This window comes from Shewanella sp. Sh95 (assembly GCF_001308045.1).
Lineage (GTDB): Bacteria > Pseudomonadota > Gammaproteobacteria > Enterobacterales > Shewanellaceae > Shewanella > Shewanella xiamenensis.
The window spans coordinates 1-57671 of sequence record NZ_LGYY01000020.1 but is presented as its reverse complement, the minus strand read 5'-3'; the positions used below and the strand labels follow the sequence as shown (position 1 = coordinate 57671).

The window sequence follows — 57671 nt, the reverse complement described above, 5'->3', positions numbered from 1 at the left end:
GCAACGTAACTTTATCGAAGCGATCATCGCTGAGAAATTAAACCCAGCAGGTGCACCAACTTTCGTTCCAGGTGCAACTGACGGTGAAAAATTCGAATTCGTAGCAACTTTCGAAATCTACCCAGAAGTTGAGTTGAAAGGTTTAGATGCAATCGAAGTAGAGCAACCAAAAGCCTCTGTAACCGATGCTGATGTAGACAGCATGATCGAAACTTTACGTAAGCAACACGCGACTTTCGCCGCTGTTGAGCGTGAAGCAGCTGACGGCGACAAAGTGAAAATGAACTTTGTGGGTTCAGTTGATGGTGTTGAATTCGAAGGCGGCAAAGCTGAAGATTTCGAACTGCAATTAGGTAGTAACCGTATGATCCCAGGTTTTGAAGCGGGTATCTTAGGTCACAAAGCCGGTGAAGAGTTCGTTATCGACGTGACTTTCCCTGAAGAATATCACGCTGAAAACTTAAAAGGTAAAGCAGCTAAGTTTGCTATCACCTTAACTGAAGTATTAGCGGCTAACTTACCTGAAGTAAACGATGAGTTTGCAGCATTATTCGGTATCAGCGAAGGTGGTTTAGAAGCCCTTAAAGCTGAAATCCGTAAGAACATGAACCGTGAGCTTGAGCAAGCGTTAAAAGCTAATGTGAAAGAGCAAGTGATCGCAGGTTTATTAGCTAACAATGACATCGAACTGCCAAAAGCACTGATCGATGGTGAAGTTAACGTATTGCGTCAACAAGCGATGCAACGTTTCGGCGGTCAAACGGCGAACATGCCTGAACTGCCAGCTGAATTATTCACTGAGCAAGCAGCTCGTCGCGTGAAGATCGGTCTGTTATTAGGCGAAGTCATCAAGACTAACGAGCTGAAAGCGGAAGATGAGCGTGTACAAGGCTTAATCGCTTCTATGGCTTCTGCTTATGAAGATCCAAGTGAAGTGATTGCGTATTACAACAGCAATAAAGAGCTGATGCAAAACATGCGCAACGTTGCGCTTGAAGAGCAAGCTGTTGAAGCACTGCTTAAAACAGCCAAAGTGACCGAAAAAGAAGTCGCTTTTGAAGAATTTATGAACAAGGCTACAGGTCGCGCATAAGCTAAGCTTGACTTGATTGGCAGTTCGCCATTTATAATGGCTCGTATGAGGCTCCTCATGCGAGCCATTTTTATTTAGGGAAATGAATAATGCATAATGCGTCAGACATACAAAGTGCTTTAGTGCCTATGGTGATCGAACAGACTGCTAAGGGTGAACGCTCATTCGACATTTATTCTCGTCTGTTAAAAGAGCGGATTATCTTTTTAGTGGGTCAAGTTGAAGAGCATATGGCGAATCTGATTGTGGCGCAGTTGCTATTCCTCGAATCAGAAAGCCCAGATAAAGATATCTTTTTATATATCAACTCACCCGGTGGGTCAGTCACCGCGGGCATGGCGATTTACGATACCATGCAATTTATTAAGCCTAATGTGAGTACGGTGTGTATTGGTCAAGCGGCCAGTATGGGTGCGTTTTTATTAGCTGGCGGTGAAAAGGGCAAGCGTTTCTGCTTACCTAATTCTCGTGTGATGATCCACCAACCACTGGGTGGATTCCAAGGTCAGGCTTCTGATATCGCTATTCATGCCCAAGAAATCTTAGGCATCAAGCATAAACTGAACCTGATGCTGTCAGAGCATACGGGCCAGCCACTCGAAGTAATTGAGCGTGATACTGATCGTGATAACTTCATGAGCGCTACTCAAGCTGTGGAATATGGTTTAGTTGACGCAGTGATGACTAAACGCAGCTGATTTTTACTTTTGACTGGGCTATGCTCTGTAAAGCAACGCTGAGTTTAAAGTGAACAAGTTTAAGATAAGCAGTAGAGCAGACTGCAAATGAGGTAATTAATGGGCGACAACAAAAATAATGGTGACAGCGGTAAATTGCTGTACTGCTCTTTTTGCGGTAAGAGCCAGCATGAAGTCAGAAAACTGATTGCAGGCCCATCAGTATATGTATGCGACGAATGTGTCGAGTTATGTAATGACATTATTCGTGAAGAGATTAAAGAAATCTCCCCCAAGCGTGATAATGATAAATTACCCACGCCACATGAGTTGCGTGCACATTTAGATGATTATGTCATTGGGCAGGACAGAGCTAAAAAAGTCCTTTCTGTTGCGGTATACAATCACTATAAACGTCTGAGAAATTCATCCCCTAAAGATGGGGTGGAATTGGGCAAGAGTAACATTCTGCTGATTGGTCCAACGGGCAGCGGTAAAACACTGCTGGCCGAAACGCTCGCGCGCTCATTGAATGTCCCATTTACTATGGCAGACGCTACCACCTTAACTGAAGCCGGTTATGTGGGTGAAGACGTTGAAAACATCATTCAAAAGCTGCTGCAAAAGTGCGATTACGACGTTGAGAAAGCGCAGCGTGGTATCGTGTATATCGACGAAATCGACAAAATCAGCCGTAAATCGGATAACCCCTCGATTACCCGTGACGTATCGGGTGAAGGCGTGCAGCAAGCACTGCTGAAACTTATCGAAGGTACGGTTGCCGCGGTTCCGCCTCAAGGTGGACGTAAGCATCCACAGCAAGAGTTTTTACAGGTAGATACCTCTAAGATCCTCTTTATTTGTGGTGGTGCATTTGCGGGTCTTGAAAAGGTGATTGAACAACGTGCTCATGTTGGTTCGGGTATCGGTTTTGGTGCGCAAGTTAAAGGCGAAAAAGATAAAGCAACGATATCTGAAACCCTGTCTCAAGTTGAGCCAGGCGATTTAGTTAAATACGGCTTGATCCCCGAGTTTATTGGCCGTCTACCTGTCGTTGCTACACTAACTGAATTGGATGAAGATGCATTAGTGCAAATTCTGTCTGAGCCTAAAAATGCCTTAACTAAGCAGTACAACGCACTGTTTGAGATGGAAGGGGTCGAATTAGAGTTTCGCGAAGATGCACTTAAAGCGATTGCCCATAAAGCCATGTCACGTAAAACAGGTGCCCGTGGTTTACGCTCCATCGTAGAAGGTATCTTACTTGATACTATGTATGATATCCCATCGATAGAAGGTGTAGTGAAAGCGGTTGTCGATGAGTCAGTGGTTAATGGTGAGTCTGCACCGATTCTGATTTATGAGCGCAATGAAGCACAGGCGGCTTCTGGCGAACAATAATTGTACAGATAGCTAATAAACTGAAAATCAAGGAGTCCAATGGGCTCCTTTTTTCGTATTGACCATTGAAAGGGACTAAACCGCCCCAATATACTCCTTAACAAATCCCTTTTATTTAAACGGAATCGAACTATGACCTTAGAGCGTGAAGCGCATATCGAACTCCCCGTGCTGCCACTGAGAGATGTGGTGGTCTATCCCCATATGGTAATTCCGTTGTTCGTTGGCCGAGAAAAATCGATTCGTTGTCTCGAAACGGCAATGGCCCAGGATAAGCAAATTATTTTAGTTGCTCAGCGTGATGCTGAGTTAGATGAGCCGACCAAAGACGATATCTTTGACGTTGGTACAGTGGCATCTATTCTGCAACTGCTGAAACTACCAGACGGTACAGTCAAGGTGCTGGTCGAAGGTGGTCGCCGCGCCCGTATTACGCGTTATACCCAAGAAGCAGATTTCTTTGTGGCTAAGGCTGAATATCTCGAATCTGAGCCTTTAGAAGACAAAGAAGAGGAAGTCTTGGTTCGTAGCGCGATTGGCCAATTTGAAGGCTATATCAAGCTCAACAAGAAGATCCCTCCTGAAGTCTTGACCTCACTCTCGGGCATCGATGAAGCGGCGCGCCTTGCCGATACCATGGCGGCCCATATGCCGCTTAAGCTTGAGGACAAACAATCCGTCCTTGAGATGACCAATATTGGCGAACGTCTTGAATATTTAATGGCGATGATGGAGTCGGAAATTGATCTGTTACAGGTCGAGAAACGCATCCGTACCCGCGTTAAAAAACAGATGGAAAAGAGCCAACGTGAGTACTATCTGAACGAGCAAATGAAAGCCATCCAAAAAGAATTGGGTGACTTAGACGAAGGCCATGACGAATTTGAAGTCTTAAATCGTAAGATTGAAGAAGCCAATATGCCAAGCGATGCCAAAGAAAAGGCGGTCGCTGAACTGAATAAATTACGTATGATGTCGCCGATGTCTGCCGAAGCGACCGTGGTTCGTAGCTATGTGGATTGGATGACGTCTGTGCCTTGGAGTCAACGCTCTAAAATCAAACGTGATTTAGCGAAAGCCCAAGAAGTATTGGATACTGACCACTATGGTTTGGAAAAGGTCAAAGACCGTATTCTGGAATACTTGGCGGTGCAGAGCCGTGTGCGTCAACTGAAAGGGCCAATCCTGTGTTTAGTTGGACCACCAGGTGTAGGTAAAACCTCACTCGGTCAATCGATTGCCAAGGCGACGGGTCGTAAGTATGTGCGTGTTGCCTTAGGCGGCGTGCGTGATGAAGCGGAAATTCGCGGACATCGCCGCACCTACATTGGCTCTATGCCAGGTAAAATCATCCAAAAAATGGCCAAAGTGGGCGTGAAAAACCCCTTATTCCTGCTGGATGAAATCGACAAAATGAGTTCGGACATGCGTGGCGACCCAGCATCAGCACTATTAGAGGTGCTCGATCCTGAACAAAACGCGACTTTTAACGACCATTACCTCGAAGTCGACTACGACTTATCCGATGTAATGTTCGTGGCGACCTCGAATTCGATGAATATTCCGGGGCCACTTTTAGATCGTATGGAAGTGATCCGTCTGTCGGGTTATACCGAAGATGAAAAACTCAATATCGCTAAGCAGCATTTATTGACGAAACAAATCGAGCGTAACGGCCTTAAAGCGAATGAAATTCATATCGAAGACAGTGCGATAGTCGGCATCATCCGCTACTACACCCGTGAAGCGGGTGTGCGGGCGCTAGAACGTGAGTTGTCTAAGATTTGCCGTAAGGTCGTGAAAATGATCCTGCTGGATAAATCCATCAAGTCAGTTACAGTCACCGCGGATAATCTCAAGTCTTTCCTCGGTGTGCAGCGTTTTGACTATGGCAAGGCGGAATCGAACAACCAAATCGGTCAAGTCACAGGGTTGGCTTGGACTGAAGTGGGTGGTGATTTGCTCACCATTGAAGCGACTTCAGTGCCCGGCAAAGGCAAGTTGACTTACACAGGCTCACTTGGCGATGTGATGCAAGAGTCGATTCAAGCGGCGATGACAGTTGTTCGCGCCCGTGCGGAACAATTGGGTATCAATGGCGACTTTTATGAGAAGCGTGATATCCATGTGCACGTACCAGAAGGAGCAACGCCGAAGGATGGTCCATCCGCAGGTGCTGCAATGTGTACTGCGCTTGTTTCCAGCCTCACTGGAAACCCTGTGCGCGCCGATGTGGCCATGACGGGTGAAATTACCTTACGCGGTGAAGTGTTACCTATCGGTGGTTTAAAAGAAAAACTGCTGGCAGCACATCGCGGTGGCATTAAATTGGTGCTTATTCCAAAAGAAAATGAGCGCGATCTGGAAGAAATTCCTGCCAATGTCATTGCCGATTTAGAAATTCGCCCTGTGCGTTGGGTCGACGAAGTGTTAAAACTGGCGCTAGAAAGACCCGTTGAAGGCTTCGAAGTGGTTAAAAACTTGGCATAACGCAAGAAAATGCGCTATGACGTTAAAAAAAATGAAAAAAGGGGCTTAACAAAGCGCAGACCTGTGGTAGCCTAGGTCAGTGGAGAGCCAGCTGCTCCAAGCCCTTGGGGCAACTGGCTTTGAGCTGTATCTAGTTTTATTTCTTTGGTTTTCGAACTCAGCTTGAACTTTGAATTCAAGCTTGTTATAAAAGCCTCCGCAGACCGCTCTAGAGACGGATTTGGTTGCGGCGCAAAAAAATTACATTCAAGGGGATGACATGAACAAATCTGAACTAATCGAGAAAATCGCTTCTGGTGCTGACATTTCTAAAGCCGCTGCCGGCCGTGCACTGGATTCTTTTATCGCAGCTGTGACTGAAGGTTTGAAAGAAGGCGATAAAATTTCTCTTGTTGGTTTTGGTACTTTTGAAGTGCGTGAGCGCGCTGAACGCACTGGCCGCAACCCACAAACGGGTGAAGAAATCAAAATCGCAGCAGCAAAGATCCCAGCTTTTAAAGCGGGTAAAGCTCTGAAAGACGCTGTCAATTAATTTTTGATATCGCAGCCTTTGTAAGGCGTTCGTAATGATAAGCACTGTTTAAACAGTGCTTTTTACGAATTGAAAGTAATGGATTTTGAAGGTCAATTTCTACCATTACTCGGGGTTTTAGCACTTACCAGTGGTAGCGTCTGAATAATCCCTATTAATTACAGAAAGGCGCATCTCAAGCTGATGCGCCTTTTTATTTTGTTAATCGCAACGAACGAGAAATCTGATGTTAGAAAAGATCCGCGACGGTTCGCAAGGCGTGATTGCTAAAGGCATTCTCGTACTTGTGATTTTATCTTTTGCATTTGCAGGCGTGAGTAGCTATTTAGGCTCAAAATCGGACGTCCCTGCCGCAGAAGTCAACGGTGACAAAATCACTAAAGCTGAGTTAGAGCAGGCCTATCAGAGCGAACGCGCTCGTATGGAACAACAACTGGGCGAAATGTTTGCTGCGTTATCTGCCGACGAAAGATACCTAGAAAGCATTAAGCAGAGCGTACTCGAACGTTTAGTGGCCGATAAATTGATTGACCAAGCTGCCGCAGCGATGGGGCTGCGTGTGTCTGACGAGCAAATTATCACGGCGATTAAATCAGAACCCGCTTTCCAAACCGATGGCAAATTCGATAACGACCGTTATCAGGCGATTTTGCGTCAGTTAGGCTACCAGCCACAAACCTTCAGAAGCATGATGCGTGTCGATATGACTCGTCGTCAGTTAACTGCGGCGTTAGTGGGCACTGAATTCGTATTACCAGGTGAAGCTAAGCAATTAGCTGAGCTGCAAGGTCAAACTCGCGACATTCGCTACTTAGTCGTCGATTCAGCGCCATTCCTTGCGAATGCCTCTGTGACAGACGAGCAAGTAAAAAACTACTATGACGCCAACCAGGGCCAGTTTATGAGCCCAGAGAAGGTGAGTTTAGAATATGTTGAGTTAAACGCGGCTGATTTTGCCAAAGACAGCAAAGTGACCGAAGGAGAAGCTCAGGCTTACTACGATGAGCATAAGACGCAATATGTGTCTAACGAGAAACGTTTAGCCGCGCACATTCTGATTGCTCCAGGTAGCGATGAAGCCGCAGCGAAAGCCAAGGCTGAAGATTTAGCCAAGCAGTTAGATAACGGTGCTGATTTTGCTGAGTTAGCCAAAGCCAATTCTGAAGACACGTTAAGTGCGGAGCAGGGCGGTAAATTAGACTGGTTTGAGCCCGGTGTGATGGACCCCTCATTCGATGCTGCGCTTTTTGCTCTGCAAAAAGGTCAACACTCAGCTGTCGTCAAAACAGATTTTGGTTTCCACATCATCAAACTGTTAGACGTTCAGCCTGGTACCACAGTGCCCTTTGCCGACGTTAAAACTAAGATTATTGCTCAGTTACAAGAGAAAAAAGCGGTAGATCAATTCTATAGCTTGCAGAGCAAATTGGCCGATACCAGTTACGAAGTGCCTGATACCTTAGCCGAAACCGCAAAAGTGGTGGGTGTTGAGATTAAGACAACGCCGCTATTTTCACGTGATGATGTGCCAGCGGCATTGAATAAGCCTGATGTAGTAAAAGCAGCATTTTCAGACTCAGTGATGCGCCAAGGGCTAAATAGTGAAGTGATTGAGCTTGAACCGAATCACGTAGTGGTTATTCGCATGAAAGAACATCACGATGCGGGCACTATGCCATTAGCCGAAGTGAAGGCCGACATCGCAGAGCGTTTAAAGCAAGATCAAGCGAACGCAGCAGCACGTGCTAAAGCAGAAGAGTTAATGGCGCAAGTGAAAGCGGGCGCTGCTGATGTGAGCTTAATCGCTAAGGCTAAATTGGGGCGTGGTGCACAGGATTTAGACGCGGCCATTGTGACTAAAACCTTCCAAATGCCAACGCCGAGTGCTGCACCTGTGGTTGATACTGTCGCTTTAGCAAATGGCTATGCTGTGATTGCACTGGACAAAGTGAACGCGGCTGAGTCTGTTAGCGATGAGTTAGTCAATGCACTAAAACAACGCCTAAATGCACAATACAGCGAAGCGGATTACCGCGGTTTGATCGAGTCACTGAAAGCGAATGCGAAAATCCATTATCCTGTAGAAGGTTAATGTTGATAAGGGATAACTCAGTCTATCCCTTATGTTTGCAAAGCAAATATAAAGTGTTTTGCTAATCAAATAGAAAAGGCCAAGTGTTTACTTGGCCTTTTTGTTTGTGCGTTATGAAACGATATGGGCGCTATTTCAGCAGCTTAATCATCCACGCCAATCATCACGCTGCTGGCTTTAATGAGTGCGTAAGCCGAATCACCCACCTTCAAGTTTAAACGCTCACAGGATGCTTTCGTCACGACGGAGGTTAACACTACGCCCGGTGCCAGTTCGATAGTGACTTCGTTGTTTACAGAGCCAATTTCGATTGCGGTAATAGTGCCACTTAGGGTATTACGTGCACTGATCTTCATTCTTTATCCTTATTTAGTGTTGAATGGTCATGCTATTCTAGCCTATTGCCATGGGTTTGCAGCAAATAAAAACGCCACCCGAGGGTGGCGTTTAAAAGCAAGCTGTAATCGTGACGATTACAGCTCGATCACATCGAACTCAACGTACGGATTCACATCAGCGTCGTAGTCGATGCCTTCAATACCAAAGCCGAAAAGTTTAATAAACTCGGCTTTATATTCTTGATAATCGGTCAGCTCTGATAGATTTTCAGTGGTCACTTGTGGCCACAGATCACGGCAATGCTGCTGGATATCTTCGCGCAGTTCCCAATCGTCTAAACGCAGACGGTTGTCGCTGTCGGTCTCAGGTTTTGCACCATCGGCACGGAACAGACGCTCACTGAACATTCGATAGATTTGCTCCATACAGCCTTCGTGCAGGCCTTCTTGGCGCATCTTCTTAAACACCATTGCAATATACAGTGGCATCACTGGGATGGCTGAGCTGGCTTGAGTGACAACGCTTTTGAGCACGGCAACGTTGGCGCTACCGCCTGTCACTGAGAGCTTATCGTTTAAGGCTTTTGCAGCACGGTCTAAATCCATTTTGGCTTTACCTAATGCGCCATGCCAGTAGATTGGCCAAGTTAACTCTGTACCGATATAGCTATAGGCAACGGTCTTGCAGTTGTCGCTCAATACGCCAGCCTCGGCGAGCGCGTTAATCCACAATTCCCAATCTTGGCCGCCCATCACTGTTACTGTATCGGCAATTTCTTGCTCTGTTGCGGGCTCAACTGTCGCTTCAATAATGCAGTCTTTATTTGTATCAACGGCTGTTGCAGTGTAAGTCTCACCAATTGGTTTGAGCGCTGAGCGCACCAGCTCACCAGAGTCAGGCAGTTTGCGCACAGGTGATGCTAATGAATACACCACCATATCCACTTGACCTAAATCTTGCTTGATTAGCTCAATGACTTTTTGTTTAGCTTCATGGCTAAAGGCATCGCAGTTGATGCTCTTAGAGTACAAACCTTCAGCTTTGGCAAACTTGTCGAAAGCGGCAGAGTTGTACCAGCCAGCAGTACCTGGCTTAGCTTCTGTACCTGGTTTTTCGAAGAACACACCAATAGTTGCTGCATCGCTACCAAAGGCGGCGGCAATGCGTGAAGACAGGCCATAACCACTTGATGAACCAACAACGAGGACTTTTTTAGGCCCGTTGGCGATTTTGCCCTTCGCTTTGGTTAAGGCAATTTGTTCTTGAACGTTAGCTTCGCAACCAACGGGATGAGTAGTGGTACAAATGAATCCACGAATTTTGGGTTTGATAATCATGTTTAAGCTTCTTCTATCAAAATGACCAATAGGATAAATACTTCGGCGATTAAATGGCATCTATTTTTAGCCAATTTGCCTGAATATTTAAGTGGTTGGAGCAGTTTAACGCTTATGAACAAACAGGCTCTGCTCCTGAATAAGCCTTTGGGTATATTCGTGCTGCGGTGAATTAAATATCTGTTCTGTGGGAGCTTTCTCAACCATAACGCCTTTATGAAGAACCATAATTTTATCGCTAACATGGCGAATAATATTGAGGTTATGGGACACAAAAATATATGACAATCCTAAGTCTTTTTGCAATTTCAGTAGCAAATTGAGGATTTGCGAGCGTACGGACAGATCTAAAGCGGTTAACGCTTCATCGGCGATAATGATTTTGGGGTTGAGCATTAGCGCCCGCGCCACGGCAACCCGCTGTTTTTGGCCTTCAGAAATCATATGCGGATAAAAGTCAGAATGTTCAGGTAATAAACCGACTTTCCTTAATGTCTCAATTACTTGAGAATTACGCTCTTTGGCAGATAGCTGAGTGTTAAAGCGCAATGGTTCATCGAGTAACTGACCAATGGTGAGCCTTGGGTTGAGCGAGGTATTAGGATCTTGAAAAATCATCCGAATAAGGCGGCAGCGTTGTTTGATATTGCGACTGTCTAAAGCTTCGCCTTCGAAGTAAATTTCACCGCCGCTGCGCGGTTCTGCGCCCACTAAAATACGCGCTAACGTACTCTTACCTGAACCTGCCTCACCCACAATAGCTAAGGTTTCGCCGCGGTTTAATTCAAAGGAAACCGGGGCTAAGGCATCGTTATATTGGCGGGTAAAGCCTTTATAACCAGTATCATACCTTTTAAAGAGATCGTTAACTTTAAGCAGTGGAGTCGTCATTTGTCGTTTCACCGTGGTAAGGGAAATGGCAGGCAAAGTAGCGGTCTCTTGAATGACTCAAACTTGGCTGATTAACACATTTCTTTTGCGCCTCAGGACATCTTGGCCCTAAGCGACAACCAATGGGGAGATGTTGGAGTGCTGGCGCCGAGCCTGGCAGTGTTGGCATAATGGCCTTGTGCGCCTCTATCCCCGAATAATCCGGCATATTATCCAAGAGTGCCTTAGTGTAAGGATGATAGGGCTGATTAATCAATTCATCCGTCGGTCCTGACTCCATCACTTGGCCGCAATAGAGTACCGATAGGTGATCGCACCATTGTGCCAGCGTCTCAAGCTCATGACTGATGATTAAAATTGACACATTTTGCAGTTGGTTAAGCTGTGATAGTAGGCGAAATATCTGAGCCTGAGTACTCAGCTCCATCGAGTTTGTCGGCTCATCTGCAATTAATAATCTAGGCTGGTTGGCAATTGCCATGGCGATCATCACTTTTTGGCATTCGCCTTCGGATAATTCCCATGCATAGCTGGACATGACTTTTTGGGGATTTTTAATGCCAACTTTGTGTAGCCATTTCTGCGCCGTGAGTTTGGCATGTTTATGCTTTTGCCAAAAATAAGCTTTAGGATTCTTAGGCATGGCCTGCATCAGCTGGCTACCCACGGTTTGCGAAGGATCAAGGCTACCTGATGGGTCTTGGAAGATCATCGCCATATCTGAGCCCATCAGATTACGGCGCTCCTTCGAGGTCATGGCCATCAGATTATTACCATCCCACATCATGCGGTCGGCAGTAATGGTCCAGTTGGGGCCAGGGATCCCTAGAATGGCTCTGGCGAGTAGACTTCGGCCCGAGCCGGATTCACCCACTAGGCCGTGGATTTCACCCGCATTCAAGGTCAAGCTTACTTTCTCAAGAGCCCGCACTTTGCCGTGGGGCGTGTCGAGTTCAATAGTCAGGTTTCTAACGTCGAGTAATGGCATAGGTTAGTTTCTGATGGGCGCAAGCGCCGATCTCAAGCCATCGCCTACCAAGTTTATGGCAAGCACACTAAAGAGAATCGCCAGTCCTGGAATAGTTACAGTCCAAGGTGCGGTCAATAAATTATCCATGCCTTGCGCCACCATAGCGCCCCATTCTGGGCTAGGGGCTTGAGCACCAAGACTTAAAAAGCCGAGGGCAGCAATATCTAAAATCGCGGCAGAAATGGCTAAGGTCGTTTGAATAATCACCACTTCCCAGACGTTTGGCATGATTACATACCAAAAAATCTGCATTGAATTGGCTCCATCCAAACGGGCAGCGGTAACATATTCTTTTTGTAATTCTTCATGGACCGATTGATGAATAGAGCGGACAAACTGCGGCGTTAAGGCAATGCCCACGGCCCAGAAGACGTTTTCAAGCCCTGGCCCCATGACGGCAACCACTAAAATCGCCATCAGAAGCGAAGGGATTGACAGCAATGCATCGAGCAAATGGCCCAAAATACTAGACTTTAATCCACGCATCATGCCGGAAAGTGAGCCGATGATAAATCCAGTAAACAGAGCTGTACCGACAATCATTAATGCCATGCCAAAGGTTAAATGCGCGCCATGTAGCAAGCGGCTAAAAATATCCCGGCCAAGATCGTCGGTGCCTAAAAAATGCGCCACAGTGCCGGAAGGATCCCAAGAGGGAGGTAACAATAGGGCGCGTGGATCTTGAGCCTCTGGTGCGAAAGGCGCAATCATTGGACCAAAGAGGGTGAGCAGCAGCAGAAAAATAATGGTCCACAATCCCGCTAAGGCAAAAGGGTTTGCCGAAAAATTTTGCCAGACCCGCATCATTGGGGAAGCAATTTGATCTTCCTGATAAATTTTAACTGGAGGCATAAAGATCTTTTCTGCTTAATGGATTGAAGACGGTATGTAGCACTTCAATCAAAATACTTAAAAAGATGATCAGCAAGGCGACAGCCAATATTCCACCCTGAATAACCGTGTAATCCCGCTGATAAATCCCTGATACTAACCAAGAGCCTACACCTGGCCATGAAAATATCACTTCAACAACAATAGCATAGCTAGCAAAGGCACCTAGCATTAAACCTAAGTGCTTTAATACAGGGATAAGCGCGTTGGGTAAGGCATGGCGTAAAATAATGGTATTGGTGTGCATACCTCTGGCTTCGGCTGCGCGGATAAAGGTTTGGTTCATCACATTCATCATTGCAGAACGTGTACTACGTACTACCACAGTAAAGGGCAGTACTGCGAGCGTTGTCGCTGGCAGAATAATGTGTAGCAGTGCATCCTTAAACGCCGATATGCGATACTCCGAATCAGAAAGTAGGATATCGACCAGCATAAAACCAGTGACGGGTTTTATCTCATATAAAAGATTGAGTTGCCCCGATATTGGCAACCAACCGAGATCGACACCAAACCAAAGCGATAAATACAGTCCCAACCAAAAGACTGGAACAGAGTAACCCGTAAGAGTAATAGCCATAATGGTATTTTGGGTGAGTTTATGCTGACTTTGTGAAGCCAAAACGCCCAAAGGTACGCCTAAACCAATGGCGATTACCGCGGCCATGACGGCGAGCTCGAAGGAGGCGGGGAGTACGGTACTTAACTCGTCTGCAACGCTTTGATGGGACGTCACTGAAACCCCTAAGTTACCACTCAGCCTTTGCTGTAAATAAGCAATAAACTGCAACGCCTTGTTGCTATCTAACTTATAGTCTTGTTCGATTTGGCTAAGCTGAGCTGCCGATGGTGAATGTATTCCAGTGAGGGCAAAGGTGCGTTCAATGGGGAACAAACCTGTTGCATAAAATAGGACACCAATCATGACGAGTGAAGTCGCTAGGAATAAATTGAGGCGCCGTAACAGGTATCTTAACATCAGTTAGTCTCCTGTGTGGTTTGGCTGGTTTTTGTAAAGGAAATGCCGCCAAAAGGCGTGAGTTGCATATTATGTACATTATTACGCGTTAAAGCGACCCGTTTGGCATGAGCCAAACTCAGCATTGGTACTTGCTCGGCGATGAATGCTTCGGCTTCTTGATAAATTTGCTTGCGCTCTGCTTGTGTTGAGACTTCTCTTGCTCTGTCTAGAATGGCATCAAACTGTTTATTGCACCAGCGAGAGCGGTTGTTGTTTGATTTCATCGAGGCGCAGCTAAGTAGTGGCGTGAAAAAGTTATCGGGATCACTGTTATCGGCGTTCCAGCCGATGAGTACTGAATCGTATTCATCTCGACTTAATCTTTGGGTAAAAACACTCCAGTCGTAACTGATTATGTTGACTTTAACACCGATATTGGCCAAATCAGATTGAATTAACTCAGCTGTTTTCAGTGCATTAGGATTATAAGCTCTCGCAACAGGCATTGCCCAAATATCGATGCTGAGATTGTTAATACCTGCCTCTTTTAGCAGGTCTCTGGCTTTTTGGGGATTATAATCGAGTAGCTTCTTATTGCTGTCGTAGGCCCAAGAGGCTGGTGGAAGTACGCCTATCGCCTCTATTGCGGTGTTTTGATACACAGCACGTAAGATATTTTGTTTATCCACCGCATGGGCGAGCGCGCGGCGAACTCGAACATCATTTAATGGCGCTTTTTGAGTGTTAAATGCCCAAAATGCTACGTTAAGGCCGGGTTGTGATTCGATATTGAGCTGTTCATGTTGCTTAATAACGGGAAGTTCCCCTGCTTTTGGCAGTGCTGAAACACTGCAGTCACCCGCGATTAACTTTGCTAATCTCACGGTGCTTTTAGGGGTGATATCATAGACCAACATCTCGACATTGGCGGGTTCTCCCCAAAAATCTGGATTACGGCGATAGCGAATATATTCGTTTTTGGCGTAATGCACTAAAGTAAAAGGCCCTGTACCAATGGCAAAATGGTCAACATTTTCCGGGTGACCTAGTGCAAGTTGTTGTTCGGCGTACTCACTGGAGAGAATAACGGCAAAGTCAGTCGCTAAATTCGATAAAAATGAAGCATCCTTACGGGCTAAGCGAAAGATGACTTCATAGTCATTGATTTTTTCAACACTTTTAACTTGTTCAGAAAAACCAATGCTTTGAAAAAAGGGATAACCAGTGCGTGACACACCATGGTAAGGGTGATGCTTATCGATAATTCGATTGAAGGAAAACAGTACGTCGTCGGCGTTAAATGAGCGACTTGGCGTAAAACGGGAAGAATGCTGAAACTTAACATCCTCCCTGAGCGTAAAACGATAACTAAGACCATCATCACTTTCAGCCCAACTGGTTGCCAAGGCCGGAACCAACTGACCAGAGAGCGCGTCATAGTCTACTAAGCGGCTATAAATCAGGTGTGAAGTGGCGTCGATCGTAGTGCCTGAGGTCACCAACTGCGGATTAAAAGACTCGGGATTCCCTTCGGAACAATAGACCAAACCAGAAGGAAGTCGTTGGGGGCCACATGCAACCAACAACCCACTCATGCAGAATACCGCAGTTGCTAGGCACAGGCGTCTAATTAGCACACTCATTTATAAATCATTATTTTATCGACTATGAACGACTATTTTAGCAGTGCATCTCGCCCATGGGCAATCAGCTTATGCTTTATCGAGCAAATTGTATTTTTTTAGAATGCCACGTAGCTGATGATAACTTAACCCCAAGATTTCAGCGGTCTTCTTTTGATTATATTGGCTCGCCGATAAGGCTTGCTGAATAAGCTCCATCTCATAACGCTCGGTTTGTTCTTTAAAGTCTAATGGAAAACTAAAGTCATTTAACGGCGCTTCACTAGGTGCAATAACATCAATATCGGTTTTTGCCGTAACGGTGGGAGGGCTTATGATGGTTGAGTGCGGTGTGGGCACCACCTGACGCTCAAGAGTGCGCAACCGAGTTGTCGGCCGGTACGGGGAGGCGAAAGGGTCGAGAATAATGTGCTCGATGGGACGATTTTCACCGCAATTACGGTAAACACTTCGCTCAACTACGTTTTTAAGTTCACGAATATTACCGGGCCAGTCATGACTCATGAGCTGCTCGATGGCATTTGCACTAAAGCCACTAAAGAGTTCGAGCTTGAGTTGCCGAGCCATTCCCACAGCAAAGTATTCGGCTAATGTCATGATATCTTCTGGACGACAACGTAGTGGCGGCAGTGTGATCACATCGAAGGCTAAACGATCGAGTAAGTCGGCCCGAAATTCACCGGCCTCGGCCAGTGAGGGTAAATCTTCGTTGGCGGCGCAGATAAGGCGCACATCCGCTTGAATGGTTTTACTGCCACCGACACGTTCAAATTCACCGTACTCGATAACACGCAGTAGTTTTTCTTGAATCAATCCAGAAGTATTGGCTAACTCGTCAAGAAACAGTGTTCCACCATCAGCCCGTTCAAAACGGCCTTCGTGTTTACCTTTAGCACCTGTAAAGGCCCCAGATTCGTGGCCAAACAATTCACTTTCAAGCAAGTTTTCGCTCAAAGATGAACAATTTAGCTTAATAAAATTTTGATCCCAGCGCTTAGACAGATAATGTAGGCGTTCGGCAATCAGCTCTTTACCTGTGCCTCGTTCACCAATGATCAGTACAGGTTTTGATAACGGAGCGATTTGTGAGACATGCTCTAATACTTCAAGTAGGGCGTTTGATTGACCGATTAGATTGTCTTGCTGAAATTTATTATCCACGATATTTTTTAGTCTTTAACGCTAAATTTTGGTGAAAATCATAATAAGTGGCTTGCGTTTTAAAATAAAGGAAAAGTTAAGATTTTGTTTATCTAGCTGAATTTAAACAATAAATAAAAGTTGGCACAGTTAGTGTATTACCTTAAGCGAGACCAACATCAATTTGAGGATAGCATTATGGGTATTTTCTCTCGTTTCGCCGATATCATTAACTCTAATATCAGCGCATTACTCGACAAAGCCGAAGACCCTGAAAAAATGGTTCGCCTGATCATCCAAGAAATGGAAGATACACTGGTAGAAGTGCGTTCAACCTCAGCTAAGGTATTGGCTGAAAAGAAAGAATTGCATCGCCGTATCAGCCGAGTCGAGGAGCAAGTTCAGGATTGGCAGGATAAAGCGGAACTGGCACTTTCAAAGGACCGCGAAGATTTAGCCAAAGCAGCTTTAGTTGAAAAACAAAAAGCGGCGGGTTTAGTGGATACTTTAAACCAAGAGTTGGCAGTGCTGGATGAGCATATCGCTCGTTTAAAAGACGAAGTGAGCCTGCTGCAGGAAAAACTGTTAGATGCAAAAGCGCGCCAAAAGACCATTATTTTGCGCACTCAAACTGCGTCATCACGTTTAGAAGTGAAAAAGCAGTTAGACTCAAGCAAAATTGATAATGCCATGCTTAAGTTTGAGCAATATGAGCGCCGTGTTGAAGGATTAGAAGCGCAGGTTGAATCCTACGATCTTGGCAGCAAAAAAACCTTAGCTGATGAGTTTGCGGCATTAGAAGCTGAAGATTCAGTCAATGCTGAGTTGGAAGCGCTCAAGGCAAAAGTGAAAGGCAAAGCTCCCACAAAGTCAAAAGAATAACATTTTAGAGGTGAGTTATGGATATGGACATACTAATGGCTCCGATTATCATCTTTATGATAGTGGTGGCGCCTATATGGTTAGTTCTTCATTATCGCAGTAAGCGACAAGTGAGCCAGGGACTCACTGAGGAAGAGTTTTCACAGCTGAATGACTTGATTGCGAAAGCCGATAAAATGGCTGCGCGTATCGAAACCTTAGAGGCGATTCTCGATTCTGAATCGCCTGAATGGAGGGGGAAACATGAGAGGATCTAATGGTCGAACTTTGTACCGTATTCCCCAGTCAGGTAAAATCGCCGGAGTGTGTGCAGGGATTGCTGAGTACTTTGCGATTGAAACTTGGTTAGTACGCGTACTTGCTGTTTCTATCTTTCTATTAGGTGGTTCGGGTGTTGTCTTTATCATCTATGTGGCGTTATGGGTGATACTCGATATCAAACCTCAAAATAGCTCTGTTAGGGATGACATTGAAGTGAAGAAGAAACCTTGGCAGTCGGGAGAGCCAGCTAAACAGGCGCTAAGCGATGTGAATCGTCAGTTTAGGAGCCTAGAGGTGAGATTGCAAAACCTTGAGCGCCATGTGACGTCTGACAATTTTGATTTAAAAAGACAAATCAATAGTTTGTAATCCCTCGAAAGGGCGGCCATGTCCGCCCTTGTTGTTTAATCTTTGGTTGATTCCAGTGTTATCTCCCGTCGATTCCAGTATATAGTTATCTCATTCAACATTTAGGGAAATCCTTATGGGAATGCTTGATGTATCGCTCCACAAAATCACGCAAAAGAGCCAATCCCTCCTCCATCGAACAGCCGATAGGCATTTGCGACTTGCGGTAACAGGGTTATCGGGGGCGGGAAAAACGGCCTTTATTACAGGGTTAGTCAATCAATTACTCAATAGCGGTGCAGCATCATCTGCATCGCATTCTCGCCAACATGGTTTGCCTCTTTGGCAGGTGAGCCGTGAACAACGTCTGCTTGGGGTTAAGCGCGCGATGCAGCCAGATCTTGAAATCGCGAGTTTTGATTATCAGGGCGCTATGTTAGCGCTGACTTCGAATCCTCCGACTTGGCCGGCGTCGACTCGCACTATTTCAGAGTTGCGTCTAGCCATTAAATATCGGCCGCAAAAGGGATTACTCGCCAAGTTTGCCGATACCGCAACGCTGTATTTAGATATTGTTGATTACCCCGGTGAGTGGCTGTTAGATTTACCTATGCTGCGCCAAAACTATATTGAGTGGTGTACTGCCCAGCAGCAACGGCTTGCGGTTTTAAAGAGTTCACCGTTATACGCTGGTTTTGAAACATCGTTAAATGCACTCAATTTAGCGGCGATGGCCGATGAATCGGAATTGAAACGGCTTGCCGATCAATATCAGCAGCTATTACAGGATTTAGTACATGTGCAGGGGTATTACCAAGCGCAACCGGGGCGAATGTTATTACCCGGTGAGTGGCAAGGTGCGCCGCTGCTGGCGTTTTTCCCGCTGTTATCTGTGACTGATGCTCAGTGGAGCAACCTTAAACAAAGTGAGAAACACAGTGCTTTTCATGTGCTGGAAAAGCGCTATCAAGAGTATGTCGTTAAGGTTGTTAAACCTTTTTATAAACAACATTTCGCAGGTTTTGATCGTCAGGTGGTGCTCGTTGATTGCTTCAGTGCGTTAAATCGTGGCAAATCACAATTTGAAGATATGGGCGCGGCGCTAAATGCCATTATGGAGAGTTTTCAATATGGACAATCCAGTTATTTACGTCGGCTTTTTGCGCCGCGGATTGACCGTTTGCTCTTTGCCGCCAGTAAGGTTGACCATGTGACGCGGGATCAACAAAGTCATGTGTTGTCGCTGTTAACGGATATGCTCAAGCACAGTCAGCACTTTGCTAGTTTTGATGGTTGTAAAGTCGAAACCATGGCCATTAGTGCAATTAAGGCTACGCGCCACGGTATGGTGACCACTCAAGATGGGGATGTGGAAGTCGTGCAGGGCACAGGATTGAATGGCCAAGCCCTGACACTGTTTCCCGGCGAAGTGCCCACTCGCTTACCTGAGTCCACTTTTTGGCGTGAGCAAGGCTTTAACTTTTTCGATTTTGCACCGCCGGATAACCGTAATCTTGATCCATCTTCGGTGCATTTTGACCATATCCGTCTTGATCACCTTCTGCAGTATCTTGTAGGGGATAAACTGGAATGAGAAAAGACCCGTTACCACATTCAACTGAGTCGCAAATAAATGAGTCGGAGCAGTCTGTCGCTCCGATTACAACTCAAGCGCTTAAAAAGCAGCAAGTATTTGATGCTGAAAAGGTCAAACTACAGTCTGTAACAGATGAGTTAAAAAGTGCGCAAATGTTTGCGCCACAAACCCCGATAAAGGCGATTGATGACGTTGTTGAAGAGACGCTAGCGGCCCAACCGCAGGTGTTAGATGTGACATCGATACGCCCTAAATTACATCAATCTCGCCGCTGGTCTTGGTTGGCACGCTTATCACTAATGGCATTAATACTACTCACGCTAGTGCAAACAGGCCTTGGTTTGCGGGATGCTTGGGTTGCCAGTCCTTGGCTATTTAGTTTTTATGGTGTGGTGCTTGGTTTAGTCGGGAGCTGGGCTATAGTCGGTGCCGTTAGCGAATATCAAAAATTAAAACGCTTAAAACAGGTTGCCGATACCCAGGATACAGGTGCAAGGCTTGCCCTGAGTATGCAAATGGGGGAGGCCGATAGCTTTATCGATAATATTGTACGGCATTATCCCGATAGCCAAGGATTACAACGGCTGCGTCACTCGTTAAAAGATGAGCATAACGATGCCGAAAAAGTGCTGTTATTTGAGGACTTAGTCCTAACGGAGCGAGATGAACTCACCAAAAAAGTCGTGCGTCGATATGCGGCTGAATCAGCAGTGTTATTGGCTGCTAGCCCGCTTGCGGCATTGGATATGGCGATCATTCTTTGGCGTAATCAGCGAATGCTGCGTGATGTCGCTGCCTGTTATGGGATAGAGTTAGGCTATTGGAGCCGGATTAAACTCATTCGCAGCATAGTGATTAACATTATTTATGCGGGCACCAGTGAGTTAGTCACGGACTTAGGAACTCAATTGCTGTCGGTCGAGATGACCGGTAAATTATCCGCGCGGCTTGCCCAAGGATTAGGGGGCGGTTTGTTAACTGCGCGCTTAGGATATCAGGCCATGGCACTGTGTCGGCCTATCGGTTTTAGGGAAGAGCAGCGCCCCAAATTATCGAAAGTTCATCAAGAGTTGTTGATTGAGCTTAAGCAGTTTGCTGGTAAGTTATTGACCAAAGATGGGCGTGATGCGCTTAAGAGCCAATTAGAGGCTGCTGAGCTAAAAAACAGCTCAACGGCAAAAGACAAATAACATAGCCGAATGCACAAAACCGCGAGTGCACTTTAGGCTAAATGCTAATGCGCTAATGACTCTGTCATTAGCGCATTTTTTATCGCCGATGTTCTGCCCCAAACGCCTGAATGTAACAACTTAGTTACAGTGCATCTGTTGCTATTTTCACCGTTGCACTGGTTTCAACTGTTCAGCAGGGTATGTTAGTGCTTATTCGATAGGGCTAATGTTTTATTAACTTATCTATATGGACTAAAAACACAAGCAAATCATCATTCCTCGAACAATCAATCAAGAATCGAATGATGTAATGGCATAACAAGGAGTAAGCAATGCAAGATGAATCGAGCAAGATGTGGAAAGCGGCGACCCAAGCCATTCATGCAGGACATGAGCGAGAGGCCTTCGGTTCGTTAGTCACACCACTTTATCAAACTGCAACTTTTGTATTTGAATCGGCGCAGCAAGGTGGCGAGCGTTTTGCGGGTAACGAGCCCGGTTATATTTATACCCGTCTTGGTAATCCAACTGTGGCCGAACTTGAGCGTAAAATGGCGATTTTAGAAGGGGCTGAAGCGGCGGCGGCAACGGCGTCAGGTATGGGGGCGGTGTCGGCGGCGCTGCTCGCTAATTTGCAGATGGGCGATCATTTAGTGGCTTCTAATGCGGTATATGGTTGCACTTTTGCACTTATGACCAGCCAATTTGCCCGTTTTGGCATCGAAGTCACCTTAGTCGACTTTACCGATTTAGCGGCAATTGAGCGGGCAATCAAACCGAACACTAGGGTGATTTTTTGTGAAACACCGGTCAATCCTCATCTGCAGGTGTTTGATCTTAGAGCTATCGCCGATATTGCGAAGCGGCATCAATTAGTTAGCATTGTCGATAATACTTTTATGACGCCGCTACTGCAGCAACCGATTGCACTAGGCATTGATTTAGTGGTTCACAGCGCGACTAAATACTTAAATGGTCACGGTGATGTGATTGCGGGCATCGTCTGTGGCAGCGAAGAGCAACTTCACAGAGTGAAGTATGAAATCCTAAAGGATATTGGTGCAGTGATCTCACCCCATGATGCTTGGCTTATCCTACGAGGCCTTAAAACCCTCGATGTGCGCTTACAGCGCCATTGCGAGAGTGCCCAGCGGGTTGCTGAGTTTTTAGAGCAACACCCTGCGGTGACGCGAGTGTACTATCCAGGGCTTAAATCCCATTCGGGTCATCAATTTATTGGTCAGCAGATGCAGCGAGCAGGAGGGGTGATCGCCTTTGAATTAGCTGCGGATTTTACTCAGGCTATGGCGTTTGTTGGCAAGCTTAAACTATTTTCAATTGCGGTTAGTTTGGGCGATGCGGAATCCCTTATTCAGCATCCGGCTTCAATGACCCACTCTCCTTATTCCCCAGAAGCGCGGGCAGCTGCGGGCATTGGGGATAATCTGCTGAGAATTTCTGTCGGTTTGGAGGATTGTGACGATATTATTACTGATTTAAGTCAGGCATTAGCAACGATTGTTTAGCTGGTTATGGATAATTTTTATAACAAGGATGCATTAACCGCATCCTTTTTCTTCATTGTTATCTGTAAATTCATTGCTCTAAAGTTACACATTTAAGCCAGAGGTAATATTTGTACTTTGGCGTTTGGAAATTCATAAAAGCTTCGTCTATGTTTGATTGGAGGCCACGGAAGTTGGACGAAAGGCCGAATATCAAGGAGAGAGAGGAAGCATTATGAAACTAAAACCTAGTTTACCTGCGATGGTATCTGCTATTGCATTTTCTGCCCTGTTAACCTTGCCAGTAATGGCAGCTGATCCGGTAAAAGAAGCGAGTAAGGTGCAAAACCAAGCGAAAACTGAGGCCAAAAATATGGCAAACGATGCTAAACAAGCATTGCCAGACGCGGCTCAAGTCAACATCAATACCGCTTCAACTGAACAATTACAACTGCTAAAGGGGATTGGTGCCGCTAAAGCGCAGGCCATCGTTGATTATCGCACTCAAAATGGGCAATTTAAGACTATTGATGAGTTAGCAAATGTCTCAGGGATCGGTGCTAAGCTGATTGAGCAAAATCGTCATATGATTAAGCTGTAACGCCTTGGCATTGTCTTGAGTCATTTGCGTTAGCTTGACGTCTTTTAGCGAATAAAAAGCCTGCTTTGCAGGCTTTTATCATTTTCAATACTTAGGTTTGCCTATAGATTGTCCAGTTAAACCGGATATTTATCAAACGGGCGGATTAGCACTTGATCCCATAGAGGCCATAGGGGATAATCCGCGTCGTTCGGTGATGATCCTTTTGGTGATCCACTTGAAGTTATGGTGACCCTAGGGTCCCCCCGCAATGATAACTTGTGAACTCGGCCAGGCCCGGAAGGGAGCAACCGCAGCAAGCGACTCGTGTGCCGGGGTGTCGGCTCTAGGGGAACCTCCAAATCTCCCCATCATTTTCCAATCTTCTTTATCTTTAACTCACTGATTAGCAATAACTGCTCAGCTTAGCATTTAGCAACACTGCAGAATTTACTCGTAAAACCTTGTTGCAAATCGATGTAGCGATGCCCTATACCGTATGACTTAGCTGTTGGCTTCTTCCTGCTGCATTCTTTTTTGTAAATTCTGTTTTAAAAAGGCTCGCGATTTTTCGAGTGCAGCCTGTATTTCACGTTTAAGTTCCTGCAATTCATCATAATCTTCAAAAAAATAAGTGTCGACTAAATGGCGGATATAACGCACGGGCAGTTGATTGAGTGTCACACAGCAGAGATCGGCTAAATAATCCTCCGGCAATTCATCCATCAGGCCTTCATCGGATAACATTTCCATTAAGAGAACTTCGTAATAGTTGCGGATTTCGAGTTGCATCGCTGTGCTCCATGATGATTTTTATTGAGTTTGCTACCACAAATGGTTGGCTGCAATAAAAAGTTGGCTATGTCTTTGGCTTAATTGTAGTTCGTCTCGGCTGTACCCGCCGCCAATTACCGCAGCAACAGGAATATTTGCCGCTTTTGCTATGGAGAGCACAGTAATATCACGTTGATAGAGCCCTTGTTGGCTGATCTGTAAATGGCCTAAATCATCGTCCTGATGAATATCAACACCAGCGTCATACAGGATTAAATCTGGTTGATGGAGCCGAATAAGCAGCTCGAGAGTCTGTTCGACGGTTTCCTGATAGGCGCTATCATCAGCACCTTTCGTTAGTTCAATATCATAGTGTGACTGCTGTTTACGGCTGGGGAAATTCTCTTTGCAGTGGATGGAACAACTGATAATGCCTTGATGCCTATGGCTGAGGGTAGCAGTGCCGTCTCCTTGGTGCACGTCACAATCAAAAATCAATACCTTATGCAGTTGCTGCTCGGCGATAAGTTTGCGGGCGGCGATAATCAAGTCATTGAAAATACAGTAACCACTGCCAAAGTCATAGTGTGCATGGTGATAACCGCCGGTTAAGTGAAGGGCGATACCCGTTTGTAGTGCCAAGCTTGCGGTTAAACTCGTCCCCGATACCGAGTGCAAGGTTCGCTCGACCAAGGCTTGACTCCATGGAAAGCCGATGCGTCTTAAGGCCGTGTTGGCTAAGGTACCTTGAATAAATTGTTCGACATAATCTTGCTGATGCACCTGCATTACATCTTCAGCCGTCATCGGCGAGGGAGTATGAAATTGATCCGCAACAGCCATTGATTATCGAGAAGATACTGATAAAGACGTGCGTATTTGGTTGTGGGAAAGCGGTGATGGGCGGGTAACGCCAGCTTGGAGTAGCTGGCGTGATAAACCAATGGGATCATCTGGATTAGAGTTGTGAAATAGCCCAGCTCATAAACTCTTTACGTGTTTTCTCATCGGCTTGTAACCACCAGTATTGCAACATCTGCTGTGGATTTGCGCCAGCCGCTTTAGAAGTATCAACCGGAGCGGTTAATGAGGTTGCCTTAACTGCTGCCTGCGCCGAAGTGGGTGCTGGCGCGGCAACCACCGCTGCTGTGCCTGCTGCGCCTGTTACTGCGGCTGCTGTGCCTGACACATCTACCGCTTGGTTACCGCTAAAGAGACGAGAGACAAAGCCTTCTTCTTCAATATCGGTGTTTGCCACTTGGTAATTAACCTGACCTTTGTCGGAGCGGGTTAACACGACTTGGGGATTTTGGGCAAACACTTTAGGCTTTTTAACGACTTTGCCTTCAGCGGCTTGTAAATAGTATTGATGATCGCCATCAACCTCTAAGGTCACAATAAAAGGAGATGACTTAACAAAGGTTTGGCTGTCACTAAAATCGTCTTCCACCATTTCGTGGTAGCGAATGGCGATTTTGTGGGTGCCGGGCGCCAACTCTAAGCTGCTTTTATGGTTGAATACGCTGGACTCGACTTTTTTGCCATCGAGGGCAAGGTATTCGAAGGACATAGGGATATTCAGATCTGCGGCAAAGGCTGAGGCAGAGCCGAGTAGCATTAGCAGGCTGCTGATTGGCAAAAGTGATTTCATTGTTGCTCCTTAACGATTATGGCTCTGATGCGGACGTTCGAATGCTTGAATGCGATCTTCGATATAACTGATGGCTTGCCTGCATTTTCCCAAACGACGATGCATCAAAAGGATGTCATTTTGCAAACGGATTTTGTCAGCACTATGACAGTTTTCAAGTTTTGACTCCATTTCTGCAATTTTTTGTTCAAATTTTTTCGCCCAATTCAGATGCTTATTCAGTTCGGCATAGATTTCGTGGCTATTTTGTAACACATTGCTGGCGATCCAAGCAAACCCGCTGGCTTGATGCGATTGGTTTTGTTGCTGGGCGAAACGTGCGCGCTTACTGGCACGTTGTTGATTTTTAGACTTTATATCGATTGAGGTCGTCAGTAGCGCCCGTTTAACCGCGGTAAAGCGGTCTTGAATACGTTCACAGCTTAAGGCGATGGTTTGCGGTGCCAATTTTAGGGCGATTTGCTTCTCTAACTGACCGATACTACTTCGAATTTGTTCAATACAGGGCATCAACTGGGCGCCATTTTGAATAAACAGCGATTGGTTAAAGCGTTCAATATCTAGTAGGAGTTTGCGTTGGCTCGGTGCAAGATGACTGTCGTGTTGCAGTACTTCTTGCTCTAATGTTTTTAGCTGATTTTTCAACGTGCTGATTAGCTGCGAAGTGTTCAAAACCATGCGCTCCACGCCAGATTAGCGGCAATTGATAGGACAATTAATATAAATAAAGGTCGAATAAAAGGCATACCAAATTTTATCGCACAGCGAGCGCCGATAAAGGAGCCGAGCATCATACACAGTCCCATCCACAGGCCAATTTGCCAATGGACTTGCCCAAGAAAGCCAAAGATCGCCAGCGCCGTCAAATTGCTGGTAAAAGTCATGGCTCTAGCGAGCGCGCAACTATGCAAAAGAGGTAATTTATATAATGAACCTGAACTCACTGTCCAAAAGGCGCCAATGCCGGGACCAGCAAAACCATCGTAGATGCCTAGTAATAAACCTTGCAGGCTTTGCTTGAGCTTGGATTGGGCTTTTGTCGGCGTCTGACAATCGGTATCCGAGATGGCATTAGGGCTCAGCAAGCTGTAAATTGCAATGCCAATAATGAGCAGTGGTAAGGCTTTTTCAAGCCACTGCGCGTTTAACAAATAAACTAATACACTGCCAAAAACCGCACCAATAAAGGTGGCGATAAACGCCATATACCAAAAACTGGGTTTCAGCAGATGCTGGCGATAATAGGTCCAAGCCGCCATCGAGGATCCAAAACTAGCAGCAAATTTATTGGTACCTAAGGCAGTATGGGGCGGGATCCCTAGGGTGAGCAGGGCCGGAATGGAGAGCAGGCCGCCACCACCGACCACGGCATCGATAAAACCTGCAATTAAGCCAATGACAGCCAACAGGGCCCAGTTACTGGGCTCAAGTAACAACTCCAAATCTTAATCCTACTCAATGACTCGTCTAAAAGGTGGGAGTGCGTCTAGCAAGGATTTGCCGTAACGCTTCGTCACTAACCGCCTATCTAGGATAGTGACTCGACCATAATCTTGCTCTTTACGCAGTAATCTACCACAACTTTGGATAAGCTTTCGCGATGCATCAGGAATGGTGAGCTGCAGAAACGGATTTCCACCCTTTATTTTCACATATTCAGCATGGGCTTGCTCAACGGGCGAGGTTGGCACAGCAAAGGGTAGCTTAGTGACGATGAGGTTGGTGAGGTAATCTCCGGGTAAGTCCAAGCCTTCAGAAAAACTGCCGGTGCCAAACAAGATGCTCGGTTCACCTTTATCACATTTGGCCTTATGGGTCTCCAGCAATTGCTGGCGTGGTGCATTACCTTGGATCAGAATTTCCTGCGTGAGTTTGCCCTCGAGCAATTCGGCCACTTTTTCCATTTGCCAGTAAGAGGCAAACAGCACTAAGGTAGCCATTTCGCCGTCAATTAGCTCGATAATTTGTTCGGCAAGTTCAGCAGTATAGGCATCATCCGTCGGCTCGGTTTTCATCTTAGGTAAGTAGAGCGTGGCATTATTCGGATAATCGAAAGGGGATTGCAGAGCGAGATAACGACTGCCGTCCTTTAATGATAACCCTACCTGATGGGCAAAATGGTCAAAGTTATTCAGCGCCCGCAGCGTAGCGCTACATAGCACGACGCCAGCAGCCTTTTGCCACAGCATAGATTCGAGCATAAACCCAACTTCAATCGGCGAGGCGCTAAACAGGTAATCGACCTGTTTGCCCGTGAGTAATTCAATCCAGCGGGCGAGGGGCGCGCCTTTAGTGGAATCTTCCTTTGCCATCATTTTCCAGAGCTTTTGCAGGTTTTCGAGTCGCTGCAACATAAAGCCCATTTCGGCCTGCAGCGCTTCAGCCTGGTGCTTAGGAATATCGCCATCTTTTATCGCCTCGGCCAGCAATAACTGCATCTTGTTAAATTGCTTGAGGGCAAGATTGGAGGTGGCCGCGAGATTCTCGGCAGGGATTTTTAACGCATCGGGTAATTTGCCGTGTTCGAACCGATAGCGACTCTCTGGATTGGCAAACTGCTTGGTCTGGGTATCACAATAGTGGGCGACTTGATTGAGCTGAGCGATTAAGTCGCCAATATGATCCTGCATCGCCTGCGCTGGGGCGATGATATTGTTGCTCTTTATCTGATTTTGTAACTTGGCGCTGGTCTTACCGACTTTTTCAAGCCAGTCGGCGGCGCCTCTAAGCGTTGCCTGTGCGCTAGAAAAGTCCCGTGCGACAATTGGTAAGTGGTGAGCTTCGTCAATGACGTAAAATACCTCTTCGGGATCGGGCAAAATCACCCCGCCGCCTAGCTCTAAGTCGGCGAACAGCAAACTATGGTTGGCGATCAGTACATCCCAAGTATCCACATCCTCACGGGCCTTGTGAAACGGGCAATTACGATGGCTGGCGAGTTGCCGATGACAACTGTGTTTATCGCAGGCGATTTGTTGCCAGAGATGGTCCGGTATCGGTGTCGATAGTGTATCGATTTCACCGTTCCAGCGGCCTTCATTAAAGTCGCTGAGCAGCTCTTGCAGCATGGCAATTTGGCTGTTATCTGGCTTTGTTTGCCACATGGCCATTTGGGTACTGTTATCATCGCCGATTAACATTGCAAGCTTGGATAAACAGACATAGCGCTGGCGCCCTTTAACCAGACCGAAGCGAAAGTTTAGCCCTGATTGTTCGAGAAAAAACGGTAAGTCTTTGTGCAGCAACTGCTCCTGCAGCGCCACGGTTGCCGTGGCGATACAGACTTTTTTCTTACTCGCAAGCGCAAGCGGAATCGTGCCTAGAATATAAGACAATGATTTACCAATCCCCGTACCCGCTTCGACCACTATGATGCGTCTATCTTTGTCATAGTCGCCAGCCAGGGTCTTAGAGATTTCTGCTACCATAAAGTTTTGCTCGCGGCGCGGCCTAAAATTAGGCAAAGCGGTGGCAATATCTTTATAGATAGCGCGGATCTGGTTTTTTACGTTGTCAGGTAACATGCGGCACTACTTTATCGAATTAATGCTGTACATAATAACAGTGATTGCATAGCCTAAGAAACTTTTCTGCCATTTTATGGCAATTTTATTCTGTATCCCGAGAATCAATAAACAGCGAGAGCCTTAGAGTGAAACCGCAGTTGAATTCCCCCGAGAGTCTTGCACATGACACGGCTGCGCCCGTGAGTGTACAGGGACGCGTCCTGACGCGCCATGCTATTACATGCGGTTCAACGCTTGTGTTGCAGTATTATCTCGCCACTGTTTCTGGCCCAGTGCTGGTGGAGTTACCTGGCTCTGAGTACATTTGTTTTTGCCATCAAAGCGATATGGCTGCATTACAGTTACAAACGCCGGGGCTGGCGCTACGCTTTGTGCCGCTTATGCTTAAAAGTTTTAAAAGACAAGCCGTGGCGGCGATTTATGCCCAGTCGAGCAGTGTGTTTCGTCACTTACAGCGGATAGCGACGGATGCTGGTATTCCCTTATTTGAGGCGGATATCCGTCCCGAGCAGCGTTTTTTAATCGAACGTTTTGTCGCGCTCGATGTGGCATTTTTAGGGCATCAAGTAAGCAATGTGGGTTTACAAGACCGCTTGCCCGTCTTTAGCGCCATACGGGCCAAAGCGGTTGCACCGCAGCCGGAAATAAAATTGCGTTCAATCTCCCTCGATTTTGAATGCAGTTTTGACGGATTACTCTATTCCGTGGCCCTTTATGGACGCGATGCGCAATCTCAGCCCTATGAAAAAGTCATTATGGTGGGCGAGGCGCTGCCAGATGCTGCAATCTATATCGAATGGGTGAACGATGAGGCGGCGCTTATTCATCATCTCATCGCTTGGTTTACTGAGTTTGATCCCGATGTGATTATTGGTTGGTCAGTAGTGACCTTTGATCTGGCCCTGTTATATCGGCGTGCGTTACTGCACCGGATCCCGCTGCGTATCGGTCGAGGTAGTGCGCTTCTCGAGTGGAAGGTCGAGAATAAATTTCGGCCTGAAACCTTAAGTTTACCGGGGCGAGTGGTGCTCGATGGTATCGATTGGTTAAAGGCGGCCTTTTATCAATTCGAGCGCTTCTCCTTGGAATTTGTCGCCCAAGCGTTACTCGGTGAAGGCAAAGCGATTCATAATGTAGAAAATCGAGTCCAAGAGATTGATGCGCTATTTACCGAAAATAAGCAAGGGCTTGCTCACTATAATCTGACTGATAGTCGCTTAGTGTGGGATATTTTTGAGCATACTCAGTTGTGGGATTTTGCCCTCGCTCGCGCCGAGTTAACGGGATTAGAACTGGGGCGGGTAGGCGCCTCGGTCGCCGCATTCAATCATTTGTATCTACCGCATTTACATAGAGCGGGTTTCGTTGCGCCCGCAGAGCCTGCAAGTCAAGGGATTGAAAGCCCTGGCGGTTATGTAATGGATTCAGTCCCTGGTTTTTATCAGCATATTTTAGTGTTTGACTTTAAAAGTCTTTATCCATCGATAATTCGTACTTTTTTGATCGATCCGAAAGGGCTCATTGAAGGTCTGGATAACGAGGAACATATTTTGGACGAGTCTGAAATCGTTCCCGGTTTTTTAGGGGCTCGTTTTAGTCGGCATCAACCGATCCTACCAAAACTCATCCAAAATCTCTCAGAACAACGCGAAAAAGCCAAGCGGGAGGCAAATGCGCCTTTATCGCAAGCAATTAAAATCATTATGAATTCGCTCTATGGGGTTTTAGGCTCCCAAGGCTGTGTTTTCCATGATGCGAAACTGGCAAGCTCCATCACCATGCGCGGTCATAAAATAATGAAACAGACTCGCGCTTGGATAGAGGAAATGGGTTATCAAGTTATTTATGGGGACACGGATTCCACCTTTGTCTATTTGGGCTCTGATCCTGATCTCAGTGATATTAATGCCTTAGGTAAGCAGATTGCCGCGCAAATCAATCAACAATGGCAGAGTAAAATCGTAAAGGAGTTTCAGCTAGAAAGCTTCCTTGAGCTACAGTTTGAGCGCCATTACGAACAGTTTTTTATGCCGACCTTGAGGGGATCGGAGGAGGGGAGTAAGAAGCGTTATGTCGGTGCTTGGCGCAATAGGAATGGAGGGCTGGAAATCACTTTTAAGGGGATGGAGCAGGTGCGAAGTGATTGGAGCCCCTTAGCGCGTAAGGTTCAAGCTGAACTTTATGAGCGAATGTTCAATCAGCGAGATATCAGCGGTTATCTCGCTGGTGTCATAAGCGAACTGCAGTCAGGAAAGCGGGATGCTGAATTAGTGTTTAGTAAACGAATGCGCCGAAATCTTGAAGAGTACACCGCAAAATCCTCCCCCCATGTCAAAGTCGCACGTCAGCTATGTGAGTTAACAGGAAAGGTATCCTATGGCAAGAGAGGAGCTCAGATTGATTATGTCATCACTGTAAATGGTCCTGAACCTGTTTCGCATAGATCGTCTACAATTGATTATCAATACTACATAGATAAGCAAATTGGCCCTATTGCAGAGCCTGTCTTTTCAATAATGAAATTAAATTACACGAACATTGCCTCTAAACAGTTGCTGTTAATTTAGTGTTGCCGTTGTGTGTTTTGTGTTTTACTTGCGGGTCTTTGTAGTGTTTTAACCTGTTTTATAGAGGTTAAACACGCTGTTTTTGTGATGTTTCTCTACATAATCTTTAGGTTTCGCTTGGAGAGTGGAATGAAAATTTGCTACTCTCACCGGGAAATTGTAAGGAAATATAACAACGGAATGACGTTGATAAAACATAAACGAAAAGGTTAAGCACCAAATGAACAAAACGTTAGTAGCAACTGCGCTAACAGCACTCTTTCTCGCCCCAACTGTATCTGCAATCGAAATCTACAAAGATGATAAAAATGCGGTAGAAATCGGTGGCTTTATCGATGCGCGCGTAATCAACACTCAAGGTGAAACTGAGGTTGTTAATGGTGCTTCTCGAATTAATTTTGGTTTCAGCCGTGAGTTAACCCACGGTTGGAACGCCTTTGCTAAATTGGAATGGGGTGTGAACCCTGTTGGCAGCAGCGATATTGTCTATAACAACCGCTTCGAATCTGTACAAGATGAGTTTTTCTACAACCGCTTAGGTTACGCGGGCATTAGCCACGATGAGTACGGCACTATCACTATTGGTAAGCAATGGGGTGCTTGGTATGACGTGGTTTACAACACCAACTACGGTTTTGTATGGGATGGTAACGCGGCAGGTGTTTACACTTTTAACAAAGACGACGGTGCAGTAAACGGCGTTGGTCGCGGTGACAAAGTTGTTCAATACCGTAACAGCATTGGTGATGTAAGTTTTGCGGTTCAGGCGCAATTGAAAAACAGCAGCTTCTACACCTGTGATATCGAAAACATCACAGAAGAAGCCTGTGAAGTGGAATGGAACGCAGGTAAGAAAGAAGCGCAACAAGTCACTTATGATTACACCTATGGCGGCTCTGTAACTTACAAAGCGACAGATAAGCTAAGCTTGATGGCGGGTATTAACCGCGGTGAATTTGATATTGCCTATGGCAATGGCGACCAAAAAACCGCTGTTGATCTGATCTACGGCGTGGGCGCAACTTGGGGCGACTTCGATAAAGATGGCTTATATGTTGCGGCCAACGTTCACAAAGAAGAAAACCATGATACCGACAACATTGGTCGCTTGATCAAAGATGCCTATGGTGTTGAAACTTTAGTTTCTTACAAGTTTGATAACGGTTTACGTCCATTTGTGTCTTACAACATTCTGGATGCAGGTAAAGACTATGTTATTCAACCTAACTTTAACGCCGATCCTAACGATGTGTTCAAGCGTCAGTTTGTAGTTGTAGGTTTACACTTTGTTTGGGATCCAAACACGGTTCTGTATGTTGAAGCACGTAAAGACTACAGCGACTTTACCAGCTCAGATCAAGCGCAAGAAGCCAGAATGTCATTGTCAGAAGACGACGGCATCGCCATCGGTATCCGCTATACGCTTTAAGCCTCAGTTGTTTATCTAGAAACTAGATAACTAAAAGTTAACAAAAAACGCCAGTCAGCAATGACTGGCGTTTTTGTTTATGCCGCCGTTATTCAGGCCTCCCGCTGTGGCATGTCTTCATTTTTTTTTATTTGTTTATTTTATGTTGATTAAAGGTTTTATATGTGATTTTATTGTCCCCGATGAGTTCTTCGTATATTCCGAAGAACTCCTGTTTAAAACTGCTTATTTAATAAGCGGATTATAATAAAGACATAATATGTCCAGGGAGATAGACAATGCATAAGAATAATTTATTAGCTAAATCTGTGCGCCTAGCACTGATTGGCGGTATGACTGCTGCAACATTCATGAGCGTTTCTGCTGTTGCTGCAGAAGACACAACTGCTAAAAAAGAAGAAGTTGAACGTATTGAAGTTACCGGTTCACGCATTAAACGTACCGACATGGAAGGTTCAGTACCTGTCACTGTCATTGACCGTGAAGCAATTGATATGTCAGGTCAAACTTCTGTTACTGACTTGTTACGTAATACTACGTTCAACTCCACTGGTTCTTTCCGTCCACAATCAGGCAGCAGTGCACAAGGTACCGCTTCACTTGACTTACGTGGTTTGGGTTCTAGTCGTACTCTCGTGTTAGTCGATGGTCGTCGTCTGACTATGTCTCCATCAACAGGTTCAAGCCAAGACTTAAACGCTATCCCATTAGGTGCAGTTGAGCGTGTTGAAGTTCTGACTGATGGCGCTTCTGCAATTTACGGTTCTGATGCGATCGGTGGTGTGGTTAACATCATTACACGTAAAGATTTTAACGGCGTGCAAATGAGCTACACCGAAGGTTCACCAAGCATTCCAAAGGATGGCGGTGACAGAAGTGCGGGTAGTGTACTGTTTGGTTCATCAAGCGATAAAACTTCTTTATTAGGCGGTGTTTCATGGAACAAGCGTGATATTGTTTATGCGCGTGATTATCCGTGGACAACTCCAGGCGGTTCTTCTTATGGTAACAACTACCGTTTATCTAGTGGTAGTGGTTATCTTGCAATTCCTGGAGGTTGTACAGAAGAAAACTTCCGCATGAACGGTGCTGCTTGCGTATATAACTTCAACGCAACTAACGCAAACGAAGCCTCGACTGATAACCAATCCATCTTCTTGAAAGGTGAACACCAAATCAATGATGATTGGAAAGTTTTCTCTAATGCCAGCGCGGCACAAACTGAATCGTTTGGTCGTTATGCTCCAGTGCCAGATACCAACGCTTTCCAAGGTTATTACATTGCGGCTGATAGTTATAACAACCCGACTAATCCAGATGCATGGTTCTATGATACTGCCAATAACCCGAACGCTGTAGCCTATGATCCAGCTGTTGGTGCCGCGCAAGGAGTGAACATTTACCATCGTTTCGCAGCGCTAGGTAACCGTGATACGACCGTTAAAAACCTAAACACTGACTTCTTAGTTGGTACTAGCGGTATTATTGCTGATGCTGTTGAAGTTGAAGCGGGTTTCCGCCGTGTTCGTAACTCTACTAATGAAATTGGTAATGGTTTCTTAGCGGCGGGTACTGCTTGGGCTTATGTCAATGACTTCAACCCAGGTTACTGTGATGATGGTTCATTCGATGCCACTAACTGTCGTTATGGTTATGACGTTCAAAACCCAAGTTCTAACCCTGATGATGTTTTAAAAGGTTCTGCTGCTACTACTACACGTAACAGTACATTCAATATCGATGAGTTCTATATGAACGCTTCTTTCGATATCGTTGATTTACCAGCAGGTACTATCCAAGCATTCGTTGGTGCTGAATACCGTAAAGAAACCTATAGCGATGCCTATGACTCTCAGTCTGAAGCTGGCTTAATTGGTGGCTCTTCTGGTAACTCTGCAGGTGGTGACCGTGATGTCAAAGCGGCATATTTTGAAACTTTAGTGCCAATTTTAGATAATTTGGAAATGACTGTAGCTGGTCGTTACGACAAATATTCTGACTATGGCTCAGATTTCTCGCCAAAAGTATCTGTTAAATATGAACCAATTGATGCACTTGTACTACGAGCTTCTTATGGTAAAGGTTTCCGTGCACCAACCTTAGATATTTTAACTCAGAAAACGGCTTTCTCTGCTGACTCAGTTGATGATGCAGCAACTTGTGCAGCTTTAGGCTATGCAGAATGTCCAGATTCAGGCGTGCAGATTAACGCTTACCGTTTAGCAAACCCTGCTTTAGCATCTGAAAGCTCAACTCAAATGGCTGCGGGTATTGCTTATCAACCAACTGACTGGTTGAACTTTGCTATCGATTATTACAACATTGAAATTGAAGATCGTATTGCATTCTTCAGTGCTCAGGACTTGATCGATCGTGAAGAAGCGGGTGACCCAATCCCTGCTGGTTTAGGTGTCGTTCGTTATGCTGGTGGTGATATTAACTACATCAACACTGGCTATGGTAACGAAGGTACGCTGAAAACTTCTGGTTTAGATTTTAACTTAAGAACTAACTTCGATTTCGGTGAAGCAGGTTCATTAGCTCAAAATTTACAAATCAGCCACATGCTAGATTATACAATTGACGATGGTCGTGACTTAGTACAAGATCCTGGTATGCCACAACAACGTGTCACGTTATCAAACGTTTATACATTCAGTGACTTCGACTTTGCTTGGAACATCAACTTAATTGGTGACCAATACTCTGACGTTTATACAGATGATGTCACTGGTAATCTAGTTCGTGATGGGCATATTGGTTCTTGGGTAACTCATGATATCCAAGTGACTTACACTAGCCCATGGAACACCAAACTGAGTGTTGGTGCAGAAAACGCCTTCGAGAAAGAGCCTCAGTTAATTGGTTACGGTGGTCGTGAGTACAACTACAACCTCTACAATGGTTGGGGACGTGTGATGTACTTCCGTATCAGTCAATCATTCTAGTTGACTTAGTGTAAGCAGGTGTTCAAAGGCAGGGGCAACCCTGCCTTTCTATTTTATGCGGTAATTTATGAAACAATGGACTAACTACTGGCAACATTCCAAAGCGTTAAATAGTTTTTCAGAAGGTGAAAGTGCTCTGGGATACCACGGGGAAATGCTCACATTTTGGGAGAATAAATTAAAAACGCTACCTCATTCGGCTTGTTTGCTTGATATTGGTACGGGAAATGGTGCTTTAGCTGTTTTATGTTTTCAATATGGACAATCATTGGGGGGTAATTGGCAAATATTAGGTATTGATGCCGCGGATATCAATCCAAGGGAAAATATTTACTCTAACGAAAGCATAAACCTAGCATTACAAAAAATTGTATTCCAAGGCAATACGTTCATTGAAAATAGTAATTTAGAGGCTGATAGTTATGACTTTATATCCAGTCAATATGCTATTGAATATGCAGACTTATCTAAATCGATAAATGAAGTATTTAGAGTGTTGAAGCCAAATGGAAAATTTTGTGCATTAATGCATTCATGCCAATCTGAGATTGTAAAGGATTCTAAAGTCGGACTAGCTTTTCTTGATGAACTGATAAATGAAACCAACTTTCTAAAGGATGTCTCAGTTGTTTTATCTTACTCAGTGAGTTTTTTGAAAGCGGGAAGAGTCTTAGCCGATGACCCTGAATTCAAAAGACTCAATCAATCACTCATAAAAAGAGTATCCTTTCTCAAATCGAGAGCACAAGACGCTGGCTGTGAGGTTTGGTTCAATTCAATTTTATCTAGGATAGGGCCTTTGCTTTATAACTTAAGGCTTCAGAACGTTGAAATTTTTGCTGATTATTGTGAACAATTGAGTCTTTACCGGATGCGAATTCAAGATCAATTAAATGCAATAGTGGACAAACATAGGAAAGAAATCATCTCGAGTACTCTTGATAGGCTAGGAGTTAAGTATTGCTTTTCTGAACTCATAATCGAACATAGAAACGTAGGTTTAATTTTAGAATTTAATAAAAGTTAATGGACCTTTGGGTTTGACTTCTACTTTTCGCATATAGCCTAAATAACACCATTGATTTCATTATACTACAGTTTTTGGATTTAACTTACTGTAATTTAAGGGTTTAATTAACAACTATGCCCATGACATTAATTCATTAATTTTAATAGTTGTGTTTATGAGCGTTGACTTTTCACTGGTTCTTTCGTTTTGTTCAAAAAAACGCCTTTCATAAGCTTTTTTAAAGCCAGTGGTTTTTTACGCTAGTTTTAACCACTTCTCAATGTTGACACAGGTCAACATTTTGTGAAATGATGCCGACGGGTCTATGCCTGTAAAGGCATAGGAAAGGGAAGAAAAAACTAAGAATCACAAGAGAAAGATGAGCTTATGGTAAGCATTTCCTAAAGTAAGTCTTGCTTAAAGTGATGTTGCTGGTAAGTTAACTTTTTTATTCACTTCAAATTGGTTGGGAACTATGTCCAAGGTAAGCAATAGAACAAAAATCGCTACTGCACTTGTTGGCGTGCTGGCATTAGCGAGCAGCAACTTAGTAGTTGCAGATCCTCTTACCGACGTGCAGAAAGCGGATAGTATGATCCATGCTGATGCTGCTGCGTCGCAAAAGAACGTTGATAAGTATTTCGATCAAGCACAAGACATGCTTTTTGAGTATGGTTCAGTTGCTGATGAGCGTGAGTCACTGAAGTCCTATAACGATTACGTTGCCAGCTTGGTTGCTGATCAACAAAAAACAATGGACGCAGTTCAAAATGACATTAATGGCGTAGATAAACTACGTCAGGGCGTTGTGCCTTTAATGTTTAAAATGGTTGAGTCTTTAGAACAATTCGTTCAATTAGACTTGCCATTCAACTCTGAAGTCCGTGCTAACCGTGTTAAAGAGTTAAAAACACTGTTAAACACAGCAGAAGTGACTTTAGCTGAAAAATACCGTTTGATCCTGGATGCGTACAGCATCGAGCGTGAGTATGGTAGTGCTGTTGCAGTTAACCAAGGTAAATTGACCTTAGATGGTAAAGAAGTATTAGTAGACTTCTTTAACTTGGGTCGTGTTGCTCTGTATGCACAAAGCTTAGATCAAAAGACTGGCTGGATGTACAACCCAGAAACTAAGGGTTGGGATAAGTTAGATGACAGCTATCTGCGTGAACTGACTAAAGGTATCCGCATTGCCCGTAAACAAGGCGCTCTAGATCTATTCGCATTACCAATTCCTGCTGCGGAGACTGCACAATAATGAAGAAGTTAATTACTACAGCTGTATTAGCTGCAAGTTTTTCTTTAACTGCTGGTATGGCTAGCGCTGCTGATGCACCTAAGACCATCGACCAATTATTGCAGCAAGTTAAAGTTGATCGCGCTGCTGAAGGCAAAGTTAACAGCAAGCGTGAGCAAGAGTTCCAAGCTGAGCGTGGCGATAAAGCGGCTTTATTGAAGCGTGAAAAAGACGCTTTGGCGGCTGAAAAACAACGCGGTAAAGATTTAAACCAAGCCTTCTTAGATAATGAGCGCAAAATCGCCCAGTTAGAAGAAGACCTGAAAACTGCTCAAGGTGACTTGGGTGAGATGTTCGGTGTGGTTAAAGGTGAAGCGGGTGATTTCGCTGGTAAATTAGCGAGTTCAAACGTCAGTGCTCAATATCCTAATCGTGACAAATTTGTTGCTGATTTAGGTGCACGTAAGCAGTTACCAAAAATTGAAGAGTTAGAGCAATTCTGGCAAGAACAGTTATTCGAAATGGTACAAGCTGGTAAGGTTGTTAAATTCGAAGGTTCTGTGACAGCGATTGATGGTAGTGTAAAAAATACCACTATCCACCGTATCGGTGCTTATAACCTAACGGCTGATGGCAAATATGTTGTTTACAATCCTGAATTGGGTCTGATTCAAGAGTTATCACAACAGCCAGAAGGTTACCAAGTCAGTGCTGTTGGTAAATGGGAACAAACCGCTTCTGGTTCTGCACCATTCTACATCGACCCTGCTCGTGGTGTTCTGTTAAACATCTTCACTAACAAAGCAAGTATGGAAGACCGTATTGAATCTGGTGGTACAATCGGCTATATCATTATGATTTTGTTAGCGTTAGGTCTGTTGATCTCTATTGAACGTTTGGTGACCATGACTATCATCGGCGCCCGTGTGAACAGCCAACGTAAGAATGTTGATAAACCAGGTAACAACGCTCTTGGCCGTATCCTGAAAGTGTATCAAGAAAACAAAGACGTTGATGTTGAAACATTAGAGTTGAAACTTGATGAAGCGATTCTGAAAGAAACGCCTGCACTAGAATCTCGTATTTCAATCATTAAAGTACTGGCTGCTATCGCTCCTATGATGGGTCTATTGGGTACAGTAACCGGTATGATTGCAACATTCCAAAGTATCCAATTATTTGGTACTGGCGATCCAAAACTGATGGCTGGCGGTATTTCAATGGCGCTGGTAACAACGGTTCAAGGTCTGGTTGCGGCTCTGCCTCTAATGTTAATGCATGCTATTGTCGTTGCACGTAGCAAAGCCATTGTACAAGTTTTAGAAGAGCAAAGTGCGGGTATCATCGCAGCACATGCTGAGAAGAGGGCTGACTAATGATGATTCACCTGATGGACATATGGGATTCCGTCAGGGGCTTCATGGCCTCCGGAGGCGACGTCCTCTGGTTAGTTGCGTTTGTGCTGTTCTTAATGTGGGTATTGATGCTTGAACGTTACTGGTATCTTAATTGGATATCACCAAAGCAACATAAAGCAATCATAGCTGCATGGGATGCTAGAGAGGAAACTACCTCTTGGTACGCACACCGTATCCGTGAAGCTTGGCTGTCCCAAGCGAAGCAAGATTTGAATGCACGTATGCTGATCATTAAAACCTTAGTAGCGATTTGTCCTATGATAGGTTTATTAGGTACTGTTACCGGTATGATTTCAGTGTTCGATGTGATGGCAGTTCAGGGGACGAGTAATGCTCGTTTAATGGCGGCTGGTATTTCAATGGCAACAATGCCCACTATGGCGGGAATGGTTGCCGCATTATCGGGAGTATTCTTCAGTACTCGCCTTGATGCCAAAATGAAAATCAGCTTAGAAAAGCTAAAAGACAGCATGCCGCACCACTAGAGAGAGATTGAACATGGCACGTAAAAAGCATTCCAGTATAGACGAGGAAGCGCAAATTGATATGACACCGATGCTCGACATCGTGTTCATCATGCTGATCTTCTTCATTGTAACAACGTCATTCGTGAAGCCATCTGGTTTGGATTATAACAAACCAAAAGCATCACAAGCGACTTCAAAGCCTTCGGCTAACATCTTCATTGGCGTCAGCAAAACTGGCGTTATCATGATGGAAAACCGTCAGGTTGATATCGAACGTGTAACAGCAAACGTTGAGCGTATGTTAGCTGAAGCGCCTGAAGCAGCAGTGCTTATTCAGGCTGATAAAGACGCAATGCACGGCTTAGTTGTTAAAGTTCTAGACCAAGTCAAAGCGGCTGGTATAGATAAGATTTCGGTATCTGCGGGGAACGATTAATATGCTAAGAGCACTAGTATCAATCATTATTGGTGCTGCTGTGACTTTTGGTCTGTTCGCTTTTATGGCGTTCTTGGTCGGTGGTGGGGCGCAGCGCGCTGAAACATCGGCCGAGACCCCTGTAATTGAAATCACCATGGATAGACAGGATGCAAAAGCACAGAATAAGCCAAGGGTAGTGCCTAAACCGCCACCACCACCAGCACAGCCTGAGAAACCTCAAACTGCGCCACCAGATACTTCATCAAATATTGATACGTCTATGTCGTTCAATATGGGAGCTGTCGAAACCGGTGGTCATAGTGCTGGTGGTTTTAAGCTGGGTAATATGATGACTCGTGACGGCGATGCAACACCAATCGTTCGTATCGAGCCACAATATCCAATCGCAGCCGCTCGTGATGGTAAAGAAGGTTGGGTGCAATTACGCTTTACAATTAATGAGTTAGGGGGTGTTGATGACGTTGAAGTTATTCAAGCAGAACCTAAACGTTTATTTGATAAAGAAGCAATACGAGCACTGAAAAAGTGGAAGTACAAACCAAAGATTGTTGATGGTAAGCCACTTAAACAACCTGGTATGACAGTACAACTTGACTTCACTTTAGACAAAGGAGGCAATTAATAATGCGTAATGCTAATAAAATCGCAGTTGCGTTATTACTTTCCCTTTGTGGTGGTGCGTTATCAGTTTCTTCTGCTATTGCAGCTGAAAAGTGCGAAGTTGATAAACGTCAATCTAAAGCGGTAGGTGAGAGTGCTGCGAAAAAGGTCCAGAAGTCCTTTGAAGCTTATACGAATGGTCAAGTTGACGAAGCGATTGCCATTCTGTTAGAAGCAAACCCAAAGAATGATTTCGATAAAGCCTATGTCGCGCGTATGCTCGGTAACTTCTACGCCGAAAAAGGCAAGATGGATACCGCGATCAAGTACCTAAAACAAGCTGTTGAAGCTGATATTTTAGGTGGTACCGATCACGCTGCAACATTGCGCCTTTACGCCGATTTGTTGTTACAAGAGAAAAAGTTTAAGGAAGCGATTCCATACTATTACAAATGGATGGATTTCACCTGTAAGACTGATTCTCAGATGTACCGTCGCATTGGTATTGCACATACAGAGCTTAAGCAGTGGGATAAAGTAATTGAAGTGGCTGATAAAGGCCTTTCACTTGCTGAGTCACCTGATAAAGGTCTGTATCAGATGAAGTTAACGTCTTACTTTAACCAGAAGCAATATAAGAAAGCCGTTGGTGTGTTAGAAGTCATGGTACCGTTATTTCCGGATGACGGCAGATTATGGGTTCAGCTCGCACAATTTTATCTAATGGTCGAAGACTATGATAAAGCGCTAGCGACTTATGACTTGGCATATCGTAATGGTTTCTTAGAAACTGGAGCTAACATTACTCGTTTAGCTCAGCTGATGGCTCAGAAGGGTGCGCCATACCAAGCAGCGAAAGTTTTTGAGAAGCATATGAAGTCGGGCTTAATCACACAAGATGCTAAATCTTATGAGATTTTGGCTGGTTTTTACCAAAATGCGAAAGAGTTTAAAGAAGCCGCTGACTTTTATGGTAAAGCTGCTGCAATCAGCAATGATGGTAAGCTATATCTGAAGCAAGGTCGTTTACTGAGCTTGGGTGAGAAATATAATGAAGCGATTCCAGTGCTTGAAAAAGCAATCTCTTTAGGTATTGAACATCCCGGTGAAGCAAACTTCGAGCTGGCTTTAGCTCATCTTAGTTTGAAACAGTATAAGTCTGCTTATAATCGTGCTGTATTAGCTGCGAAAGATAAGAAGACAGAGAAGAGTGCAAACAGCTATATCTCTTACATCAAAGAGAAAGCTCGTATGCATAACGTCGAACTGTAATTCATCTAATTTGCTAGGTTGATCTAAAAAGCCCCGAAAGGGGCTTTTTGTTTATTGAAGCTTTACTAATGCCTGGGATTGCTGTTGTTTACGTTCAAGCTCTTGTGAAAGTTTGGAAACATTATTGAATATAGATTCAATTTTTTGTTCTTGAGTCGGTAAGCAAAGGCAAGCTGCGAGTTTGTAGTCAATTTTTAGCTTATGAGTTTTGCCAAACTCTTGATTAAATTCTTGAATATGATCTGCTATGCGATTAAGAACAACTTCGGTACCTGCTTCATCAATATTGAATAATCCTAAGGCAAAATGATTGTGGTCTAATCTAGCAATTAAATCTGTTGCTCTTAGCAGTGCTTCTTGTACTTGTTTAGTAAAAAATTCGAGTAAATGCGGTTGTTTAACGGTTTCATGAATGTGAGGGCACAGATACAATAGCGCCAAGCTTTGCTGTTCTCGTATATGCCTATGCCATTCTCGGTTAAAGACTTCCATGAAATAAGTTTGGTTGTAAACCCCTGTTTCTGGATCTCTAAAACCTGAGTTACGAAATGAGTAGATCATAGAATAATCCCGTAAGTAGACTTTTCAGTAAGTATAGGAAGAGTCTGGCTATCTCGGACGTAAAAGGAGAAATATAAAAAATGAAATTAAGTGTAGTTGCGGGAACGATAGCCTTAGTGCTAACCCTACAGGGATGCTCAAAGCCTGAAACAACAGTCGTTACACAGGAAGGGGCAACGCAGGCCCCAGCGACTCAAGCAGAAACCCAAACGGCTGAGTCGCGTTATGTTGCACTCGTCGATGCCTATTTTAAAGACTACTTGAAGCTCGAGCCTATTTACGCCACTTTTGTGGGTGTTAACGACTACAATGCGCAGTTTGGTGGTGATTTAACTGAAGAGTATCTTAAGGCTCGACACGATCTAAATACCCGCTATCTAGCACAAGTTAAGGCTATTGATGTTGAGCAATTACCAGCGGATTTGCAATTAAGTTATTCGTTGTTTGTTTATGATCGTGAAATAGCGTTAGTCGATGAAACCTATCCGTCACGCTTTATGCCTATCAGCCAGTTTTACAGTACTGTTATAACTATGGTGCAGCTAGGAAGTGGTGAAAGTGCTCAGCCTTTTAATACCGTTCAAGATTACCGCAATTGGGAACAGCGTGTGAATGGTTTTATTCAGTGGATCCAGCTTGCTCAACAGCGTATGGATGAGGGGATTGCAAGTAAGGTTGTACTTCCTCGAGTGCTGGTAGAGCGTATTATTCCACAGTTAGATGCTATGCTGACGACCGATGCCAGCCAAAGTATTTTCTATTCACCGATTAATCACTTCCCAGAAGGTTTTTCGGATCAAGATAAAGCTGAGCTAACGGTAAGTTATCAGGCGATGATTAATGAGCGTTTAGTGCCTGCATTAGCGGGGCTGCGCGATTACTTTAAGCAGACTTACTTGCCTAAGTCCCGTGCAACGGATGGTTGGTCTGGTCTACCAAATGGTAAAGCTTGGTATCAGCATTTAGCCAATTCTCATACCACCACAACCATGCCAGTGGATGAAATTCACCAAATTGGTCTGAATGAGGTCGCACGAATCCTTTCTGATATGGACAAAGTCCGTGAGCAAGTGGGTTTTAAAGGTGACTTAAAAGCCTTTTTTGCCTCTTTATCGTCTGAGCCACAATACTTCTATGGCGATCGCCAAGGCTTAATCGATGGTTATATGGTGTTGAAAGATAAGATTAACCAAGTATTGCCACAGTATTTTAATGTAATGCCAAAGGCCGACTATGTGGTTAAACCGGTTGAAAGCTTTAGAGAGCAATCTGCTGCGGGCGCATCCTATGAATCACCAGCCGTGGATGGGAGCCGTCCAGGGGTGTTTTATATCAACACCTATAACTTGAAAGCTCAGCCGAAATGGGGCATGACGACACTGTCACTGCATGAAGCGGCGCCAGGTCACCATTTCCAAATCGCTATTAAGCAAGAGTTAACGGGTGTGCCTGAGTTTCAACGCTTCAGCGGTTATACCGCGTTTGAAGAGGGCTGGGCGCTGTATGCTGAATACTTAGGCATCGAAATGGGGCTCTTTAGCGACCCTTATCAGTACTTTGGTAAGCTTTCAGACGAAATGCTGCGTGCGATGCGTTTGGTGGTGGATACGGGATTACATGCCAAAGGCTGGAGTCGCGAACAAGCGATTCAATACATGAAGGACAATTCGCCCATGGCCGAGTCGGATATTATTGCCGAGGTTGAACGTTATATGGCTATTCCTGGCCAAGCATTGTCTTATAAAGTGGGTCAACTAAAAATTCTTGCCCTACGTGAGCGTGCTGAAAAAGCCCTAGGTGATAAGTTTGATCTTAAGGCTTTCCATGATCAGATTCTGACTTCTGGCTCACTACCTATGGCGGTGATGGAACAGAAAATTGATCGCTGGATAGCGGCGACTAAGGCTTAACACGGAGTCGATTATGTAGCGCCGTTATCGATAACAAAATTGATAACGGTGCGGTTTAAAGCTTTTTAATTAAACATAATGTTTTTATACTCAACATTCACATCTCGTTTTCAGTCATAAAAACGGGAACCATATGATATTTGGGGCAAATGTCTCAGCATTATTCAGGGAGTTTTATCATGGTTCAGGCTACAGCAAGACATTTGTTAGTCAGCAGTGAAGAGCAGTGCCAAGCACTTAAACAACAGATCCTCGACGGTGCTGATTTTGCGCAAATCGCGCGCGCTCATTCTTCATGCCCATCGGGCGCTCAAGGTGGTGAATTAGGTTCATTCGGCCCAGGCATGATGGTGCGTGAGTTTGATGAAGTGGTATTTAGTGCGCCATTAAACGTGGTTCAAGGTCCAGTTAAAACCCAGTTTGGTTACCACTTACTCGAAGTCACCAGCCGCGGTTAATCGTCTTCTTGCCGAGACAATGGCAGCGTTTAGCTGCCATTTTTTTTAGTTCGTCCATCCATTGGGGAGCCGCTATGCTTGAACTCTATACCGACAGATTAAGACTTCGCTGTTTACAAGAGCAGGATTGGCCACACTTCTTGGCATTACACCAAGATCCTGACATCAATCGCTACGTGCGTATTCCTGAGGCTCCCGAGGTTATCCGGCAAAAGTTTGAGCGGCGTGAGGTCATTTGGGATTATACCTCTGGCGATTGGCTTACGCTGACGATCGAAACTCTGGATACCAGTGAGTTTATCGGTTTAACCGGTCTTCATTGCCAAAGTGTGGAAGAACAACGTGCTGAGGTCGGTTATTTGCTGGCGCACGCGGGACAAGGCAAAGGCTATGCCACTGAGAGTTTGCAAGCTGTCATTGATTGGGCCTGTTTGAGCTTATCAATACATAAATTCGTCGGATACTGCGCCAAAGACAATATAGGTTCGGCACGAGTGATGGAAAAATGTGGTTTTCAACTCGAAGGCGTATTTAGGCAGCATTTTAAGATAGGCGATGAGTGGCTAGATGAATGCGCCTATGGCCTGCTCGCCGATGAAAGGCAAAGATAAGTTAAATTATCTGCATCGCAATGGACATGCTGCTATAATGCCGCAGGTTTATTTTTTGAGGCGTATTTAAGTGACGCAAATTAATCAGTTAGTTTTGCATCCCGGCGAAGATTTTATTGAATTGTACAAAGTATTAAAGGTACAAGGTATGTCGAATGCCGGTGGCGAAGCGAAGCATGTTATTGATGAAGGTTTGGTTACCGTCAATGGCGAAGTAGAAACCCGCAAACGTAAAAAAGTCGTTGCGGGTGATATTGTCAGTTTTAACGGTGAATCGGTTCAAATCATTGCGGCTGAATAAGCCTGATACTGTGGAGTAGGATATGCAATTTCCAGACGACGATAATGGTAAAATGCTGGCCGCAATGGCTGAAGCCGGAATTGACCTTACTAAAGCCCTCGATGTTGATTTCTTTTTAGTTTTTGATGATCAGCGTGATGCTGAAACTGCACTTGAAGAATTAGCCAATTCGGATCTCGAAGGTGAAGTTGAGCTGAATTTGAATGATGAGCTAGGCAAGTGGGAAATCATCGTATGCATCAACATGGTGCCAGACTACGATGACTTGGTTGAGCAAGAAACCATTCTCAATGATTTTGCGGCCGAGTTTGGCGGCATGACCGATGGTTGGGGTGTGATGCAACACCAAGACGGCGATGATGAGTTTATGGACGATGATCACGTTCATGATGAGCATTGTCATCACTGATTTATGCCATATTACCAATGATAAAGGAGCCATAAGGCTCCTTTATTTTTGTCTCTCAATAATATTCCTGCGACTCGATTTAAATCCATCTCATACTCATTACGAAATGTAACTAGGCTTAAGCTGGTCTTACAGTTAACGCAATCAGATGCACTATTCTCAATTCTTGAAGAGCATCAGAGGAGGGGAAATATTATGCAGTTAACTATATTGGTGGCGGCGTTATTGAGCTTGATGATTTGTATTTATTACCTATCGCAAGGAAGATTACAGATTATAGCCATGCTTCAGGGAGCTAATATTGCTCAATTAAATAAGCAAGTGTTACTTAGTTTATTCTATTGCCAAATGGGCTTTTTGATCACAACGAGCCTCAGCTTATTTGCTTGCGCGCTAGGTGTCGTTCCTCGTATGTATGCCTACAGTTTATTACTATTTATCGGTTTAAATTACGGTATTTTTGCTATTTGGCATTGTCATATCGCCAAACTTGGTCAACCCGACAAGAGGTTTAGTTTATATATCATGGCATTGAGCCTGTTGTTGGTATCATTATTTACCTTGTTGGGAGCATTGCACTAATCCGTTTTATCAATATCGAGTTCGCACTGAGGGTTTGAGATTTAATATTGTCTTTTAGGCACCATAGTGCTCACTAAATTGCTGTCAATACATCTTAGTGTGTGATTTGTCCTGCACTATTATGTTCGCTGGCGAGCTCTAAACCATATTGGCGCACGAGCTCTGTGAGTTTGCCGTTTTGCTGCAATTGCTGTAACCAAAGGTTGAGTTTATCTGGGTGTAGTTTCGAATGTGGATTGATTAACACGCCATGATAATAATGTTGATCCCATTGATTTGATACATAGAGTTGTTGATCTTGCGGATTTGAAGCGAGGTAAAAATTGAGGTAGGAAATGGTCACTGGGGCAATTTCTGCGCGCTTTCGAAGTACGGTTTCAATGGATGCTTTATTGCTGTTTACAAAAACGACCTTGTAGTTTTTTTCAAGCACTGCAGGATCGGTTTCGAAGTTGGCAAAGCGATAGTGGTAGCCTTTAACTAATGCTAGCGTTCGCTCTTTGAACAGAGCAAAAAACTGAGGATCTTTTACTTTTTCCTTCAAGGCGATAAAGACTTCGCCATCATGGATATGTAGGGGGATAAATGCTGTATTAAGTTTTTCCCACCCCCAGCGTGGATTTTCAAACATGATCATATCGAATCTTCCAGCTGCATAGGCTTTATATCTATGCTCTATGCTGGTGGAGACAAATTCAAAGCTGATTTCTTGCTGAATTTGGTTGAGGGCGTTGATGAGATCAAGCGTTAAGCCTGTATAACGGCCATCGCTCTGTAAATTGACATAGGGAGCAAATTGATAGCCCCCAACACGAATAACGGGTTTTGTCTGAGCCGGAGAAAGGGGACCTGCAGTTGCAACACTGAATAAATTCAACACTAGGCCTAATAGTAAATTCAGTAATACAGCTAGTCGCATAAGTTATCCTGTTTATCGTGAAGTCTTAAGCTTATCTTTAACAGAGACAAGTTAATACAATTAATTATTGCACTTAAGTTGGTTAAATGCGTATTTTGTGTGAGTCAGTATCAAAAATAAGGAAGTTTCATATTGCGCAATCTTACTTCTCAAGTTTATGAGTGGCTGGAGCAAGGACATATTACTCGGGCGCAGGCAAATGAGTTGTTTCGCAGCGTATTGGTGTCGCCCAACTCTCTCAGTTGGCAGCGGTTATTATCCCTTTTGCTTCAGTGGGCGGGGGCGTTAAGCCTAGTGACGGGGATTATTTTCTTTTTTGCTTACAATTGGCAGTCCCTAGACAGAATAAGCAAATTTGCCCTGATTGAAGCCGCGCTATTGATTAGCCTTGTGTGCTTTGTTTGGCTGTATTACCGCAGCATGTTGAGGCAAGTTGATGCCCATCATCATCTTTTTGGTGCCACGCTTGCAAACGTGGCACTGTTAGTGGTGAGTATGTTAATTGGTGGACTTTTAGCCTTGGTGGGCCAGACCTATCAAACGGGAGCGGATCCTTGGCAGCTATTTGCGTTGTGGGCATTAGCCATTATCCCCTTAGCTTGGGTGGCAGGTTTTGATGGCTTATGGTTGTTATTACTCGGGTTAGTTAATTTAAGCCTTGGACTCTTTGCTGATACCGCATCCTACCTTTTGGATGAACAGATTTGGTTATTTGTCTTTGCGGCTATTAATCTGACTATCTATTATGTTTTTGTGTTTATGGGCAAAAGCCAGAGCAATCGCTGGCATGCACCACTTATGCAGTATGCGAGTTCACTTGTGGCCATGGGCTGTTTTACCTTATTGCTCTGTTGGATGATTTTTGAACCCAGTGATTCTAAGGCACTACTTGTAGGTGTGTGGGCTGGTTACTTTATTCATTTGTTATTGGGATTCTGGTGGTTCAGGCACAGATTATTACAGATTTATCCGTTGGCTTTGGGCGGTTTTAGTTTGATTGCTGTGGGTGCTGTGCTATTAACCGAACTGCTGTTTAAGAATAGCGATCCTATAGGCGGCTTTTTATTGATTGGGCTTTATATTATTTTGGCAAGTACCGGCTTGAGTACTGTGTTAGTACGATTACAACGGCAATTTAGCGCCGAAATGACGCCAATATCCCTCGTAGGAGAGGAGCTGAGTCATGAATAACCCCCTCACTGATTCGACTCAAGATCCTGGTGCTTCAGCGGCGCAAACGCTTTGGAATAGTTTGTATGCAAAGGGCGAAGTGAACGCACCAGAACGGCCCCAATCCCATGAAATACCTTGGTATATTGCGTTGATGCAAGCCTTTGCAGCTTGGATTGCCGCCTGGTTTTTATTGGGCTTTATGGCGTCACTTTTCGATAGTGTATGGGGGCGATTCGAAGGGGGAGCCGCTCTGTTTATCGGTTGTATCTATTTAGGCTTAGGACTCGCCTTGTATTGGGGCGGGCGCCAACAGCACTTTTTACAGCAATTTGCCTTTGCCTCATGTTTAAGCGGTACGCTTGCCCTTGCTTGGGGACTGTTTGATTTGCTCGGCGATACCTTTAATCTTGCTTGGTATCTGAGTATGGCCGCTTTGTTTCTGTTGCTTTGGGGCATGATAAAACACAAGGTTGCTCAATGGGTATTTGCATTCTGTTTATTAGCCTGTTTGACGGGGCTGTTGGCTGAGTGGCATTTACTCAACTTAACACCGACTTTGCTGGTGTCGTTACTGAGTGTGGTGCTATTAAATATCCATCGCACAGGATATCACTATCAGAGGGCGAGGATGTTGGTCTATGGTGCTGCTTCACTTTTGCTCTCCATTCAACTAATACATGTCTTCAGTATGGATAGGATCTTCGAGGCGTTATTTATATCCGGTTGGCAGTCGGGAATGGCAGTTAGTCATTTACTCGTAGTATTTACTCTTTGTGGTTTCCTACTCGTTAGTCTGTTTAACCAATGGCAAATCTCACTCATCGCCCCCAGTGGGTTGTTTGCGTTTTTAGGCCTAGTGCTGATTACTGCACTGTCTTTACCCATGCAGGGTTTATCGACAGCTGTGTGGCTTATATTGTTGGGGCACTATGCAAATGAGTCTTGGTTGAAGGGAATGGGTATTGCTTCAGGGTTGGTTTTTGCTGGTGGTTATTATTATTCATTAGAGACAACGCTGATGCTTAAGTCGCTGTATTTGATGGGATTAGGATTGTTACTGCTTGCCGCGAGATTAGTGATGTGGCGTTACTTTCCTATCTCAGACGCACAAGCTGAGTTAGAGGAGCATGTGTAATGGGGACGGCTATGTTGTGTTTAGCGAACAGCCACCGAAGAGTCCTATTATTGGTTGTTGTTACTGTGGTGGTCTTGCTGACGATGGTGAATTGGCGAATCGCCCAGTTTGAGCAGTTATTGCAAGATGGCAAAGTGGTGCGTTTTGCCTTAGCGCCAGTGGATCCTCGCTCGATTATGCAGGGGGATTATATGGCCTTGGAATATGCCATTGCACAGGAGGTACGCGCCGCGTTGCCTGAGGGGATGACGCAGGGGCAACTACTGTTGACTCTCGATTCGCAAAAAGTGGCGCACTTTGTCGGTATTTACCGTGACCAGCCCAAAGCCGCCGATCAACTCACGGTAGATTTTCGCCTGCGCAATCATAGGGTAAAGCTGGCCTCAAATAGTTTTTTCTTTGAAGAGGGCCAAGCTGACCACTTCAGCCAAGCCAAATACGGCGAGTTTAGAGTCAGCGAACGGGGAGAGTTGTTGTTGGTGACGCTGCTCGATGAGCAGCTGCAACCGCTATAACGGGAAACCGTAATGGATGTTAACAAGATGGTGAGTTAGGCTCGCCATCTTCGCTATTTTTCCTAGTACAATCCGCTAAATCGTTGCCTAAATATCCATCTTAAGTTGCAACTTAAGTGCAACTAATTTGTAACCTTTGTTCCCTATAGTATCGTCAGTTTTCGAAGCTGAATGCTTCGTAAAATGGTCAATCATAAACTCAAATATCAATATAAAAGATACTTTTAGGGGTCATTATGTTTAATAACAAAACGCTGTTGGCGTTAGCCATCAGTAGCATCTGTGGCGTTGCTCATGCTGCCGATAATCTAATTATTTCTGAATATGTTGAAGGCAGCGGCAATAACAAAGCCATTGAGCTGTACAACCCAACCGCCAACAGCATCGACTTAAGCCAGTATCAATTGCGCTTCTATTTTAATGGCAGCACAAATGTGGGCACGACTATCACCCTGAATGGCACCTTAGCGGCAGGGGCAACTTATGTTGTCGCTGATAACGACGCATCGGCCGATATTCTGGCGGTGACGAATCAACAAAGCAGCGCGAGTTTTTTCAATGGTGATGATGCCATTGTGCTGACCTATCAAGACCAAGTGATTGATAGCTTAGGCCAAGTGGGTGTCGATCCAGGCAGTGAATGGGGCAGTGGTGATTTATCGACCCAGGACAACACGCTACGCCGCAATCCCGATCAGTTAATCGCCGATCCTATTATTGATGATGCTGTCACCTTTAATACATGGTTAGGTTTTGCCAAAGACGATATCTCGGATTTGGGTAAGTTCAGTGCAGGCACACCTACCGATCCTGTTGAGCCGCCACCGAGTTCATTAGCCTGTGGTGAAGCCTCAACGCCTATCCATGCTCTGCAAGGTTCGACCAATGTCAGTCCGTTAAACGGACAAACCTTAGTGGTAGAAGCCATTGTGGTGAGTAACCAAGAAGCTGGCCTAAAGGGCATCTTCGTGCAAATGGCCGACAACGAAGCCGATAACGATCCACAAACTTCTGAAGGGGTGTTTGTTTATACCGGTAATGCGCCTACGGGTTACGTGGCGGGCGACCGTGTACGTTTAAAGGCTAAAGTCACTGAATATCAAGGCTTAACGGAACTGACTACCGTTGCCGATCATAAACTTTGCGTTGCAGGACAAGCTTTGCCGAGTGCCGCGGTAGTAACTTTACCCGTCAACTCAAGCGATGATTTTGAGCCCTTTGAAGGCATGCGCGTACGCTTTAGCCAAGATCTGGTCGTGAACGAAGTCTACAATTTGGGCCGCTATGGTGAAATTTCACTCGGTAGCAGCCGTCACTTTATTGGGACACAAGTCGCTGCGCCAGGTGCCGATGCTTTAGCCGTCACGGCGGCCAATCTCAAAGACAGTATTTTACTCGACGATGGCTTAACGGCGCAGAACCCTGATCCGGTTATTTTCCCTGCGCCAGGTTTAAGCGCATCGAACACTGTGCGTGTGGGTGATAAAGCCACGAGCCTTACTGGTGTTATGCACTATGGCTTTAATCTTTATCGCATTATGCCGACTGAGCCCGTTAATTTTGTAGCGGAAAATCCTCGCCCACAATCACCAGTGCTTGCTGAAGGCGGCAACCTGAAAGTCGCCAGCTTTAACGTACTGAACTACTTTAATGGCGATGGACAGGGCGGTGGTTTCCCCACTGCGCGTGGTGCCAATACCCTGAGTGAGTTTGAGCGTCAAAAAGCGAAGATTGTCAGCGCTATGGTGGGGATCAGTGCCGATGTGTTTGGTCTGATGGAAATCGAGAACGATGGCTTTGGCGCCAACTCGGCGATTGCCGATCTCGTGGCGGGCCTCAATGCCGCCGTGGGTGAAAATCGCTATGCTTATGTTATTCCAAAGGTCAATGGCAGCAGCTTAAGTGCGATAGGTACGGATGCGATTACCGTCGGTTTAATTTATCGCAGTGACAAAGTGAGCCCTCAGGGGGATGCGCGTATTTTATCAAGCGCTAACTCTCCCTTAGATGACGCCGCGCAGCCGCTGTTCGACGACAGCAAAAATCGCCCTATGTTGACTCAAGCCTTCGCGCTAAACGGCAGTGAGGAAAGCGTGGTGGTTGCTGTTAATCACTTGAAATCTAAAGGCAGTGAGTGTGCTGGCGATCCAGATATGAACGATGGTCAAGGCAACTGCAATATTACCCGTAGTCGTGCAGCAACGGCGGCAGGGCAGTGGATTGCCGCGCAGTATCCTGAGCAAGGTGTACTGCTGATTGGTGACTTAAACTCCTACGCCAAGGAAGACCCGCTGATGGCATTGGCTAACGCTGGCTTTAGTGAGTTGTTCGCCAAACTTGAAAAAGCTAATCCTTATTCCTATGTATTCTCGGGTGAATCGGGACAGTTAGACCATGCGCTCGCGAATGCTGCGTTAGTGGATAAAGTCCTAGATGTGACTGAGTGGCATATCAATACCGACGAACCACGTGTGTTAGATTACAACGAAGAGTTTAAGACCCCTGCGCAGGTGCAAGACTTGTACGCTAGTGATGCTTATCGATCATCTGACCATGATCCTGTGGTGATTTCACTCCTGCTCGAAGCGGAAAACGTAGCTCCTGAAGCCAGCTTCACTCAGCTTGTGAATGGTGCGAGTGTGCAACTGACTTCAACCTCCATTGATAGCGACGGCCAAATTGTCTCTATTGAGTGGGACTTTGGCGATAATAGTCAAGGTATTGGAGAGGCGGTATCACACACTTATGCGCAAAGTGGTGATTATCTAGTGACGTTAACCGTAACGGACAATGACGGCTTAAGCCATAGCAGCTCGCAAATGGTGTCAGTGGTGGTTGAAAATGTGAAGAAACCACCCGTTGCCCAAATTCAGCGCATCAATCTATGGCTGGTCGATATGTTTATTTCGACTAGCTATGACACCGATGGGGTTATTAAGCAGCATAAGTGGAAGTTTGATAATGGCACCCGCGCCAATGGTCCTGTAGTACTGCGTCTGGCGCGCCGCGGAGAGCATACCGTCGAATTAACCGTTAAAGACAATGATAAATTAACGGATACGACAACACTGACATACCGTTAAGCGTTAGCCTCTTTCTTTAAATATCAAAAGCCTGCTGTTGCAGGCTTTTTACTTTGATTCACTTACTTAATTCATCACTTACTTAATTGACTATATTAACTGGCTATATTAACGGACTATAGCGTGCTTGAAATTCAAGCTAAGTCGCTGTAAGTACATCCTCGCTTAAGCTAAGATGACGCCACTTATGGATTTTTACTCACAGGGAGCACACTCATCGCAATGAATGCAGACACCTTGGCGTACCTCAATCAGTATCAATTAACCTCAGTGATGAACCTTACTAAATGGCGTAAGCTTGAGCAGGCACTCCATGAGGCACCAGAGTTTGTGCCCCATGTGCGTTATATGCTGCTGGAGGATGAAGGGCCAACCCCAGGTTTTACGCCAGTGTGGTGGGACGAGTTACTCGCTATTTGCGAGAGGATTGAGTGGCTTGAAATTGATCCGCTGAACAGAGAGCACCGCGGCAGATTGCTGCCGGAAAAGACCACGGATTTTACAGATTATATTGAGGCGCAACTGCATAAGTATCGGCTTCCCTACAGTAAAGAAGCTCAAGGGATCAGGATTTGGGGCTATCTACGCCCCGATGCAACTATGCCTGTATTTGTTATTGCGGCTGGTGGCGAGACGATAAAGGAAGCGTAAGCAAATTCAGACGACAGATAAAAAACGGGGCGCTAATTGATTAGCGCCCCGCTAAGGATTACAGCACGATATAAAGTGGCCAGCCGAGTAGACCGACGAGTCCTTCTTTATGCTCGAATCTTTCTAAACGCTCAGGTGAGGCGTCATTGAGCAGCAGCTCACGGTAGCTTTTTGCAAAATGCAGTGTTCGCAGCAATGCTGGCGCAAAGTTTTTCCCCAAATCTTTACCGATAGTCTCGGCCAGCTCCGCGGGGAGTTCCGCCAAGGCTTTTTGGGTTTGCTGCTCGATATACTCAAGGCTAAACCATTCGTCCTGCAAGCTGATTTTGGCAATGCGCTTTTTCAAATCTTGTCTGACTTTGGCATTATCAAACAACATCCGATACAGCACGGCTTCGGCCAATACGCTCTCTAGATTTAAGAAATCCAAAGGATCGTAGCTGGTTTGGGCATAAAACTGCGCCATTAGCGCCGCAATCGATTGCTGACGTTGGTGCTCGACCAATGCATCCTGATAGGCCTCATATCCAAGCCACTCTTCGGCGTCAGGCGGCGTAGAGACTTGTTCCAGTAGGAATTTATCCACATCACCATAGAGTGATTTGCCATTGACTAGCTTATGTTTGCTCACCACGCTGAGCATGCTCCAGCCCTTTTGGAAGCATTTGACCACGCCGTCGCTGGTGAGCAATAAACGCAATGCCTGTTGTTGATCTTTATTCGATAGTTCCATTAACCCGAGACTAACGACGCCAATCACATCGTGCGCCGCTTGTTCCAGTAAGTGCATCTTGTACTTGTTGTAGAACTTATCTGCCAATTTGAGGCTCATCAAAATGGCTTTAGATTTGATTTGTGCGAGCTGCTCACCGCTAAGGGTGTTGTCTGCTTGGCCTTTAGCCAACACCTTGCTCAGGTATGGGCCTTGGTCTAAATCACGCAGTACCAGTTGCATCTAGGAATCCTTAATCTAAAAAGCTAAACATATCATCCACTTCTGCGTATTCGTCCGTGACTTGGTTTTTCTCTTTGGCTTGGATAACTAATTCATTAACGAATTTGTTAATGATTATTTCCCAGCCAGAGCTTTCGTTACGCAGCAGGTTTTTAATGGCTTTTTCTACATCGGGTGCCAGTTCATGGATTAATGCCATCAGACTACGTGGGTCATCTAGGCTTAAGCTATGGGCTTCTTCGCTGGCGACGCGGTTGTCATAGCCGACGGTATCAGTATCTTCTTCATCGTCATAATAATCGTTGAAGTGGTCTTCATCGTCGTGGCGTTCGCCCAGCATCATCTCGATAAAAGGGATAGACAGATAGAAGAGGCCGGCGGGATCTTCGGCAATGCACTCTAAAATAGCGGTTTGTTTTTCTTCGCTATCTTGAATACGAATTAAATAAGTTAAAAAATCAAAGGTATGCTGAATGAGTTCTTCGGCATTATTTTTGATTTTTTCTTCCCAATACAAAGGTTGCTGACAGACGATGTCGCGAATTTGCTCAGGTGTCATCAGCTCCGACATAATTGACGGGCAGGAGATATCGTGGTGACTGTTGATTTGCGTCAGTGTCACAATATCCATTTTTTCAATGACTTCGACTAATTGCTCATCGTTCATTGTGGTGGCGATGAGTTCGAAACGTTTACTGGCCTGTTTTGGCTCGACATCGGCGAGCTCTTTAATCTCGGCAACGGTTATCTCAATGAGACTGGTGTTCATTAGCGGTCCTCATCATCGTACTGATCGTAATAGCCATCTTCCTCTTCGCCGTCATCATCATCGTCATCGGAATAGTCGGCGTAATCACTGTCTTCATCTTCAAAATCATCGTCAGCACTGCGTTTAGGGGCTGGCGTACTTTTGCCTTGGTTTTCCAATAAGTACAGCACGGCGCAGCTTTCAATCAGTAAATCCTCTGAGTAAGCGCGCACTGCTAGCACTAATGGCAAATCGGCATTGTTAAAGCCGATTGTGACCTTAAACTCATCCCACTCAGGTTGCGTTGCCGTATTGATCCAATGGGCCCATTTGAGCTTGGCATCACTTGGAAATTTGACTCGGCCATACAGTGCAACCGGCAAATACTCGGGTACCGACTCGAGCATTTTAGGATCGGCTTGTAATACTTTTTTGATTTGACTGGTAAATTGTTCCAGTGCCTTGGGGGTATCCGGGTCATCATAGGACTCGATATTGTCGTAGGCATTGGTCTTAAGCTCATTAATGCGTGAGATATTCAGTTTTTTGGCCATGGGCTTGTCTCGAAATAAAGCGCAGAAATAATTTATTCGGCGTAGAAAGTGCGGATTTAACCGCTCGTTAATTCGGCGCTAAAAATAAAATATTAAGGGTAGAACTGATCCCATAATTCACGCATTGCGCCATTCGGATCCGTCACTATCACATTGTTGAAATCTCGGATAAACGCATTTCTAAGCTTCGGATCGGACAAGACTTCATACGCTTTTTTGACGCGTTCAAGTTGCTGTGACGCTTGCTCTTTTTCGTCATCAGAGGCACCTAACAACTTATCAGGATGATACTTGTTTGAGAGCCGACGATAGGCTTTTTTAATGTCGTCTTCTTTGGCGCTAGGTTTGATACCAAGCACACTAAAGTGGTTAATCATATTTGTACCTGCAGGCGATGGATTGGTATCGCAAGATAAAGCTTGAGTGCTGATTATCTGCCAATTTGTGGAATTATGATTAGTCAGCGACGGATCATAGCAGAAATGCGTATTGGGCGGCAAACGACTCTGTTGGCATTTATGACTGAAATCGTGGCATTTATTAGGCTTGATGAAAATCGCCGGCGCTTTTGGAAATGAGATATATAAAGCCGAACAGGGGCAGGGGAAAAGATAAGTAAACTGAGTGAGTTGATGGCTGGTTATTTGGAGGGGATTTGAGCCAACGACCTTCGCCCGTTGTTTATAAGGGGCTGAGCCCGACGGGCGAGTAGTTACAACTGATTGAAACAAATATGGAGCACAAGAAGTGAATTTTAGGCACAAAAAACCAGCTTAATGCTGAAGGATCCCCTCATAAATCAGCCATAGCATAGCCATATTTGAGCAACTGATTGGCGAATAATACCCAGGCCGCCAGCAATTCTTTCTCCGTGATTTGATAATCAGGCCGCCTGAGTACCTCCAA

Annotated in this window: 53 protein-coding genes, 1 other RNA gene and 1 pseudogene (1 of these 55 running past the window's edge); 35 read left to right on the top strand and 20 right to left on the bottom strand. The window is 45.1% G+C overall.

The window, feature by feature from the left end:
- From tig to ppiD, 6 genes are all read left to right on the top strand, one after another.
- Positions 1–1093 carry the 3' portion of a trigger factor gene (tig, locus tag AEA42_RS01570; RefSeq protein ID WP_047538512.1) on the top strand. Its footprint begins 212 nt before the window's first position, so only the last 1093 of its 1305 coding nucleotides appear in the window; the start codon falls outside the window, past its left edge; its stop codon occupies positions 1091–1093.
- An 89-nt stretch (positions 1094–1182) separates the two neighbouring features.
- On the top strand, positions 1183–1791 hold the full coding sequence (gene clpP / locus AEA42_RS01565) for an ATP-dependent Clp endopeptidase proteolytic subunit ClpP (protein ID WP_037417193.1): 609 nt from the start codon (positions 1183–1185) through the stop codon (positions 1789–1791).
- A 99-nt stretch (positions 1792–1890) separates the two neighbouring features.
- Positions 1891–3171 carry an ATP-dependent protease ATP-binding subunit ClpX gene (gene clpX / locus AEA42_RS01560; protein WP_037417195.1) on the top strand — a complete coding sequence of 427 codons (1281 nt, stop codon included), beginning with the start codon at positions 1891–1893 and terminating at the stop codon, positions 3169–3171.
- 132 nt (positions 3172–3303) lie between these two features.
- Entirely contained in the window at positions 3304–5661 is a 2358-nt protein-coding gene (gene lon / locus AEA42_RS01555; RefSeq protein WP_037428151.1) for an endopeptidase La, read from the top strand.
- A gap of 259 nt (positions 5662–5920) precedes the next feature.
- Entirely contained in the window at positions 5921–6193 is a 273-nt protein-coding gene (hupB, locus tag AEA42_RS01550; protein WP_006081127.1) for a nucleoid-associated protein HU-beta, read from the top strand.
- Between the two features lie 226 nt (positions 6194–6419).
- Positions 6420–8285 carry a peptidylprolyl isomerase gene (gene ppiD / locus AEA42_RS01545; protein WP_055646762.1) on the top strand — a complete coding sequence of 622 codons (1866 nt, stop codon included), beginning with the start codon at positions 6420–6422 and terminating at the stop codon, positions 8283–8285.
- Positions 8286–8428: 143 nt separating this feature from the next.
- Here the strand turns inward: ppiD and AEA42_RS01540 are convergent, their stop codons facing one another.
- The 8 genes from AEA42_RS01540 to pspF form a co-directional block, all read right to left on the bottom strand.
- Complete coding sequence (locus AEA42_RS01540; protein WP_037417205.1) at positions 8429–8641, bottom strand: molybdopterin-binding protein; 213 nt, start codon at positions 8639–8641, stop codon at positions 8429–8431.
- Positions 8642–8758: 117 nt separating this feature from the next.
- Entirely contained in the window at positions 8759–9961 is a 1203-nt protein-coding gene (gene fabV / locus AEA42_RS01535) for an enoyl-ACP reductase FabV (RefSeq protein WP_037428157.1), read from the bottom strand.
- A gap of 105 nt (positions 9962–10066) precedes the next feature.
- The gene (locus AEA42_RS01530) at positions 10067–10852 is read right to left on the bottom strand and encodes an ATP-binding cassette domain-containing protein (protein WP_037417209.1); all 786 of its coding nucleotides are present in this window, start codon (positions 10850–10852) and stop codon (positions 10067–10069) included.
- Positions 10833–11840 carry an oligopeptide/dipeptide ABC transporter ATP-binding protein gene (locus AEA42_RS01525; RefSeq protein WP_037417214.1) on the bottom strand — a complete coding sequence of 336 codons (1008 nt, stop codon included), beginning with the start codon at positions 11838–11840 and terminating at the stop codon, positions 10833–10835. The genes AEA42_RS01530 and AEA42_RS01525 overlap by 20 nt, the downstream gene beginning before the upstream one ends.
- 3 nt (positions 11841–11843) lie before the next feature.
- Positions 11844–12734, bottom strand: coding sequence for an ABC transporter permease subunit (locus AEA42_RS01520; protein WP_037417217.1), 891 nt, complete (start codon positions 12732–12734; stop codon positions 11844–11846).
- The gene (locus AEA42_RS01515; protein WP_055646761.1) at positions 12721–13752 is read right to left on the bottom strand and encodes an ABC transporter permease subunit; all 1032 of its coding nucleotides are present in this window, start codon (positions 13750–13752) and stop codon (positions 12721–12723) included. Before AEA42_RS01515 ends, AEA42_RS01520 begins: the two co-directional genes overlap by 14 nt.
- Positions 13752–15377: an ABC transporter substrate-binding protein gene (locus tag AEA42_RS01510; RefSeq protein ID WP_055646760.1), complete on the bottom strand. Its 1626-nt coding sequence runs from the start codon at positions 15375–15377 to the stop codon at positions 13752–13754. The genes AEA42_RS01515 and AEA42_RS01510 overlap by 1 nt, the downstream gene beginning before the upstream one ends.
- Before the next feature lie 69 nt (positions 15378–15446).
- On the bottom strand, positions 15447–16538 hold the full coding sequence (pspF, locus tag AEA42_RS01505; RefSeq protein ID WP_055646759.1) for a phage shock protein operon transcriptional activator: 1092 nt from the start codon (positions 16536–16538) through the stop codon (positions 15447–15449).
- A 177-nt stretch (positions 16539–16715) separates the two neighbouring features.
- On the opposite strand from pspF, the gene pspA reads away from it, so the two are divergent.
- The 8 genes from pspA to ffs all read left to right on the top strand — a co-directional run bounded on the left by pspA (position 16716) and on the right by ffs (position 23215).
- A complete protein-coding gene (gene pspA / locus AEA42_RS01500; protein ID WP_011071928.1) occupies positions 16716–17399 on the top strand; it encodes a phage shock protein PspA in 684 nt (227 codons plus the stop codon).
- A 17-nt stretch (positions 17400–17416) separates the two neighbouring features.
- A complete protein-coding gene (pspB, locus tag AEA42_RS01495) occupies positions 17417–17656 on the top strand; it encodes an envelope stress response membrane protein PspB (protein ID WP_086024023.1) in 240 nt (79 codons plus the stop codon).
- Entirely contained in the window at positions 17643–18029 is a 387-nt protein-coding gene (gene pspC, locus AEA42_RS01490; protein ID WP_047539490.1) for an envelope stress response membrane protein PspC, read from the top strand. Before pspB ends, pspC begins: the two co-directional genes overlap by 14 nt.
- Before the next feature lie 115 nt (positions 18030–18144).
- Positions 18145–19602 carry a YcjX family protein gene (locus AEA42_RS01485; protein WP_055646758.1) on the top strand — a complete coding sequence of 486 codons (1458 nt, stop codon included), beginning with the start codon at positions 18145–18147 and terminating at the stop codon, positions 19600–19602.
- A complete protein-coding gene (locus AEA42_RS01480; RefSeq protein ID WP_055646757.1) occupies positions 19599–20795 on the top strand; it encodes a TIGR01620 family protein in 1197 nt (398 codons plus the stop codon). The genes AEA42_RS01485 and AEA42_RS01480 overlap by 4 nt, the downstream gene beginning before the upstream one ends.
- Before the next feature lie 314 nt (positions 20796–21109).
- The gene (megL, locus tag AEA42_RS01475) at positions 21110–22303 is read left to right on the top strand and encodes a methionine gamma-lyase (RefSeq protein ID WP_037428142.1); all 1194 of its coding nucleotides are present in this window, start codon (positions 21110–21112) and stop codon (positions 22301–22303) included.
- A 214-nt stretch (positions 22304–22517) separates the two neighbouring features.
- Positions 22518–22883 (top strand): helix-hairpin-helix domain-containing protein, encoded by a 366-nt coding sequence (locus AEA42_RS01470; RefSeq protein ID WP_037428141.1) that lies wholly within the window; start codon positions 22518–22520, stop codon positions 22881–22883.
- Positions 22884–23117: 234 nt separating this feature from the next.
- Positions 23118–23215, top strand: an RNA gene (gene ffs, locus AEA42_RS21650) — signal recognition particle sRNA small type.
- 151 nt (positions 23216–23366) lie between these two features.
- Here the strand turns inward: ffs and AEA42_RS01465 are convergent.
- The 6 genes and pseudogenes from AEA42_RS01465 to dinG all read right to left on the bottom strand — a co-directional run bounded on the left by AEA42_RS01465 (position 23367) and on the right by dinG (position 28811).
- Positions 23367–23654 carry a late competence development ComFB family protein gene (locus AEA42_RS01465; RefSeq protein ID WP_037417243.1) on the bottom strand — a complete coding sequence of 96 codons (288 nt, stop codon included), beginning with the start codon at positions 23652–23654 and terminating at the stop codon, positions 23367–23369.
- Positions 23655–23687: 33 nt separating this feature from the next.
- Positions 23688–24589 (bottom strand): annotated as a pseudogene (locus tag AEA42_RS01460) (histone deacetylase).
- Positions 24590–24594: 5 nt separating this feature from the next.
- Positions 24595–25287, bottom strand: a complete 693-nt coding sequence (locus tag AEA42_RS01455; RefSeq protein WP_037428139.1) for a DUF2057 domain-containing protein — start codon at positions 25285–25287, stop codon at positions 24595–24597.
- A gap of 9 nt (positions 25288–25296) precedes the next feature.
- Positions 25297–25965, bottom strand: a complete 669-nt coding sequence (locus AEA42_RS01450; protein ID WP_170919380.1) for a primosomal replication protein — start codon at positions 25963–25965, stop codon at positions 25297–25299.
- The gene (locus AEA42_RS01445) at positions 25956–26729 is read right to left on the bottom strand and encodes a TSUP family transporter (RefSeq protein WP_055646756.1); all 774 of its coding nucleotides are present in this window, start codon (positions 26727–26729) and stop codon (positions 25956–25958) included. Before AEA42_RS01445 ends, AEA42_RS01450 begins: the two co-directional genes overlap by 10 nt.
- Before the next feature lie 9 nt (positions 26730–26738).
- A complete protein-coding gene (gene dinG / locus AEA42_RS01440; RefSeq protein ID WP_055646755.1) occupies positions 26739–28811 on the bottom strand; it encodes an ATP-dependent DNA helicase DinG in 2073 nt (690 codons plus the stop codon).
- Between the two features lie 140 nt (positions 28812–28951).
- Between dinG and AEA42_RS01435 the strand changes: the two genes are divergently transcribed.
- From AEA42_RS01435 to AEA42_RS01390, 10 genes are all read left to right on the top strand, one after another.
- Positions 28952–31381, top strand: coding sequence for a DNA polymerase II (locus AEA42_RS01435; protein ID WP_055646789.1), 2430 nt, complete (start codon positions 28952–28954; stop codon positions 31379–31381).
- 220 nt (positions 31382–31601) lie between these two features.
- Positions 31602–32810 carry a porin gene (locus tag AEA42_RS01430; protein ID WP_055646754.1) on the top strand — a complete coding sequence of 403 codons (1209 nt, stop codon included), beginning with the start codon at positions 31602–31604 and terminating at the stop codon, positions 32808–32810.
- A gap of 278 nt (positions 32811–33088) precedes the next feature.
- A complete protein-coding gene (locus tag AEA42_RS01425) occupies positions 33089–35758 on the top strand; it encodes a TonB-dependent receptor (RefSeq protein WP_055646753.1) in 2670 nt (889 codons plus the stop codon).
- Between the two features lie 67 nt (positions 35759–35825).
- The gene (locus AEA42_RS01420) at positions 35826–36785 is read left to right on the top strand and encodes a class I SAM-dependent methyltransferase (protein ID WP_055646752.1); all 960 of its coding nucleotides are present in this window, start codon (positions 35826–35828) and stop codon (positions 36783–36785) included.
- A gap of 457 nt (positions 36786–37242) precedes the next feature.
- The gene (locus tag AEA42_RS01415) at positions 37243–38025 is read left to right on the top strand and encodes a DUF3450 domain-containing protein (RefSeq protein ID WP_037417266.1); all 783 of its coding nucleotides are present in this window, start codon (positions 37243–37245) and stop codon (positions 38023–38025) included.
- Positions 38025–39380, top strand: a complete 1356-nt coding sequence (locus AEA42_RS01410; protein ID WP_037417269.1) for a MotA/TolQ/ExbB proton channel family protein — start codon at positions 38025–38027, stop codon at positions 39378–39380. The genes AEA42_RS01415 and AEA42_RS01410 overlap by 1 nt, the downstream gene beginning before the upstream one ends.
- On the top strand, positions 39380–39907 hold the full coding sequence (locus AEA42_RS01405; RefSeq protein WP_081990911.1) for a MotA/TolQ/ExbB proton channel family protein: 528 nt from the start codon (positions 39380–39382) through the stop codon (positions 39905–39907). Before AEA42_RS01410 ends, AEA42_RS01405 begins: the two co-directional genes overlap by 1 nt.
- A gap of 13 nt (positions 39908–39920) precedes the next feature.
- Entirely contained in the window at positions 39921–40325 is a 405-nt protein-coding gene (locus AEA42_RS01400; protein ID WP_006081158.1) for a biopolymer transporter ExbD, read from the top strand.
- 1 nt (position 40326) lies between these two features.
- Positions 40327–40950, top strand: coding sequence for an energy transducer TonB (locus AEA42_RS01395; RefSeq protein WP_055646751.1), 624 nt, complete (start codon positions 40327–40329; stop codon positions 40948–40950).
- Between the two features lie 2 nt (positions 40951–40952).
- Positions 40953–42200, top strand: coding sequence for a tetratricopeptide repeat protein (locus AEA42_RS01390; protein ID WP_037417278.1), 1248 nt, complete (start codon positions 40953–40955; stop codon positions 42198–42200).
- A 51-nt stretch (positions 42201–42251) separates the two neighbouring features.
- Here AEA42_RS01390 and AEA42_RS01385 read toward each other — a convergent pair whose 3' ends face one another.
- Positions 42252–42761, bottom strand: a complete 510-nt coding sequence (locus AEA42_RS01385; RefSeq protein WP_037428125.1) for a diguanylate cyclase — start codon at positions 42759–42761, stop codon at positions 42252–42254.
- Between the two features lie 80 nt (positions 42762–42841).
- Here AEA42_RS01385 and AEA42_RS01380 point away from each other — a divergent pair, with 80 nt between their 5' ends.
- From AEA42_RS01380 to AEA42_RS01355, 6 genes are all read left to right on the top strand, one after another.
- Positions 42842–44671: a DUF885 domain-containing protein gene (locus tag AEA42_RS01380; protein ID WP_055646750.1), complete on the top strand. Its 1830-nt coding sequence runs from the start codon at positions 42842–42844 to the stop codon at positions 44669–44671.
- A gap of 179 nt (positions 44672–44850) precedes the next feature.
- Positions 44851–45129: a peptidylprolyl isomerase gene (locus AEA42_RS01375; RefSeq protein ID WP_011623210.1), complete on the top strand. Its 279-nt coding sequence runs from the start codon at positions 44851–44853 to the stop codon at positions 45127–45129.
- Between the two features lie 74 nt (positions 45130–45203).
- Positions 45204–45740: a GNAT family protein gene (locus AEA42_RS01370; protein ID WP_055646749.1), complete on the top strand. Its 537-nt coding sequence runs from the start codon at positions 45204–45206 to the stop codon at positions 45738–45740.
- 70 nt (positions 45741–45810) lie between these two features.
- Positions 45811–46041 carry an RNA-binding S4 domain-containing protein gene (locus AEA42_RS01365; RefSeq protein ID WP_037417290.1) on the top strand — a complete coding sequence of 77 codons (231 nt, stop codon included), beginning with the start codon at positions 45811–45813 and terminating at the stop codon, positions 46039–46041.
- 22 nt (positions 46042–46063) lie between these two features.
- Entirely contained in the window at positions 46064–46450 is a 387-nt protein-coding gene (locus AEA42_RS01360) for a ribonuclease E inhibitor RraB (protein ID WP_037417296.1), read from the top strand.
- Positions 46451–46645: 195 nt separating this feature from the next.
- Entirely contained in the window at positions 46646–47032 is a 387-nt protein-coding gene (locus tag AEA42_RS01355; RefSeq protein WP_055646748.1) for a hypothetical protein, read from the top strand.
- A gap of 94 nt (positions 47033–47126) precedes the next feature.
- Here AEA42_RS01355 and AEA42_RS01350 read toward each other — a convergent pair whose 3' ends face one another.
- Positions 47127–47951 (bottom strand): transporter substrate-binding domain-containing protein, encoded by an 825-nt coding sequence (locus tag AEA42_RS01350; RefSeq protein WP_037428116.1) that lies wholly within the window; start codon positions 47949–47951, stop codon positions 47127–47129.
- 132 nt (positions 47952–48083) lie between these two features.
- On the opposite strand from AEA42_RS01350, the gene AEA42_RS01345 reads away from it, so the two are divergent.
- The 5 genes from AEA42_RS01345 to AEA42_RS01325 all read left to right on the top strand — a co-directional run bounded on the left by AEA42_RS01345 (position 48084) and on the right by AEA42_RS01325 (position 54508).
- Positions 48084–49142 carry a DUF2157 domain-containing protein gene (locus tag AEA42_RS01345; protein WP_055646747.1) on the top strand — a complete coding sequence of 353 codons (1059 nt, stop codon included), beginning with the start codon at positions 48084–48086 and terminating at the stop codon, positions 49140–49142.
- The gene (locus AEA42_RS01340; RefSeq protein ID WP_047536161.1) at positions 49135–50259 is read left to right on the top strand and encodes a DUF4401 domain-containing protein; all 1125 of its coding nucleotides are present in this window, start codon (positions 49135–49137) and stop codon (positions 50257–50259) included. The genes AEA42_RS01345 and AEA42_RS01340 overlap by 8 nt, the downstream gene beginning before the upstream one ends.
- Entirely contained in the window at positions 50259–50774 is a 516-nt protein-coding gene (locus tag AEA42_RS01335; protein WP_047536158.1) for a GDYXXLXY domain-containing protein, read from the top strand. The genes AEA42_RS01340 and AEA42_RS01335 overlap by 1 nt, the downstream gene beginning before the upstream one ends.
- 236 nt (positions 50775–51010) lie before the next feature.
- Positions 51011–53857 (top strand): ExeM/NucH family extracellular endonuclease, encoded by a 2847-nt coding sequence (locus AEA42_RS01330; protein WP_055646746.1) that lies wholly within the window; start codon positions 51011–51013, stop codon positions 53855–53857.
- A 222-nt stretch (positions 53858–54079) separates the two neighbouring features.
- Positions 54080–54508: a DUF6678 family protein gene (locus tag AEA42_RS01325; protein WP_055646745.1), complete on the top strand. Its 429-nt coding sequence runs from the start codon at positions 54080–54082 to the stop codon at positions 54506–54508.
- Between the two features lie 58 nt (positions 54509–54566).
- Here AEA42_RS01325 and AEA42_RS01320 read toward each other — a convergent pair whose 3' ends face one another.
- From AEA42_RS01320 to AEA42_RS01305, 4 genes are all read right to left on the bottom strand, one after another.
- The gene (locus AEA42_RS01320) at positions 54567–55463 is read right to left on the bottom strand and encodes a hypothetical protein (protein WP_055646744.1); all 897 of its coding nucleotides are present in this window, start codon (positions 55461–55463) and stop codon (positions 54567–54569) included.
- A 10-nt stretch (positions 55464–55473) separates the two neighbouring features.
- Positions 55474–56232, bottom strand: coding sequence for a hypothetical protein (locus AEA42_RS01315; protein WP_055646743.1), 759 nt, complete (start codon positions 56230–56232; stop codon positions 55474–55476).
- Positions 56232–56765 carry a hypothetical protein gene (locus AEA42_RS01310; protein ID WP_037430976.1) on the bottom strand — a complete coding sequence of 178 codons (534 nt, stop codon included), beginning with the start codon at positions 56763–56765 and terminating at the stop codon, positions 56232–56234. Before AEA42_RS01310 ends, AEA42_RS01315 begins: the two co-directional genes overlap by 1 nt.
- 92 nt (positions 56766–56857) lie before the next feature.
- Positions 56858–57142: a J domain-containing protein gene (locus AEA42_RS01305; RefSeq protein WP_037417359.1), complete on the bottom strand. Its 285-nt coding sequence runs from the start codon at positions 57140–57142 to the stop codon at positions 56858–56860.
- Between the last annotated feature and the right edge of the window lie 529 nt (positions 57143–57671).

Coding starts and splice junctions, on each gene's coding strand:
- clpP (WP_037417193.1), top strand. CDS start 1,183: ATGCATAATGCGTCAGACATACAAAGTGCTTTAGTGCCTATGGTGATC.
- AEA42_RS01485 (WP_055646758.1), top strand. CDS start 18,145: ATGGGAATGCTTGATGTATCGCTCCACAAAATCACGCAAAAGAGCCAA.
- AEA42_RS01510 (WP_055646760.1), bottom strand. CDS start 15,377: ATGAGTGTGCTAATTAGACGCCTGTGCCTAGCAACTGCGGTATTCTGC.
- AEA42_RS01390 (WP_037417278.1), top strand. CDS start 40,953: ATGCGTAATGCTAATAAAATCGCAGTTGCGTTATTACTTTCCCTTTGT.
- AEA42_RS01430 (WP_055646754.1), top strand. CDS start 31,602: ATGAACAAAACGTTAGTAGCAACTGCGCTAACAGCACTCTTTCTCGCC.
- lon (WP_037428151.1), top strand. CDS start 3,304: ATGACCTTAGAGCGTGAAGCGCATATCGAACTCCCCGTGCTGCCACTG.
- AEA42_RS01405 (WP_081990911.1), top strand. CDS start 39,380: ATGATGATTCACCTGATGGACATATGGGATTCCGTCAGGGGCTTCATG.
- AEA42_RS01525 (WP_037417214.1), bottom strand. CDS start 11,840: ATGCCATTACTCGACGTTAGAAACCTGACTATTGAACTCGACACGCCC.
- AEA42_RS01395 (WP_055646751.1), top strand. CDS start 40,327: ATGCTAAGAGCACTAGTATCAATCATTATTGGTGCTGCTGTGACTTTT.
- AEA42_RS01330 (WP_055646746.1), top strand. CDS start 51,011: ATGTTTAATAACAAAACGCTGTTGGCGTTAGCCATCAGTAGCATCTGT.
- AEA42_RS01340 (WP_047536161.1), top strand. CDS start 49,135: ATGAATAACCCCCTCACTGATTCGACTCAAGATCCTGGTGCTTCAGCG.
- AEA42_RS01310 (WP_037430976.1), bottom strand. CDS start 56,765: ATGGCCAAAAAACTGAATATCTCACGCATTAATGAGCTTAAGACCAAT.
- AEA42_RS01425 (WP_055646753.1), top strand. CDS start 33,089: ATGCATAAGAATAATTTATTAGCTAAATCTGTGCGCCTAGCACTGATT.
- fabV (WP_037428157.1), bottom strand. CDS start 9,961: ATGATTATCAAACCCAAAATTCGTGGATTCATTTGTACCACTACTCAT.
- AEA42_RS01360 (WP_037417296.1), top strand. CDS start 46,064: ATGCAATTTCCAGACGACGATAATGGTAAAATGCTGGCCGCAATGGCT.
- megL (WP_037428142.1), top strand. CDS start 21,110: ATGCAAGATGAATCGAGCAAGATGTGGAAAGCGGCGACCCAAGCCATT.
- dinG (WP_055646755.1), bottom strand. CDS start 28,811: ATGTTACCTGACAACGTAAAAAACCAGATCCGCGCTATCTATAAAGAT.
- AEA42_RS01315 (WP_055646743.1), bottom strand. CDS start 56,232: ATGAACACCAGTCTCATTGAGATAACCGTTGCCGAGATTAAAGAGCTC.
- AEA42_RS01415 (WP_037417266.1), top strand. CDS start 37,243: ATGTCCAAGGTAAGCAATAGAACAAAAATCGCTACTGCACTTGTTGGC.
- pspC (WP_047539490.1), top strand. CDS start 17,643: ATGAGAGGATCTAATGGTCGAACTTTGTACCGTATTCCCCAGTCAGGT.
- AEA42_RS01420 (WP_055646752.1), top strand. CDS start 35,826: ATGAAACAATGGACTAACTACTGGCAACATTCCAAAGCGTTAAATAGT.
- AEA42_RS01455 (WP_037428139.1), bottom strand. CDS start 25,287: ATGAAATCACTTTTGCCAATCAGCAGCCTGCTAATGCTACTCGGCTCT.
- AEA42_RS01470 (WP_037428141.1), top strand. CDS start 22,518: ATGAAACTAAAACCTAGTTTACCTGCGATGGTATCTGCTATTGCATTT.
- AEA42_RS01385 (WP_037428125.1), bottom strand. CDS start 42,761: ATGATCTACTCATTTCGTAACTCAGGTTTTAGAGATCCAGAAACAGGG.
- hupB (WP_006081127.1), top strand. CDS start 5,921: ATGAACAAATCTGAACTAATCGAGAAAATCGCTTCTGGTGCTGACATT.
- AEA42_RS01410 (WP_037417269.1), top strand. CDS start 38,025: ATGAAGAAGTTAATTACTACAGCTGTATTAGCTGCAAGTTTTTCTTTA.
- pspB (WP_086024023.1), top strand. CDS start 17,417: ATGGATATGGACATACTAATGGCTCCGATTATCATCTTTATGATAGTG.
- clpX (WP_037417195.1), top strand. CDS start 1,891: ATGGGCGACAACAAAAATAATGGTGACAGCGGTAAATTGCTGTACTGC.
- AEA42_RS01520 (WP_037417217.1), bottom strand. CDS start 12,734: ATGCCTCCAGTTAAAATTTATCAGGAAGATCAAATTGCTTCCCCAATG.
- AEA42_RS01380 (WP_055646750.1), top strand. CDS start 42,842: ATGAAATTAAGTGTAGTTGCGGGAACGATAGCCTTAGTGCTAACCCTA.
- AEA42_RS01515 (WP_055646761.1), bottom strand. CDS start 13,752: ATGTTAAGATACCTGTTACGGCGCCTCAATTTATTCCTAGCGACTTCA.
- AEA42_RS01355 (WP_055646748.1), top strand. CDS start 46,646: ATGCAGTTAACTATATTGGTGGCGGCGTTATTGAGCTTGATGATTTGT.
- ppiD (WP_055646762.1), top strand. CDS start 6,420: ATGTTAGAAAAGATCCGCGACGGTTCGCAAGGCGTGATTGCTAAAGGC.
- AEA42_RS01375 (WP_011623210.1), top strand. CDS start 44,851: ATGGTTCAGGCTACAGCAAGACATTTGTTAGTCAGCAGTGAAGAGCAG.
- AEA42_RS01450 (WP_170919380.1), bottom strand. CDS start 25,965: ATGGTTTTGAACACTTCGCAGCTAATCAGCACGTTGAAAAATCAGCTA.
- AEA42_RS01530 (WP_037417209.1), bottom strand. CDS start 10,852: ATGACGACTCCACTGCTTAAAGTTAACGATCTCTTTAAAAGGTATGAT.
- AEA42_RS01305 (WP_037417359.1), bottom strand. CDS start 57,142: ATGATTAACCACTTTAGTGTGCTTGGTATCAAACCTAGCGCCAAAGAA.
- AEA42_RS01465 (WP_037417243.1), bottom strand. CDS start 23,654: ATGCAACTCGAAATCCGCAACTATTACGAAGTTCTCTTAATGGAAATG.
- AEA42_RS01480 (WP_055646757.1), top strand. CDS start 19,599: ATGAGAAAAGACCCGTTACCACATTCAACTGAGTCGCAAATAAATGAG.
- AEA42_RS01540 (WP_037417205.1), bottom strand. CDS start 8,641: ATGAAGATCAGTGCACGTAATACCCTAAGTGGCACTATTACCGCAATC.
- AEA42_RS01350 (WP_037428116.1), bottom strand. CDS start 47,951: ATGCGACTAGCTGTATTACTGAATTTACTATTAGGCCTAGTGTTGAAT.
- AEA42_RS01400 (WP_006081158.1), top strand. CDS start 39,921: ATGGCACGTAAAAAGCATTCCAGTATAGACGAGGAAGCGCAAATTGAT.
- AEA42_RS01370 (WP_055646749.1), top strand. CDS start 45,204: ATGCTTGAACTCTATACCGACAGATTAAGACTTCGCTGTTTACAAGAG.
- pspA (WP_011071928.1), top strand. CDS start 16,716: ATGGGTATTTTCTCTCGTTTCGCCGATATCATTAACTCTAATATCAGC.
- AEA42_RS01325 (WP_055646745.1), top strand. CDS start 54,080: ATGAATGCAGACACCTTGGCGTACCTCAATCAGTATCAATTAACCTCA.
- AEA42_RS01320 (WP_055646744.1), bottom strand. CDS start 55,463: ATGCAACTGGTACTGCGTGATTTAGACCAAGGCCCATACCTGAGCAAG.
- AEA42_RS01335 (WP_047536158.1), top strand. CDS start 50,259: ATGGGGACGGCTATGTTGTGTTTAGCGAACAGCCACCGAAGAGTCCTA.